This window comes from Lysobacter yananisis, assembly GCF_031199375.1.
Taxonomy (GTDB): domain Bacteria; phylum Pseudomonadota; class Gammaproteobacteria; order Xanthomonadales; family Xanthomonadaceae; genus Lysobacter; species Lysobacter yananisis.
The window spans coordinates 4,460,299-4,516,663 of record NZ_CP133568.1 but is presented as its reverse complement, the minus strand read 5'-3'; the positions used below and the strand labels follow the sequence as shown (position 1 = coordinate 4,516,663).

Genomic DNA, 56,365 nt, shown 5'->3' with positions numbered 1-56,365 from the left:
AGACGCCCGAGCAGGCGCTGTGGCGCGAACTGGCCGAGGAGACCGGCGTCGGTCCGCCCGCCGACCCGGCAGCGGCCGCGCGCATCGTCGCCGAGTTCGCGTTCGACGGCGTGGTGTTGCGCCTGTACGCGGTGCGCGACTGGGTCGGCGATCCGCGCGCACTCGGCGACGAACACCAGCGCCTGCAGTGGTTCGAGCCCGCGCAGGCGGCCGCCCTGCCCGATCTGTCGCATCCGCGCCTGGGCGAGCTGCTGCGGCGCCTGGCCTGAGCTCCGGCCGGCCGGTGCCGGCCGGCGCCGATCGGCCGCCGCTCAGCCGCTGGTGAACTGCTCGATCAGCATGCGCTCTTCCAGGTTGTGCTCCGGATCGAACAGCAAGGTGACCGTGCGGTCGCGCGATTCGCGGATGGTGACTTCGACCACGTCGCGCACCTCGTGCGAATCGGCGGTGGCGCTGACCGGGCGCTTGTACGGGTCGAGCACGCGGAAGCGCACTTCGGTGTCGGCCTTGAGCAGCGCGCCGCGCCAGCGCCGCGGGCGGAACGCGGCGATCGGGGTCAGCGCGATCACCGCCGAGCCCAGCGGCAGGATCGGCCCGTGGGCGGAGAAGTTGTAGGCGGTGCTGCCGGCCGGAGTCGCGACCAGGACGCCGTCGCAGATCAGTTCGTCGAGGCGGGTCTGGCCGTTGAGGTCGATGCGCAGGTGCGCGGCCTGGCGGGTCTGGCGCAGCAGCGAGACCTCGTTGTAGGCCAGCGAGCCGAAGCTCGCGCCGGATTCGGTCTGGGCGACCATCTCCAGCGGCCGCAGCACCGCCGGTTCGGCCTGGGCCAGGCGTTCGAACAAGTCGCCGGCGCCGCCGGCGTGCTGGTTCATCAGGAAACCGACCGTGCCCAGCTTCATCCCATACACGGGTTTGCCGAGCGCGCCGTGGCGGTGCAGGGTCTGCAGCATGAAGCCGTCGCCGCCGAGCGCGACCAGGATGTCGGCTTCGGCCGGCTCGCACTGGCCGTGGTCGGCGCTGAGATCGGCGAGCGCGCGCTGCGCTTCGTCGGTGTGGCTGGCGAGAAAGGCGATGCGGGGCGTCGCGGTCATCGGCGGCTCCGGGAGGACGGCGCCAGCATAACCCGGCCGATGCGGGGGATTGGTGTCGCAAGCGCGGAATCGGTGGCGCCGCCGACCCCGGCGTTTTCGCGACACGGTCGCAATTCCCGGCGGTCGCGAAGGCTCCCTGTAGGAGCGGCGCGAGCCGCAACCGCGACAACGCAACGATTGCGTAAGGTTCGCCGCAGTTGCGTTGTCGCGGTCGCGGCTCGCGCCGCTCCTACATGGGCTTACCACAAAAAAAGCCCCTCGCCCGCGAGGGCGAAGGGCTCGGTTCGCTACCGCGAAGCCGGCGCACGCGCCGGCTCCGCGCATCGCGATCAGCCGCGCGCGGCCAACTGCGACAGGCGCTGCACCGCGACCGAAGCGGTCGGGTAGTCGAGGGTCTTCTGCGCCGCCAGTTCGGTCAGCATCGCCAGGGTGAAGCGCAGCGACTGGTCGTCGCGGCTCAGCCACTGCTTGACCTTGGCTTCGGCGTTGGCGCCCGGCACCTTCAGCACCTGGCCGACCAGCACGCGCTGCTGGGTCGACAGTTCCTCGCGCAGCACGCCGCGCGCGACCGCGTGCCAGCGGCCGTCCACCGCCAGCGCGTCGATCTGCTCCTGCAGCCACGGCAGGCGCAGCGCTTCGCCGAGGCGGAAGTGGACCTTGGCCACGTCGACCGGCTTGAGCTTGCGCTCGCGCGCCAGTTCGATGATGTCGCAGCTCGGCTCCAGGTACGGCAGCGCCGCCAGCTGCGCGGCCAGCGCTTCCGGCACGCCCTTGGCCTTCCAGTCGGCGAACGCGGCATCGTGGGTCGGGCGCTCGCCGTCGCCGAGGATGCCGTGGCCGGCGCGGATGTTCTTGAAGCCGTCGTGGTAGCGCTCCACCGCGGTGGTGATGTCGGGGATCGCGCCCGGGCGCGAAAGCAGCCAGCGGGTGAACGAGCGCTGCAGGTTCCAGATCACCTGCAGGGCGTCGATCTGGGTCGACTCGGCGACCTTGCCGTCGAGCGCGTCGATCTGCGCCCACAGCTCGCGCGCGTCGAGCGTCTCGCGGGTGATGGTGAAGGCCTTGGCGACCTCGCCCGGGGTGCGGCCGCTGTCTTCCTGCATGCGCAGCAGGAAGGTCGCGCCCATCCGGTTGATGGTCGAGTTGGTCACCGCGGTGGCGATGATCTCGCGCTTCAGGCGGTGGTTCTCCATCGCCTTGGCGTACTTGGCCTGCAGCGGCTGCGGGAAGTAGCGGACCAGTTCCTTGGACAGGTACGGGTCTTCCGGCACGTCGGAATCGAGCATCTGCTGGAACGCGACCAGCTTGGAGTACGACAGCAGCACCGACAGTTCCGGACGGGTCAGGCCCTGGCCGCGCGCCTTGCGCTCGGCGATCTCGGCGTCGGACGGCAGGAACTCGATCTGGCGGTCGAGCAGGCCCTGCGATTCGAGCGTGCGGATGAAGTGCAGCTTGCTGCCCAGGCGGGTCAGGCTCATCCGCTCCATCAGGCTGATCGCCTGGTTCTGGCGGTAGTTGTCGTTGAGCACCAGCTCGGCGACTTCGTCGGTCATCGAGGCCAGCAGCTTGTTGCGCTCGGGCAGCGTGAGCTTCTTCGCCTGCACCTGCCCGTTGAGCAGGATCTTGATGTTGACCTCGTGGTCGGAGGTGTCCACGCCGGCGGAGTTGTCGATGAAGTCGGTGTTGAGCAGCACGCCGTGCTGGGCCGCCTCGATCCGGCCGAGCTGGGTCAGGCCGAGGTTGCCGCCCTCGCCGACCATCTTGCAGCGCAGGTCCGCGCCGTTGACGCGCAGGGCGTTGTTGGCGCGGTCGCCGACGTCGCCGTTGCTCTCGCTGGAGGCCTTAACGTAGGTGCCGATGCCGCCGTTCCACAGCAGGTCGACCGGCGCCTTGAGGATCGCGCTCATCAGCTCGGCCGGGCTCAGCGCGGTGGCGTTGCCTTCGATGCCGAGCGCGGCGCGGGCCTCGGCCGACAGCGGGATCGACTTGGCCGAGCGCGCGAACACGCCGCCGCCCTTGCTGATCAACGCCTTGTCGTAATCCTCCCAGCTCGAGCGCGGCAGCTTGAACATGCGGTCGCGTTCCTTGAACGAGCGCGCCGCGTCCGGGTTCGGGTCGAGGAAGATGTGGCGGTGGTCGAACGCGGCGACCAGGCGGATGTGCTCGCTCAGCAGCATGCCGTTGCCGAACACGTCGCCGGACATGTCGCCGATGCCGACCGCGGTGAAGTCCTGGGTCTGGCTGTCGCGGCCGAGCGCGCGGAAGTGGCGCTTGACCGATTCCCACGCGCCCTTGGCGGTGATGCCCATGCCCTTGTGGTCGTAACCGACCGAACCGCCCGAGGCGAACGCGTCGTCGAGCCAGAACTTGTGCTCGGCGGCGATGCCGTTGGCGATGTCGGAGAAGGTCGCGGTGCCCTTGTCGGCGGCCACCACCAGGTACGGATCGTCGTTGTCGTGGCGCACCACGTCGCGCGGCGGCACGATCTTGCCGTCGACGATGTTGTCGGTGATGTCGAGCAGGCCGTTGATGAACATCTTGTAGCAGGCGATGCCCTCGGCCAGGACCGCGTCGCGGTCGCCGCCCAGCGGCGGGCGCTTGGCGAAGAAGCCGCCCTTGGAGCCGACCGGCACGATCACCGTGTTCTTGACCATCTGCGCCTTGACCAGGCCCAGCACCTCGGTGCGGAAGTCCTCGCGCCGGTCCGACCAGCGCAGGCCGCCGCGCGCGACCGGGCCGAAGCGCAGGTGCACGCCTTCCACGCGCGGGCCGTAGACGAAGATCTCGCGGTAGGGCTTGGGCTTGGGCAGGTCCGGCACCTGGGCCGAATCGAACTTGTAGCTGACGTAGCCGCGCTCGGAACCGTCGCTCGCGCGCTGGTAGTAGCTGGTGCGCAAGGTCGCGTTGATCGCGCCGATGAAGCTGCGCAGGATGCGGTCTTCGTCGAGGCTGGAGACGCGGTCGAGCAGCGACTTGAGCGCGGTCACCGCGGCCTCGGCCTGGGCCTCGCGCTTGCCGGCGCGCGCGGCGATCACCGGCTCGAGCGCGGCGCGCACGGCGTCTTCGCCGCTGTGCAGGGCTTCGAACTGGACCTTCAGGCGCTCCTGGCCGGCCTTGATCTCGGCCTTGCTCTCGCTGCCGGTGCTGGGGTCGAAGCGCGCTTCGAACAGTTCCACCAGCAACCTCGCCAGCAGCGGATAGCGGGCGAAGGTCTCCTCGACGTAGCTCTGCGAGAACGGCACGCCGACCTGCAGCAGGTACTTGCAGTACGCGCGCAGCATCGCGACCTGGCGCCAGGACAGGCTGGCGGCCAGGATCAGGCGGTTGAAGCCGTCGTTCTCGGCGTTGCCGCGCCAGATCTGGGCGAAGGCTTCCTCGAAGTTCTCGTCGAGGCGGTCGACGTCGATGTCGTTGTTGGCGGTCTCGACCTCGAAGTCCTGGATGTAGACCGGCTGGGCGTCGACGGTGAGCCGGTAGGGGTGCTCGGAGATCACCCGCAGGCCCATGTTCTCCATCATCGGCAGCGCGTCCGACAGCGGGATGTCGTCGAGCTGGCGGTAGAACTTGAAGCGCAGGCCGCCCTCGCCCGGACGGGTCCGGCACAGGCTCAGGCGCAGGTCCTCGGGACCGGTCAGCGCGGCCAGGTGGGCGATGTCCTGCGCGGCGACGCCGGCGGAGACCTCGTCGATGTAGCCCGGCGGCAGCGCGCGGCCGTAGCGCTGGATCAGCGCCAGGCCCTGCTGCTCGCCGTTGTTGCGCACCAGCGCCTCGCGCAGGTCGTCCTGGCGGTTGCGCACGATCTCGGCCAGTTGCGCCTCGATCGCGGCGTTGTCGACCTCGACCGCTTCGCCCGACTTCGGCCGCACGATCAGGTGCACCTGGGCCAGCGGCGACTCGCCGATGTGCACGGTGGTGTCGACGTGCTCGCCGTGCAGCCGGTCCTTGAGCATCGCCTCCACGCGCAGGCGCACGTCGGTGTTGAAGCGCTCGCGCGGGATGTAGACCAACACCGAGAAATAGCGGCCGTAGCGGTCGCGGCGCAGGAACAGCTTGCTGCGCACGCGCTCCTGCAGGCCGAGGATGCCCGAGGTGGTCTTGAGTAGCTCCTCCTCGCCGGACTGGAACAGCTCGTCGCGCGGCAGGGTCTCCAGCACGTGGCGCAGGGCCTTGCCGCTGTGGCTGTCGGCCGGCAGGCCGGAGTGCTGCATGACGTAGCCGTGGCGCTGGCGCACCAGCGGGATGTCCCACGGGCGGCGGTTGTAGGCGCTGGAGGTGTACAGGCCGAGGAAGCGCTTTTCGCCGGTCGGACGGCCCTGGGCGTCGAAGCTCAGCACGCCGATGTAGTCCATGTAGCCCGGACGGTGCACGGTCGAGCGCGCGTTGGTCTTGGTCAGGATCAGCGCATCGACCGAACCCGACTGCGGCATGTAGTGCGCGGCCAGCGAGGTCAGCGCGCGCGGCTTGCCCGGCGACTTGCCGCGCAGCAGGCCCAGGCCGCTGTCCTTGATCGCGCGCAGCACGCTCTCGCCGCCCTGCTCGACCACTTCGTACTCGCGGTAGCCCAGGAAGGTGAAGTGGTTGTCGGCGGCCCAGCGCAGGAACGCCTGCGCCTCGCGCTTGCCGTCTTCGTCGATCGGCATGGCCTGGTTCGGCAGCGCTTCGGCGACCTGGTTCATGCGCTCGCGCATCTGCGCCCAGTCGCGCACGATCGCGCGCACGTCGGCGAGCACGGTCTCCAGCGCGCGCTGGATCTGCGCCATCGCTTCCGGCGTCTGCCGGTCCAGCTCCAGGTGCATCAGCGATTCGGCCTGGCCCTCGCCGACCGCGGCCAGCTTGCCGGCCTTGTCGCGGCGGAACGCCACCACCGGGTGGCCGAGCACGTGCACGCCGATGCCCTGGTCGGCCAGCGCCATGGTCACCGAGTCGACCAGGAACGGCATGTCGTCGTTGGCGATCTGCAGCACGGTGTGCGGCGATTCCCAACCGTGGCTCTTGAGCTGCGGGTTGAACAGGCGCACCAGCGCGTTGCCGGGCTTGCGGTCGCGGGCGAAGTCGAGGAAGTCCGCGGCCAGCGCGGCCCAACCGTCGGCCGCGTGCTGCGGCATCTCGTCGCCGCTCATGCGCTTGTAGAACGCCTGGGCGAAGGCCTCGGCCTCGGCATGGCGCGCCTTGGGCAGGCGCTTGCGCATGGCCTCGACGATCGGGCGCAGGTCGACGGCCTGGACGTCCGCGACCGGCGCCGGCTGCGGCGCGCGGCCGGCGAGCTTCTTGGCGGCCGGCTTGGCGGTCGACTTGGCGGTCGACTTGGCGGCGGCGGACTTGCTGGCCGGCTTGGCGGCGGCGCGGGCCGTGGCTTGCTTGGCAGAAGCCGGCTTGACGGCCTTGGCGGCCGGTTTGGCGGGTTCGGACTTGGAAGCTTTGGGTTTGCTGCTCATGGGAACGTTTGAGGTCCGGATGGAATGAGGCCCACGCTTGCGCGCGGGCCGAGAGAGAGGTTATTGCGGCGGGTGCAGCGGAATTCGCACGGCGGCAAAAGCGCCGGCGCCGTAGTCGGGCGACGCCGCGGCGCAGCCTCGCGCACCGGCCCGAAGGCCGGAAAGCGAGCCGGCGTGAAGCGCGGCGGCGGCGGCGACAGCGCGCAGGCCAGTGCCGCCGTCCTCAGGACAGGCGGTGGGCCGGGACGAGCCGAAGCGTTTCATCGTGGTCGGAAAGTCAGCGCAGGCCGGTTTCGTTGCGGGCGATGACCAGGCGCTGGATCTCGCTGGTGCCTTCGTAGATCTCGGTGATCTTGGCGTCGCGGAAATAGCGCTCCAGCGGCATCTCCTTGGAATAGCCCATGCCGCCGTGGATCTGCACGGCCTGGTGGGTGATCCACATCGCCGCTTCCGAGGCGGTGAGCTTGGCGATCGCCGCCTCGTTGCTGAAGCGGCCGCCGTTCTTCTCGGTCTGGCCCTTCTGCCAGGCCGCGCGCAAGGTCAGCAGCAGGGCCGCGTCGAGCTTGCACTTCATGTCGGCGATCTTGGCCTGGGTCATCTGGAAGGTGCCGATCGGCGCGCCGAAGGCCTTGCGCTCCTTGACGTACTCCAGGGTGCGCTCGTAGGCGGCGCGGGCGATGCCGATGGCCTGGCTGGCGATGCCGATGCGGCCGGCGTCGAGCACGCCCATGGCGATCTTGAAGCCGTGGCCTTCCTCGCCGAGCACGTCGGCCGGCTGGGCCACGTAGTCCTCGAATTCGATCTCGCAGGTGGCCGAGGCGCGGATGCCGAGCTTGGGCTCGGTCTTGCCGCGGTGGAAGCCGGGCTTGGCGGTGTCGATCATGAACGCGGTGATGCCGCGCGCGCCCTTGTCCGGGTCGGTCATCGCGAACAGCACGATGTACTTGGCGACCGGGCCGGAGGTGATCCAGCTCTTCTTGCCGTTGATCACGAACGTGCCGTCGGCCTGCTTGACCGCCTTGCAGCGCATGGCCGTGGCGTCGGAGCCCGACTGCGGCTCGGTCAGGGCGAAGGCGCCGATTTCGCGGCCCTCGGCGATCGCGCGCACGTACAGCTGCTTCTGTTCTTCGCTGCCGAACTTGAGGATGCCGTTGCAGAACAGCGAATTGTTGACCGAGACGATGGTCGAGTGCGCGGCGTCGCCGGCGGCGATCTCGACCATGGCCAGCACGTAGGCGACCGGGTCCATGCCGGCGCCGCCGTACTCGGCCGGCACCTCGATGCCCATCAGGCCGTTCTCGCCGAGGGTGCGGATGTTCTCCAGCGGGAATTCGCCGGTCTGGTCATGGTGCTCGGCGCTGGGAGCAATCTTCTCCTGGGCGATACGGCGCGCCACGTCCTGGATCATCAACTGCTCTTCGGTAAAGCCAAAATCCACGTCGCACCTCTGCTGGTTGAGCGCCGCGGCCGTTCCCCCTTTTGCGCGGCGCGCCCGTAAGCGGCGCCGCGTCATCCCGGAACGACCGGCGCGTTGGTTCCGCGTCCTGGTCCGCGGCCCGTACCCGGCGCCGCGAATGCGAATTGTAGCCGCGCGCGCCGCAGAACCCCACCCATGCGGCTGCCCCGATCTGGCGTCATCCCTGCCCCGCGCCCACGCGCTTCAGTCGCCGTTGCGCCTTGCTGCGCCGCCGCACGACTTGACCTGGGCGCACGGCCGGCACACACTCATCTCTATATCGCGATACGTTGATGGAAGCCGGGAAATCGTTTGCCCGAACCGGCAAGCGCGATGCGCCTCCCGCTTCCGCCCGCGCCGTAAACGCTTCCCCATTCTCCATTTCCCACTCCGACGCCCCCAATGGATCTCGAAGGCTGGTCCGCAAGACTCAAAGTGTTCGCCGACGCCACCCGCGTGCGGCTGCTCGCCCTGCTCGAACGCGAGGAGCTGACCGTGGCCGAGCTCTCGGCGATCACCCGCCTGGCCCAGCCGCGCGTGTCCACCCACCTGTCCAAGCTCAAGGAAGCCGGGCTGGTGCGCGACCGCCGCGCCGGCGTCTCGGCCTATTACCGCTTCGACGAGGGCGCGCTCGACAACGCCCAGCGCGCGCTGTGGCAGACCCTGAGCACCGGCAGCGACGACCCGTTGCTGCGCCAGGACGCCGAGCGCGTGCCCGCGGTCCTGGCGATGCGCGCCTCCGACCAGAACTGGGCCGATTCGGTCGCCGGCGACATGGAACGCCATTACTCGCCCGGCCGCACCTGGGAGGCGCTGGCGCGCTCGGCGTTGCCGCTGCTGCAGCCCGGCGACGTGCTCGACATCGCCTCCGGCGACGGCGTGCTGGCCGAACTGCTGGCGCCGCATTCGCACCGCTACATCTGCCTGGACGCCAGCACCAAGGTCGTCGCCGCCGCGTCCGAGCGCCTGCGCAAGCTGCGCAACGTGGAAGTGCGCGAGGGCGACATGCACGCGCTGCCGTTCGCGGCCGAGACCTTCGACCTGGTGGTGCTGATGCACGCGCTGACCTACGCCGAGCAACCGGCCCAGGCCGTGGCCGAGGCCGCGCGCGTGCTGCGCCCTGGCGGCCGGGTGTTGCTGACCAGCCTGGCCCGGCACGAGCACCGCGGCGCGGTCGAGGCCTTCGGCCACGTCAACCTCGGCTTCACCGAGAAGGACCTGCAGAAGTTCGCGGCCAAGGCCGGCTTCGACATCGTCAGCTGCGAGACCGTCACCCGCGAACGCCGCCCGCCGCATTTCGAAGTGATCGCGCTGATGGCGCGCAAGCCGCTGCCCGAGCCGGCGGCCGCTTCGCCCGCGGCGCGCAAGCCGGCCAAGAAGTGAGGACCCGCCGATGAAACAGCTGCCCTGGCTCCACCCCGAACGCGCGCAAGCGCTGCTGAACGGCCTGGCCGCGCGCATCCTGATCATCGACGGCGCGATGGGTACGATGATCCAGCAGCACTCGCTGGGCGAGGAAGACTATCGCGGCGAGCGCTTCGCGCAGGGCTACGACCGGCTGTATTCGCCGCCGGCGCGCGAGCACGACGGCGAGCACGTCCATGGCGAAAGCTGCGGCTGCTCGCGCGACCAGCGCGGCAACAACGACCTGCTGACCCTGACCCGGCCCGAGATCATCGCCGGCATCCACCGCGAGTACCTGCAGGCCGGCGCCGACCTGGTCGAGACCAACACCTTCAACTCGACCACGATCTCGCTGGAGGACTACGGCCTGCAGCACCTGGCGCGCGAGCTCAACTTCGAAGGCGCCAGGCTCGCCCGCGGCGTGTGCGACGAGATCGAGGCGCTCGACCCGGCGCGTCCGCGCTTCGTCATCGGCGTGCTCGGCCCGACCAGCCGCACCGCTTCGCTGAGCCCGGACGTCAACCGCCCCGGCTACCGCGCGATCAGCTTCGACCAGCTGCGCGAGGCCTACCGCGAGGCCGCCGACGGCCTGATCGACGGCGGCGCCGACGTGCTGATGGTCGAGACCATCTTCGACACCCTCAACGCCAAGGCCGCGCTGTTCGCGATCGAGGAAGCCTTCGACGCGCGCGGCGCGCGGCTGCCGGTGATGATCTCCGGCACCATCACCGACGCCTCCGGCCGCACCCTCTCGGGCCAGACCGCCGAGGCGTTCTGGTACTCGGTGCGGCACGTGCAGCCGACCGCGATCGGCCTGAACTGCGCGCTCGGCGCCAAGGACCTGCGCGTGCACGTCGACGTGCTGTCGCAGATCGCCGACGCCCACGTCAGCACCCACCCCAACGCCGGCCTGCCCAACGCCTTCGGCGGCTACGACGAGACGCCCGAGGACATGGCCGCGGTGCTCGGCGAGTTCGCCCGCGCCGGCCTGCTGAACCTGGTCGGCGGCTGCTGCGGCACCTCGCCGGCGCATATCGCCGCGATCGCGGCGGCGGTGGCGGGGGTGACGCCGCGGCGGCCGTTGCAGTTGGTCGATGCCGCTTGAAAGCGAGGAGTGAGCGCAGAGGAGTGAGGAGTGAGAAAGAGCCTGCTTTCGCTCACTCCTCACTCCTCTGCGCTCACTCCTACCTCTCCCACCCGCCCGAACGCCGCCAGACACCCGAATGACCGCCGCCCTCCCCCGCCAAACCCGTCTCAGCGGCCTCGAACCGCTGCAGATCACCCCGGAAAGCAACTTCGTCAACGTCGGCGAGCGCACCAACGTCACCGGCAGCGCGCAGTTCAAGAAACTGATCCTGGAAGGCCGCCTCGACGAGGCGGTGGTGGTCGCGCGCCAGCAGGTCGAGAGCGGCGCCCAGGTCATCGACGTCAACATGGACGAGGGCCTGCTCGACTCGCAGAAGGCGATGGTCGAGTTCCTCAACCTGATCGCGGCCGAGCCGGACATCGCGCGGGTGCCGGTGATGGTCGACAGTTCCAAATGGAACGTGATCGAGGCCGGGCTGCAGTGCCTGCAGGGCAAGGGCATCGTCAATTCGATCTCGATGAAGGAAGGCGAGGACGAGTTCCTGCGCCAGGCCCGGCTGGTGCGCCGCTACGGCGCGGCGGTGGTGGTGATGGCCTTCGACGAGGTCGGCCAGGCCGACACCATCGAGCGCAAGGTCGAGATCTGCTCGCGCGCCTACAAGCTGCTGACCGAGGAGATCGGTTTCCCGCCCGAGGACATCATCTTCGACCCGAACGTGTTCGCGGTCGCCACCGGCATCGAGGAACACAACGACTACGCGGTCGCCTTCATCGAGGCCACCCGCGAGATCAAGCGGCGCTTTCCGTACTGCCACATCTCCGGCGGCGTGTCGAACGTGTCGTTCTCGTTCCGCGGCAACGAGCCGGTGCGCCAGGCGATCCACGTGGTGTTCCTCTACCACGCGATCCGCGCCGGCATGGACATGGGCATCGTCAACGCCGGCGCGCTGCCGCTGTACGACGACCTCGACGCGGACCTGCGCGAGCGGGTCGAGGATGTGGTCCTCAACCGCCGCAGCGACAGCACCGAGCGCCTGCTGGAGATCGCCGACCGCTTCAAGGGCAAGAAGGGCGAGAAGAAGACCGAGGACCTGCGCTGGCGCGACAAGCCGGTGCGCGAGCGGCTCAGCCACGCCCTGGTCCACGGCATCGACCAGTGGATCGAGGAGGACACCGAAGTCGCGCGCGCCGAATCCGCGCGCCCGCTGGACGTGATCGAAGGCCCGCTGATGTCCGGCATGAACGTGGTCGGCGACCTGTTCGGCGCCGGCAAGATGTTCCTGCCGCAGGTGGTCAAGTCCGCGCGGGTGATGAAGAAGGCGGTCGCCTATCTGCTGCCGTTCATCGAAGCCGAGAAGCTGCGCACCGGCGATGTCGGCAAGTCCAACGGCAAGATCGTCATGGCGACGGTCAAGGGCGACGTGCACGACATCGGCAAGAACATCGTCGGCGTGGTCCTGGCCTGCAACAACTTCGAGGTCGTCGACCTCGGGGTGATGGTGCCGGCGCAGACCATCCTCGACCGGGCCAAAGCCGAGAACGCCGACCTGATCGGCCTGTCCGGCCTGATCACGCCCTCGCTGGAAGAGATGAGCCACGTCGCCCGCGAGATGCAGCGGCAGGGCTTCACCATGCCGCTGCTGATCGGCGGCGCCACCACCTCGCGCGCGCACACCGCGCTGAAGATCGATCCGCACTACAAGGCGCCGACGATCTGGGTCAAGGACGCCTCGCGCGCGGTCGGCGTGGCCCAGTCGCTGATCTCGATCGAGCTGCGCGAGCCGTTCGTCGCCGCCAACGCCTCCGACTACGCCGAGATCCGCGAGCGCCACCGCAACCGCGGCGACGGCAAGCGCCTGGTCTCGCTGGAGAAGGCGCGCGGCCAGCGCTTCGACGGCGGCTGGGCCGACTACGCGCCGCCGGCGCCGAACGCGCCGGGCGTGTACGCGTTCGACGACTATCCGCTGGAGGAACTGGTCGACTACATCGACTGGACCCCGTTCTTCAACACCTGGGAACTGGCCGGGCGCTATCCGGCGATCCTCACCGACGAGATCGTCGGCACCCAGGCCACCGAGCTGTACCGCGACGCCCGCGCGATGCTGAAGCAGCTGGTCGCGGAAAAGTGGATCCGGGCCAAGGCGGTGTTCGGCCTGTGGCCGGCGAACGCGGTCGGCGACGACGTCGAGGTCGATCTGCGGGACCCGGGACCGGGGACCGGGGACCGGCAGAGCTTCGCCGATCCCGCGCCCCGTGCCGTCGGGTCCCCGCTACCCGGTTCCCGGTCCCGAACCTTGCACTTCCTGCGCCAGCAGGCCGACAAGCCCGCCGACCGCCCCGATTTCTGCCTGGCCGACTTCATCGCGCCGAAGGACAGCGGCCGCCAGGACTGGATCGGCGCGTTCGCGGTCACCGCCGGCCTGGGCATCGAGCCGCACGTGGCGCGCTTCGAGGCCGACCACGACGACTACAACGCGATCATGCTCAAGGCCCTGGCCGACCGCTTCGCCGAAGCGCTGGCCGAGCGCCTGCACCAGCGCGTGCGCAAGGAATTCTGGGGCTATGCCGGCGACGAGGCGCTCGACAACGACTCGCTGATCGACGAGGGCTACCGCGGCATCCGCCCCGCCCCGGGCTACCCGGCCTGTCCCGAGCACAGCGAGAAGCGCGACCTGTTCGCGATGCTCGACGCCGGCGCCCACACCGGCCTGGAGCTGACCGAGAGCTTCGCCATGTACCCGGCGGCGGCGGTCTCGGGCTATTACTTCAGCCATCCCGACAGCCAATACTTCGTGGTCGGGCGGGTGTCGAAGGAGCAGGTTGAGGACTACGCCCGGCGCAAGGGCGTCGACCGCGCCCAGGCCGAACGCTGGCTGGCGTCGAATCTGGATTACGATCCCGAGTGAACGGCGCCGGTCCGGCGCCTCACGGACGGCGCCCGCCGTCCTTTCGCCCCGCGACCGGCGCCCACCGGCCGCGCAGTACGGAACGTCACGGATGAGCGAAATCCTGTTGCCCGAAGACCTGGCCGACGACGAGTCCCGCGACCCGCGCGGCAACCAGGCCTTCCTCGAAAAGCACGCCGCGCCCGGCCGCATCGGCCTGTGCGGCGGCCGCGACTTCATCAACAAGCTGATCCGCAAGGCGCAGTCGCCGCTGACCGAGGACGGCCACCGCAGCCTGTGGTCGCACGCCTTCGTCTTCAGCGAGCGGCGCGTGGACGGCCAGTGGTGGGTGATCGAGTCCGACCTGGACCTGCGCTACCGGCAGATCCGCCTGGGCGTGCAGGAGAACCGGGTCGCGCGCTACTACGACGCCGAGGCCTTCCCCAACATCGCCGTGCTCGACTTCGGCCTGAGCCCGGAACAGACCCTGCAGGTGCAGCGCGCCGGCCTGGACCTGCTGGCCGGGCTGTCGAGCTATTCGCTCAGCGAGCTGCTCGGCACCATGATGGCGATGCACAGCCGCCGCCTGCGCAAGCGCGGCAACCTGCTGGCCAAGGACGGCGCGCTGTTCTGCTCGGCGCTGGTGCAGCACTGCTACCTCGCCGCCGGCATCGAGTTCCTGCCGGGCGTGCCGGGCAAGAACATCGCCCCGCACGACATCGACGAATCGCCGCTGCCGCACGCGACCCACCGCATCCTGCGCGACCTCGGCGTGTCGAGCGTGCGCGAGATCGGCCATTCGCTGCGCGAGCGGCTGGGCACGGCGTTCGACTGAGCGGCCGGCCCGAGCCTGCCCTCGGGGCCAGCGGCCCGCCTCAACTCCCCGTTCGGGCGCGCTGCCCGCGCGTTAGCTGGCGCCGACGCGAAGCCGCCGGCGCGAAGGCCGGCGGCGGACACGCGATCGTTTCGCCTTTCGCGCGAATCGATTGGCCCGAATCGATTGGCCCGAATCGACTCGTCCGAATCGACGATGCGGTCCCGCGCCGCGCATCGCGCGACGCGGGACCGAGGCCTCACGGGCCGGTCGGCGGCTGCGGCTGCTCGACGTTGTAGCGCGCCACCGAACAGCCGGCGAAGCCCGACGGCTGGACGTTGATGAACACGTTCTCCACGCAGGTCGCATCGACCGCGCCGGTGAGGCCTTCGCCGATCGGCTGACGCGACATGATCGTGTTGTGCACCACCCGCGCGCGCGGCGAGTTGATGAACTGGATCATGCGATGGCCGGCCTCGAAGTCGAGGAACTGGTTGCCGGTGAGCTGCGCATCGGGCGACTCGCCCAGTTCCAGTCCGCCGCGGCCGCGGTAGCCGGCGACGACGTTGTTGGCGATCACCGCGCGCGGCAGGCCGTGCACGCGCAGCGCCGGGCCCCAGTTCGCCTGGTCGCCGCCGTAGCCGATCACCCGGTTGCCGACGATGCGCGCCGGTTCGGCCTGCGGATCGGGCGGCCCGAACGGATTGCCGTGGATGATGATCGGCGTGTCCTGCGCACGCAGCACGGTGTTGTTGAGCAGTTGCGCGCCGCTGCCCACATCGGCCTGGATGCCGTTGGCGAAGCCGTCGACGCGGCAGTTGCGCACCACCACCTTGCCGCCGCCGCGCACCATGATGCCGACGCCGCCGCCGGGACCGCCGCCGGTGGAGGGGTTGACCAGGGTGCGGGTGCGGCAGTCGAGTTCGATGTCGGTGCCGTTGATCTCGATCGGCAGGCTACGGTTGCCGCTCAGGCAGTACTTGCCGGGCGCGGAGATGCCGATCTGGTTCGCCGGCAGGATGGTGTCGCAGGCCAGCGCGTTGGCGCTGAGCAGCAAACCGGCCAGGGCCAGGCCGGTCTTGGAAGTCGATCGCATGCGGTAATCGTCCTTGTCTTGGGAGTGTGTCCGACGCGAATGCGGCGGCGCGGCCATCGCCGCTTCGCCGCCGTCGCGCCTGCATTGTGGCGGCCGCGCATCTCAGCCGGCGCGACCGCCGGTCCGGGCGCCGGCGGTCGTCCGCGGCGCTCAGTCGTTGTTGATCTGATCGACGTTGTGGCGCCGCACCGAGCACAGTTCGAAGCCCGAATCGACGACGTTGACGAACACGTTCTCGATGCAGGTCGCATCGCTCGCGCCGACCAGGCCCTTGGCGCTGACGCCGCGGCGCAGCATCACGGTGTTGTGGACCAGGCGCGCGCGCGGCGATTGCTCCATGCGCACCGCCGCAGCGCCGCCTTCGTTGAGGTCGAGCAGCTGGTTGCCGGTCAGCTGCGCGTCGGCGGCGCGGTTGAGCATGATCGCGGCGTAGCCGCGGAAGCCGGCGACCAGGTTGTTGGTCAGCGCCGGCGCGGGCGAATGGTTGAGCGCGATCGCCCACTCCGAGCCTTCGCGCGCGTCGTAGTAGAAGATCCGGTTGCCGGTCAGCTTGAGGCCGTCGCCGCCGGCGCGGTCGGTGCCGTGCACGGAGATCGCCGGGCCGTTGGCGAGGACGGTGTTGTTGAGCAACTGCGCGTCGGTGTACTGGTCGACCACCATCGACAGGGTCCAGCCGACCAGGCGGCAGTTGCGCACCACCGCGCGGCTGCCGCCGCGCAGGTGCACGCCTTCGTTGACCCAGGGCTCGTCGTCGCGATGGGTCAGGGTGCGGCCGCGGCAGTCCAGCTCGACGTCGCTGGCGTTGATGCGGATCGGGTTTTCGCGATTGGCGGCGAGGCAGTACTTGCCGGGCGCGTCGATGTCGCGCTGCTCGGGCGGCAGCACGGTGTCGCAGGCGAGCGCGGGCGCGGCGAACAGGCTGGCGGCCGCGGCGAACGCGGCCAGGGGCAGGAGGCGCATAAAGTCCTTGTAGGGTTGCAGTCCGTGGGAAGCGCGCCGGCGCGATCCGCCGGGCGCGCGGCGAGTATGCGCAGGCGCGGGTCGCGACGGGAGCGACGGCGCGGTACGGGCTGGTTTTTATTTGTATCGAGCGCGTTTCGCTGCCGCGATGGCCGTCGCTCGCGGTTTCAACGCGAAGCCGGCGCCGGCCGCGACCGCGAACCCGCGCCAGCGCCCTCGCGCGCGCATTCCGGCGCCGGCCGACTCCGCATGGCCGCCACGCCGCAGCCGCCAGCGCGGCGCGCACCGCCCCCGCCGAGCCGCTACCGCCCAACTGTACGCAATGGTATGTTTCGGCCACCGACCGCCCTGCGGGCCCCCGCGCCGCCATGTCCGACCTGCTGCTGTTCTCCCACGCCAACGGCTTTCCGGCCCCGGTCTACCGGGTGATGCTGGAGCAGCTGTCGGCGCGCTACCGGATCGAGCGGCCCGAACGGATCGGCCACGATCCGCGCTATCCGGTGACCCTGGACTGGCCGCACCTGGTCGAAGAACTGGCCGAGCGCGCCGTGGCCGCCGCCGGCGACGCCCGCCGGATCTTCCTGGTCGGCCATTCGCTCGGCGGCTACCTGAGCCTGCTGGCCGCGCACCGGCTCGCCGGCACCGCGCTGGCCGCGCGCCTGGCCGGGGTGGTCATGCTGGATTCGCCGCTGATCGCCGGCTGGCGCGCGCGGCTGGTGCAACTGGGCCGGCGCACCGGCCTGGACAACCTGGTGATGCCGACCCGCGCCACCCTGCAGCGCCGCCACCACTGGCCCGACCGCGCCGCGGTGCGCGCGCACTTCCTGGCCAAGCCGACCTTCGCGCGCTGGGACCAGCGCGTGCTCAACGACTACGTCGAGCACGGCACCCGCGCCGCCGACGACGGCGCGCGCGAGCTGGCGTTCGAGCGCGAGATCGAATACCGCATCTACCGCAGCCTGCCGACCACCTCGCTGAGCGGGCTGGCGCCGCAAGTACGGGTGCCGGTGGGTTTCCTCGCCGGCACCCGCTCGCGCGAGCTGCGCAATGCCGGCGAAGCGGCGACGCGGCGCCTGGTCGGCGAGCGCTGGGCCTGGGTCGAAGGCAGCCACCTGTTCCCGATGGAGCGGCCGCAGCAGACCGCGGCGGCGATCGAGGCGATGCTGGAGCGGATCGCGCCGGCGGCCGCGGAAGCGGACGCGCGCGCGCCGGCGGCCGTCCGCGCCACCGGGACCTGATTGCGCGGATCGTCGCGCGTCGGGGATGGATTGCGGGTTTTCGGGGTTTTCGGGGTTTTCGGGGTTTTCGGGCTGTTCGGGGCGTTCGCGGCAGTCGGCGTGTCGCGGTCGCGGCTTGCGCCGCTCCTACAGGGCGCCATGCCGCCACGTTTCTTCCTGTAGGAGCGGCGCAAGCCGCGACCGCGCCGCCACAACGACGACGAACGCCCGCCACCGCCGCGTCTGTCTCAGCAGCCGACGCCTCACCTGCCGCCCCAAAAGCAAAGGCCGCGACATCCGTCGCGGCCTTCGTCGATACCCTCTCGCGGACAGCGCAACCACCCTGCCCGCCGCGACTTCACCAGACCAGATCGTCCGGCACCTGGTACATCGGATCGGCGTAAGGATCTTCGTCCGCCGGCGCGTTCGGATCGACCTTGAGCGCCACCGCCGGCGGGAAGATTTCCTCGGCCTGGGCCAGCATCGCCGCCGTCACCAGCAGATAGCGGCCTTCCTGCTGCAGCACGCCCAGTTCGCCGGCATTGAGCTGCTTGAGCTGCTCGGCGGTCACGTACACGCGCTTGATCTTGCCGCCGTACGGGAAATGCCGGGCGATGTCGGCGTCGGCGATGTTGAGCGCCTGGTCCTTGAGCAGTTCGGCCAGCCGCGCGCGCGCTTCGCGGCGCAGGCGCGCCTCTTCCTGCTTGGCCTGCTCGGCGGCGATGCGCTCGTCCTTCTCGCGCTGGGCGCGGATCGCGTAGGCCTTGGCCAGGTCGATGTCCTCGCGCGTGGCCGCGCGTCCGCCCTGGCCGGGACGGCCGCCGCGGCCGCGTTCGCCCGGCTTGGCGCCCGCGCGGCCGGCGCCGGCTTCGCCGGGCTTGCCGCCGGGACGGCCCTGGCCGGGCCGCGCGCCGCCGCGCTCTTGGCCGTCGGGCCTGGCTCCGCCGGGCTTGTGTCCGCCGGGACGGCCGTCGCCGCGGGCGGCGCCGTCGGCGCGCGCTTGCGGTTTGCCGCCGTGGGGCTTGCCGCCGGCGCCGGGCTTGCCGCCGCGGCGGTCCTCGCCCTTGCGTTCGTGGCGTTCGGGCTTGGGCGCGGGCTTGAAACCCAGGCCCAGCAATTGGTCGCGCAGGCTATCGCTCATTGCAGGTTCGTCAGTAGTGCGGCGGCGGCGGTTCGCTGCTGGCGTCGCCGGTCAGGGGGCTCGCGGCGAACGCCGCGCGCAGGTGCTTGATCTCTTCGAGCGCGCGATGCAGCAGCAGCGCGTTGCGCGCTTCCTCGCTGCGCGCGGCGGCGAGCGCGTCGCTCAGCTCGGTCAACGCGTGCTCCTGGAACGCCAGGCGCGTTTCCAGGTCGACCAGGCGCTGTTGGATGGGGTCTTCGCTCACGGCGGGGCTCACGGGCTCAGGCGTCGATGCGGATCGAACGGCCGCGGCCGATGCCGTAATAGGCCAGGTCCGCGGCCTCGACTTCGTCGGGATGGTACAGGTTGCGCCCGTCGAAGATCACTGCGTCGGCCAGGGCCTGGCGCACGCGCACGAAATCCGGGCTGCGGAACTGCTTCCACTCGGTCACCACCACCAGCGCGTCGGCGTCGGCCAGCGCGGCGCGCGCCGAATCGCACAGCACCAGGTCCTCACGCTCGCCGAAGATGCGCTGCGCTTCCTCGCTGGCCTCCGGATCGTAAGCGCGGACCTTGGCGCCGGCGTCCCACAACTGCGCCAGCAGGCGCCGGCTGGAGGCCTCGCGCATGTCGTCGGTGTTGGGCTTGAACGCCAGGCCCCACACGGCGAAGGTCTTGTCGCGTACGTCGCCGCCGTAATGGCGCTGGATCAGTTCGAACAGATGGCCCTTCTGGCTGTCGTTGACCGACTCCACCGCATCGAGCAGGCGCGCGCCGTAGCCGTGCTGCTGGGCGGTGCGCGCCAGCGCCTGCACGTCCTTGGGGAAGCACGAGCCGCCGTAACCGGCGCCGGGATAGATGAAGTGCCAGCCGATGCGCGGGTCCGAGCCGATGCCCTGGCGGACCATCTCGATGTCGGCGCCGACTTTCTCGGCGATGTTGGCGATCTCGTTCATGAAACTGATCTTGGTCGCCAGCATCGCGTTGGCCGCGTACTTGGTCAGCTCGGCCGAGCGCACGTCCATGACCACGATGCGTTCGTGGTTGCGGTTGAACGGCGCGTACAGGCGCTTGAGCTTCTCCACCGCGAGCGGGTTGGCCGCGCCGATGACGATGCGGTCCGGGCGCATGCAGTCGTTGACCGCGTCGCCCTCCTTGAGGAATTCGGGATTGGAGGCGACGTCGAACGGCACCTGCGCGCCGCGCGCGGCCAATTCGGCGGCGATGCTCGCCTGGACCTTGTCGGCGGTGCCGACCGGCACGGTCGACTTGTTGACCACGATCACCGGGCGCTCGATGTGGCGGCCGATGGTCTGGGCCACCGCCAGCACGTACTTGAGGTCGGCGCTGCCGTCCTCGTCGGGCGGCGTGCCGACGGCGATGAAGATCAGGTCGCCGTGGGCGATCGCGCCGGCGGCGTCGGTGGTGAAGTGCAGGCGGCCGGCGGCGTGGTTGGCCTTGACCATCGGCTCCAGGCCCGGCTCGTAGATCGGGATCGCGCCGCGGTTGAGGCCCTCGACCTTGGCCTGGTCGATGTCGACGCAGACCACGTCGTGACCGACGTCGGCCAGGCAGGTGCCGGTGACCAGGCCCACATAGCCGGTGCCGAAGATGGTGACGCGCATTGCTGTGTTCCTTGGTGTAGCGGGATCGATGGACGCGGGCCGCGCGGATGGCGCGGGCCCCGGTCCGGCGCGGCGGTGCCGGCGGGACCCCGGCGCCGGCGCCGGTTGCCGCAAGGGTATGGGGACGCGGGCCGCGCTGCAAAAGCCGCCGCTGCCGCGCCGCCTCCCGGGCGAGGCGTCCCGGCGGGCCATCCCGCCGGGAACGCGCGCGGTCGCGGCCTCGGCGCGAGGATCGCGCGCCGAGGCCGCCGTCGGGCCGCTTAGTGCTTGTCCGGACCGGCGCCCGCCGCCGCGCCGGGGCCGGCGCCGGCCGCGTCGGGCTTGACGATGTCGAGCAGTTCCACGTCGAACACCAGGGTCGCGTTCGGGCCGATCGGGCCGCCCGGGGTGCCCTGCTCGCCGTAGCCGAGCTTGGCCGGGATCCACAGCTTGAACTTGCTGCCGACCGGCATCAGCGCGATGCCTTCCTGCCAGCCCGGCACCACCGCGCCGAGCGGGAACACCGCCGGCTCGTTGCGATCGTAGGAGCTGTCGAAGGTCTTGCCGTCCAGGGTGGTGCCCTTGTAGTGCACGCGGACCGTGTCGGAGGCCTTGGGCTTGGCGCCCTTGCCCTCGCTGACGATCTGGTACTGCAGGCCCGAGGCGGTGGTCACCACGCCGGCCTTCTTGCCGTTGGTGGCGAGGAATTTCTCGCCCTCTTCCTGGTTCTTCTTGGCCGTCGCCATCATCTTCTCGACCTGCTTGTTGCGCACGGTCTCCTGCAGGCGCTGGCGGATCTGCATCGCTTCCTCGTCGGTCAGCGCAGCCTTCTCGCCCTTCATGCTGGCCTGCATCGCCTTCTGCAGCACGGCCAGGTCGATGTCGTCCTTGAGCAGCTCCAGCGAACGGCCCATGTCCATGCCGATCAAGTAGCTGTTCTGCTCCTTCTCGGTCTTCATGCCGCCCAGGACCTTGACGTCCTTGGCGGCGTCGGCCGCCTTGTCGCCGCTCTTGGCGTCGGCCGCGGCCTTGTCGCCGGCCGGCTTGCCGGCCTGGTCGCAGCCCGCGGCGAACAGCGCGGCCGAGGCCACGGCGATCGCCAGGGCGGTGTTACGCATGAAAGGCTTCATCAAACTGCACTCCTGAAAAGACTGGAAGACCGGAAGGTGGGTGGCCGGCCGGACAAGCTGCCCGGCAGCGGCTGAACGTTGCTTCACGCGCCGCGCGCGAACGCGCGGCGCGTGGGGATCACAGGATGTCGAGCAGTTCGACCTCGAAGGTCAGCACGGCGTTGGGGCCGATGCTCGGCGGCGCGCCGTTCGGGCCGTAGGCCAGCTCGGACGGAATCCAGAACTTGAACTTGCTGCCCACCGGCATCATCGCCAGGCCTTCCTGCCAGCCCTGGATCACGCCGTTGACCGGGAATTCGGCCGGCTGGCCGCGATCGTAGGAACTGTCGAAGGTCTTGCCGTCCAGCAGCGTGCCCTTGTAGTTCACGCTGACCTTGTCGGTCGGCTTGGGACGCTCGCCCGAGCCCTGGCGCAGGATCATGTACTGCAGGCCCGAACCGGTCGAGAACACGCCCTTGACCTTCTTGTTCTCCTCGAGGAACGCCTTGCCTTCCTTGAGGTTCTTGTCGCCGGCCGCGGCCGCGTCGGCCTTGGCCTTGGCCTGCATGCGCTCGCTGAAGTTGGTCAGCACGGTGCGCGCGTCGCCCTCGGCCAGCAGCGGCTTGCCGCCGCCGAGCGCGGTGCGCACGGCCTGGGCCAGCACCGGCAGGTCGATCTCGGATTTGATCTGCTGCAGGGCCGGGCCGACCATGAAGGTGCCGATCATCAGGCCGACCTTGGCCTTGTCGACCGCCGGCGGCGGCGTGCCCGGCGGGGTGCCCTGGGCCGGCTTGCCCTCGCGCGAGGCGATGCGCGCGCGCAGCGCGGTGTCGACGGTGCGGGCCTCGTCCTGGGTGATCAGCGGCTTGCCGCCGTCGAACACGTTCTTGACCGCCTTTTCGAACGCCGCGGCGTCGAGGTCGGGGCCGACCGGCTTGAGCGAGGACGCCACGTCCATGCCGATGGCGTAGCTGATTTTTTCGCGGTCGTTGGCGAGCACGGATTTGTCCTGGGCAGAGGCGGCGCCAGCGAACAGCGCCGCGGTGGTCATCAACACGGCCGCGCCGCGCACGAAGGGCTTCATTAGGGTCCCGCTCCTGGTGTCCTGGGTGTCGAACTTGCAATCGGATGACGCGCCGCCGCGCGGCGCGAGCCCGCCATTGTCGCGGGCGCGGCCGTGGGCGGCAACGCTCCAGTGTGACGGCGGACCGGCGTTTTAGTTCCGCCGCGGCGCCGGCGGCGGCGCGGGGAAACCTGACCGGGCGCCCAGATCGCCGCGCGCCCGCCGTCGGCGGCGCCCGCGCGGACGATCCGTGCGCGCTCGCGGCGCGATCAGCGCGCCGCGGCCGCCTTCGGCGCCGGCGCCGCCAGGGCGCGCTCGATCGCCGCGACCACCGCCGGATCGTCCGGCGTGGTCTTGCTGCCGTAGCTGGCGATCAGCTTGCCGTCGCGGCCGATCAGGTACTTGTGGAAGTTCCACTTCGGCGCCTCGCCGCCGGCGGCCTTGGCCAGGTCCTTGTACAGCGGCGTGGCCTGCTCGCCGACCACGTGCACCTTCTCGAACATCGGGAACTTGACCCCGTAGGTCAGCGTGCAGAACTCCTGGATCTGCTTCTCGTCCTCGAATTCCTGGGCCTTGAAGTCGCCGGACGGGAAGCCGAGCACGGCGAAGCCGCGCGCCTTGTACTTGGCGTGCAGGCCTTCCAGCGCCTCGAACTGCGGGGTGAAGCCGCATTTGCTGGCGGTGTTGACCACCAGCACGACGTCGCCGGCGTAGGTCTTGGACAGCTCGACCGGCTGCTTGCCGGCCAGCGGGCGGTAACTGCGGTCGAGCAGGCCGCCGGCGGCGGCCGCGGCCGCGCCGGCGGCGAGCGCCAGGCCCAGCGCCAGCGCGACGGCGGCGCGGCGGCGGGTCCGGGAGGGGGAATGCGAGGGGGCGACAGCGGACATGGCAGGCCTCGGTGACAGGGGGAGGGCCCGGCGGACGGGCCGCGGCGGGAACCGGACCAGTATGACTTTAGTTGGGTCGGCGGCGATTGACGCGACGTGTTTAGGTGTTATAGTTGCATACAACACCGGCCCACTAAAGAGCAGGACGTTCATATGAACCGCAAGCTCCATAACTCGATTTCGGCCCTGATGGCCGCCGGCGGCGCGCTGGTGCTGGGCCTGGTGGTCGCCCTGCCCCTGCCCGCCCCCGATGCCGCCCCGGCGCCGCGGCTGACCGAATTCGCCGCCGACGCGCCGGCCACCCGCCCGATCGAAGTCGACCTGGGCACGGTCAAGGCCCGGATCAGCTTCGACCGCGCCTTCCTCGCCCGCGCCCAGGCCCGTTCCGGCGACGTCGCCGGCGCGATGCGCAAGATCGAGCAGCGCGCCTCGCAGCTGGAGAACGCCGAACGCGCCAGCGAACTGGCCAGCCTGGCCGGCGCGCTGGCCGGCGACGTCGGCGACCTGGCCGCGCTGGCCAACGCCATCGCCCCCGCCGCACCCGCCGCCGCGGAACCGGCGGCCGAACCCACGCGCAAGGCGTCCCGCGCCGCGCGCCGCAACCGCAGCAATCTCGTTATGCCCTATTTCTCCTTCCTGTCGCGGGGCTGAGCCATGACCGCAATCCAATGGAGCGACGGCGCTCCGATCTATCGCCAGCTCAAGGAGCGCGTCGTCGCCATGATGCTCGACGGCGTGCTCAAGCCGGGCGACGCCCTGCCTTCCGTGCGCCAGGTCGCCGCCGAATACCAACTCAATCCCATCACCGTCTCGCGCGCCTACCAAGAATTGGCCGACGAGGCGCTGGTCGAAAAACGCCGAGGCCTGGGCATGTACGTGACCGAAGAAGCCGCGAAGAAACTGCTCCTCAACGAGCGCGACCGCTTCCTGCGCGAGGAATGGCCGCTGGTGCTCGAACGCATCGCCCGGCTCGGCCTGCGCGCCGAGGAACTGCTGGCCGGCGAACCGGCCGCCACCAACGGCAGCCACAAGGCGGACGCCCCATGACCCACTCCCTGCATACCCCGCCCCTGCGCGACGCCGCCGGCGCCGTGGTCCGCGCCCGCGGCCTGCGCAAGACCTACCGCAACAAGGCCGCGCTCGCCGGCACCGATTTCGACATCCCCGCCGGCCGCATCGTCGGCCTGATCGGCCCCAACGGCGCCGGCAAGACCACCGCGCTCAAGGCGGTGCTCGGCCTGACCGCGTTCGAAGGCGAACTGTCGGTGCTCGGGCTGGACCCGCGCACCCAGCGCGACGAGCTGATGCGCGAGGTCTGCTTCATCGCCGACGTGGCGGTGCTGCCGCGCTGGCTGCGGGTGCGCGAGGCGATCGAATTCGTCGCCGGCGTGCATCCGCGCTTCGACCGGGCCAAGTGCGAACGCTTCCTGCACGGCACCCAGCTCAAGCCCGACCTGCGCGTGCGCGAGATGTCCAAGGGCATGATCGTGCAGCTCCACCTGGCGCTGGTGATGGCGATCGACGCGCGCCTGCTGGTGCTCGACGAACCGACCCTGGGCCTGGACATCCTCTACCGCAAGCAGTTCTACCAGCGCCTGCTGGAAGACTACTTCGACGAGAACAAGACCATCGTGGTCACCACCCACCAGGTCGAGGAGATCGAACACATCCTCACCGACGTGATGTTCATCCGCGACGGCAAGATCGTGCTGGACTGCCCGATGGAGAACGTCGGGGAGCGCTTCGTCGAGGTGTTGGTCGACCGCGACAAGGCCGAGCATGCGCGCACGCTCGGGCCGCTGGACGAACGCGCCTTGCCGTTCGGCAAGACCGTGATGCTGTTCGACGGCGTCGCCGCCGCCCAGCTCGACGGCCTCGGCGAGACCCGCACGCCGGGCCTGGCCGACCTGTTCGTCGCCACCATGAAGGGGACCTACGCATGAACGCCGCCACCGACGACTATTCCGCAAGCACCGCCGCCGTCCCCCGCGCGGCCGCCGCGATCGCCCCGTCGCGGGTCTTCCTGATGCTGCTCAAGCGCGAATTCTGGGAACACCGCGGCGGCTTCCTGTGGGGCCCGCTGATCGCCGGCGCCATCGCCATCGTCTTCACCGTGCTCGGCGTGATCGGCGGTTCGGTGCTGTTCCGCAAGGTCGCCAACGAACGCGGCGAAGGCATCAACTTCGAGATGAGCGGCGGCGAGATCGGCCGCGCCGGCAGCATCGGCGACGCCGCCCTGGCCGGCGGCCTGGGCATGGTCTGCCTGGTGTTCGTGTTCGTGGTGTTCTTCTACGCACTGGGCTCGATCTACGACGAACGCAAGGACCGCAGCATCCTGTTCTGGAAGTCGCTGCCGGTCTCCGACACCCAGGCGGTGCTGTCCAAGCTGGTGTGGGCGCTGCTGCTGGCGCCGCTGCTGGCCGCGGCGATCGGCCTGGCGGTGGGCCTGGTGATGTGGGTGTTGGCGTGGCTGGCGGCGGTGCTCAACGGCTTCCCCGGCGCCGGCGCGATCTTCACCCAGGCCCATCCGTTCCGGTTGCTCGCCGAACTGGCGGTGTCGGTGCCGGTGTACGCGCTGTGGGCGCTACCGACCGTCGGCTGGCTGATGCTGTGCTCGGCCTGGGCGCGCAGCGTGCCCTTCGTCTGGGCGGTGGTGATCCCGCTGCTGGCCTGCGTGTTCGTCAGTTTCCTCGACATCATGCCGGGCATCGAGATCCCGCACGGCGCGATCTGGTACACGGTGGCGCTGCGCGGCCTGCTCAGCGTGGTGCCGGGCACCTGGTTCCTGCACGAGCAAATGAACGGCGACGCCCAGCAGGCCGCGCTTAAGGGCACCGAGGCGCTGAGCCAGCTGGATTCGGTCAATAGCCTGCACGTGCTGGCCACCGCCGACCTGTGGATCGGCGCGGCGCTCGGCGCGGCGATGATCTACGCCGCGATCCGCCTGCGCCGCTGGCGCGACGACGGCTGAGCCGCAGCCGGCCGGCGGGGGCGGTCGCGATCGAACGCGACCGGGCTTTCAACCCTGCCGGCCCCCAGCGCATCCCAGCCTTACCTTTCGTTCCTGCCCAGGACCTCGCCATGCGCTTCCCGCCTTACGCTCGCCCCTTGCTCGCCCTGCTCTGCGCCGCGCTGTTGCCCGGCGCGGCCTTCGCCGCCGACCGCTGCGACAACGCCCAGCCGCGCAATCTCGCGCTGGATCTGCGCGGCGTGGAGGCGGTGGTGTTCGAGATCGGCTCCGACGACCTGATCGTGGAGGGCGGCAACGGCGCGCCCGCGGTCGCCGGCCATGCCTGCGCCAGCAACCCCGCCGACCTCGCCGGCCTGACCCTGAGCCAGCGCCGCGAAGGCAACAAGCTGGTGGTGACCGCCGAGCACGCCAAGCGCATCGGCCTGAACTTCAACGGCCAGCGCTACATGCGCCTGCACGCGAGCGTGCCGCAGAACCTGCGCGTGCAGCTCAAGGTCGGCTCCGGCGACGCCTCGGTGCGCAACGTCGCCGCGCTCAGCGCCGACGTGAATTCCGGCGACATCGCCGTCGAGAACGTGCGCGGCCTGACCGTGGCCTCGGTCGGTTCCGGCGACATCGTGCTGCGCGACATCGGCCCGCTGCAGATCGTCAGCCTCGGCTCGGGCGACCTGAAGGCGCGCAACGTCGGCGGCGACGTCAGGATCGGCACGGTCGGTTCCGGCGACGTCGAGCTCGACCAGGTCGCCGGATCGGTCACCCTCGACCGCATCGGCTCGGGCGATCTGGAAGTCGACGGCGTGCGCGGCGACCTGCGCGTGGCCCGGGTCGGCAGCGGTTCGGTCAAGCACCGCGGCGTGTCCGGCCGGGTCGACGTGCCCAAGCAGGACTGACCGGCGCGCATCGATGCGGGCGGCGCGCCGTCCGCATCGACGCAGCAAGCTTCGTCCGCCTTTTCCTCTCTTTTCCGATCACGCGCTTCGTCCGGAGCCCCGCCCATGACCGCCCGCACCGTTCCCGTCGCCGCCCTGCTCGCCGCCGCGCTCGCGGCCGCCTTCGCCGGCGCCTGTTCGCGCCAGCCCGACGGCGGCGTGCAGGTGTCGGTGATCGATCACATCTCGATGGACGGCGACAAGGTGCTGTTGCGCGCCGCCGGCCGCAGCGCGCAGATCGGCCCCGACGGCGCCATCGCCATCGACGGCGGCGCGCTGGCGCTGACGCCGGCGCAGCAGGCGCTCGGCCGCGAGTTCTACCAACAGGCCACGGGCATGCGCCGCGACGGCGCCGCGATGGGCAAGGCCGGCGCGGCGATGGCCGGACAGGCCCTGAGCACCGTGGCCCGGGACCTGCGCGACGGCAACACCGACCAGACCGAGGCCAAGATCCAGGCCGAAGCGGCCAAGCTGGAAGCCCAAGCGCTGCAACTGTGCCAGCGCGCGCAGGCGCTGCGCGACGCGCAACAACGGCTGAGCGCGGCGTTGCCGCAGTTCGAACCGTTCGCGCGCCTCGCCGCCGGCGTCGGCGACGACTGCCGCAAGCGCTGAGCGCACCGCCGCGACCGGCCGCCGGCCGGTCGCGGCGCCGGATCAGTCGAAGCTGCGCTCTTCCACCCGTTCGCCGCCGTCGCCGCTGTCGCGGGTGTTCTTCTGCACCGCGATCGCCGCGAACAGGCTCATCGCATAGGCCATGGCGTAGAAGCCCTTCTCGCTGAAGGCGAGCTCGGCGTTCCACAGGCCGACGAACAGCAGGGTCAGCGCGGTGACCACCGAGAACCAGGCCAGGCCGTAGTAGATGTTGGTGACCGGGATCCCTTCCATCCGGTCGCGCACCGACTTCTGCACCGACACGGCCGCGAACAGGCCGTACAGCAGCAGGGTCAGGTAATAACCCTTCTCGTTGAGCTGCATGGTCGACGCGTTCCACAGGCCGACCAGATAGGCCAGCGAGCCGAGCAGCAACGCGCCCCACGAGGCGCCGACGAACGCCGCGGTGGGCTTGCGGGAGATGGCACGGTTCATTGCATCGCTTCCTTGAGTGAGTAGCGGCCGGCGCACGCCAGAGATCCGCCGCCCGCGCGGGCGGCTTGCCGTGCGGACGCTCCCAGCCCGCGCCGGCACTATGCCAAGCGCCGCGGCGGCTGTCATCCGCGCGCCGGCGGGCGCCGCGCTGCGTTGCGCAGGCGCGGCACACGCCGTGCGCCATGCGCGGCGAACAATACCGGCGCGGATACCCTGCGCGCGGCCGGCCAGCGGCACGCGCGATACAGACGTTTTCACAAAAACGGGCGTCGGCGCGATGCGCTCGCGGACGTCGCGGCGCTGCCGCGGCCTGCGTTGCCAGCAGGCAGGCGCCGGCGGGAAGAAACAAAACCCCGCACGCTCACAAAATACGTGCGAAAAACCGGGAATCCGGTCAACGGGGCGGCAGCGAACCAGCGCGGCCGGACCGAACCATCGCTCGGGCGAGCCAAGATCGCCCGCTCCAACGCCGCCCCCGGCCACAGGCCCAGCGCCGGCTCCGGCGCATGTGGCGCGGCCGCGAGCGCCGTCGCGGCGCGCGGGCCCGGACCGGGCGATCCCGGTCCGGGACGCAGCCTCAGTGCGCGGTGCGGACGCTGGCGACGGCGACCTTGGCCGCGTCCACCGCGGCCGGAGCCGCGCGTGCGCTCAGGTCGACGTGGGCGTCGTCGAAGTAGGGAATCGACTGCGGCTTGCAGGCGGCGCAGGCCAGCAGCGAGACGATGGCGGCGTACCGAAGGAAACGATTGGACTTCATGAGCGAGGCTCCATTAGTTATGGCTGGCCGGGCGGCCAGGGGCTGCGGGGAAACTCGTGCGCGCGCCGCATCCTGTGTCGCGCGAACGACAGTTACTTCAAACCCGCCGCGGCTGATCCGTGATGACCGCAGGGTTACCGCTCAATAACCCCGCGCCCGCGCCGGACCGCGACGGACGTTTTACGGCGGCCGAAACCGCCGGTTTCCCGCGGCGATGCCGTACCGCGGCATCGCTGCGGGGTCGCGGGCCTGGACGCCGGCGCGGACCGCGCCCTCGCACGGTCCGGCGGAGGCGCCGGAGAATCCGGCCGCACCCGCGTTGCGGCGCCCCTGCCCGCCCCGGTTGGAATATTATCCGCGCTCGCGCTTGGATATTCCTCCCGAACGGCGAGGATATACAGGCGCATGCGCCTGAAAATCCCACGCCGGTCGCGAAACTAAATGCTGGAACATTCTGCGCCGAGGTTTCCCCCGCCTGCAGCGCAGCGATCGATGCGATTGTGCATCAAATCGCGCGCCGCGCGAACGCCGCCGCGCTCAGCCGCCCCCGCCGCCCCCGCCGGCGCGGATGCCGCCGCGGGTCAGCGCGGCCGGATCGAGCAGCTTGCGCAGCTGTTTCTCGCTCAAACCGCTGTCCTGCAGCGCCACCTCCAGCACCGGCCGGGCCTCCTTGTAGGCGCGCTTGGCGATCGCGGCGGCCTTCTCGTAGCCGATGATCGGATTGAGCGCGGTGACCAGGATCGGGTTGCGGTCCAGCGCTTCGCGCACGTGCGCCTCGCGCACCTTGAGCCCGGCGATGGCGCTGTCGGCCAGCAGCGGCATCGCGCGCGCGAGCAGGCGGATCGAATCGAGCAGGTCGTAGGCGATCAGCGGCAGCATCACGTTGAGCTGGAAATTGCCGCTCTGCCCGGCGATGGTGATCGCGGTGTGGTGGCCCATGACCTGGGCGCAGACCATCGCCAGCGCTTCCGGGATCACCGGGTTGACCTTGCCCGGCATGATCGAGCTGCCCGGCTGCAGCGCCGGCAGTTCGATCTCGCCCAGGCCGGCGAGCGGGCCGGAATTCATCCAGCGCAGGTCGTTGGCGATCTTGGTCAGCGCCACCGCCAGCGCGCTGAGCTGGCCGGACAGTTCGACCGCGTCGTCCTGCGAGGCCAGGCCCTCGAACTTGTCCGCGGCCGATTCGAAGCGCACTCCGCCGGCGGCGCTGAGCGCCTTGGCCACGGCTTTGCCGAAGCGCGGATCGGCGTTGATGCCGGTGCCGATCGCGGTGCCGCCGATCGGCAGCCGGCGCAGCCGCCGCAGCGCGTCTTCGATGCGCTGCTGGGCCGAATCCAGCTGCGCCGCCCAGGCGCCGAACTCCTGGCCGAAGGTCAGCGGCATCGCGTCCATCAGGTGGGTGCGGCCGGTCTTGACCGTGCGGCCGAGCTCCTTGGCGCGGCGCTCGATGGTCTTGCGCAGGTGCTTGAGCGCCGGCAGCAGGTGCTCGTGCACCGCCAGCGCCGCCGACACCCGGATCGCGGTCGGGATGGTGTCGTTGGAGCTCTGGCCGAGGTTGACGTGATCGTTGGGGTGGATCGCGTGCTTGCCCGAGCGCGAAGCCAGGGTCGCGATGACCTCGTTGGCGTTCATGTTGCTCGAGGTGCCCGAACCGGTCTGGTAGACGTCGATCGGGAACTGCGCGTCGAAGCCGCCGTCGGCGACCTCGCGCGCGGCCTGGGCGATGGCCTCGGCCGCGCCCGGGTCGAGCAGGCCGAAACCGCCGTTGACCTGCGCCGCGGCCGCCTTGACCAGGGCCAGCGCGCGGATGAACTCGCGCGGCATCGGCTGGCCGGAGATCGGGAAGTTCTGCACCGCGCGCTGGGTCTGCGCGCCCCACAAGGCCGCGGCCGGGACGCTGAGTTCGCCCATGCTGTCGTGTTCGAGGCGGTAGCCCGCGGCCGCGCCGCCGGTCTTGCCGGCCGCCGCGCGTTCGCCGCGGGCCGGGGTCTTGCGTTTGCTCGCCATTGCCAACTCCGTTTGAGTCGTAGGGGACGTTCGTCGAATAACGTGCGCGGCGGCATCGCCGCGCATCGCCGTGATCGGTCCGCACGCGCACCGGAGGTGTCGAGATCCCGGACGCGGCGGCCTGGCTGGCTGGATTCCGCTGGCGGCGCCCATGATCGCCGCGGTCGCGGCGGGCGTCGAGGCCGGCAAGGGTTTCCGCCCGATCATGCAGGGTGCGGCTGTCGCCAGGGTGCGGCCCCTGCAGGAGCGGCGCGAACCGCGACCGCGGGGCTTCGCATTCGCGGCGCGACCTTGCGACCCCGCGATCGCGGTTCGCGCCGCTCCTACAGGGCGCTGCGGGCACGTCCGGGGCCCAGGGGGTAGAATGCGCGACTGTTTTCCTCCCCACTGCGTGCCATGTCCGCCGACTCCCAGACCACCCTGCTCGCCCTGTCCCCGCTCGATGGCCGCTACGCCGGCAAGGTCGACGCGCTGCGGCCGATCTTCTCCGAATTCGGCCTGATCAAGGCCCGGGTCAAGGTCGAGGTGGAATGGCTGCTGGCGCTGGCCGACGAGCCGGCCATCGTCGAACTGGCGCCGTTCTCCGCCGCCGCCGCCGCGCGCCTGCGCGCGCTGGCCGAACACCTCTCGGTCGAGGACGCGGCGCGGGTCAAGGAAATCGAGCGCACCACCAACCACGACGTCAAGGCCGTGGAGTACCTGATCAAGGAGCGGCTCAAGGACGACGCCGAGCTCGGCCCGGCGCTGGAATTCGTCCACTTCGCCTGCACCAGCGAGGACATCAACAACCTCAGCTACGCGCTGATGCTCAACCAGGCGCGCCAGGACGTGCTGCTGCCCAAGCTCGACGAGCTGATCCAGAAGCTGCGCGCGATGGCGCACGAACACGCGGCGCTGCCGATGCTCTCGCGCACCCACGGCCAGACCGCCTCGCCGACCACGGTGGGCAAGGAGATCGCCAACGTGGTCGCGCGCCTGCAGCGCCAGGGCGAGACCCTCGCCGGCGCGCTGATGCCCGGCAAGATCAACGGCGCGGTCGGCAACTACAACGCCCACGTCGCCGCCTACCCGGACATCGACTGGACCGCGTTCTCGCAGCGCTTCGTGACCTCGCTGGGCCTGGACTGGCAGCCCTACACCACCCAGATCGAGCCGCACGACGGCATCGCCGAAGTCTGCGACGCGCAGCGCCGCATCGACACCGTCTGCATCGACCTGTGCCGCGACGTGTGGGGCTACATCTCGCTGGGCTATTTCAAGCAGGCGGTCAAGGCCGGCGAAGTCGGCAGCTCGACCATGCCGCACAAGGTCAACCCGATCGACTTCGAGAACGCCGAAGGCAACTTCGGCATCGCCAACGCGCTGTTCGAGCATTTCGCCGCCAAGCTGCCGATCAGCCGCTGGCAGCGCGACCTGACCGACTCGACCGTGCTGCGCGCGCTCGGCACCGCGTTCGGCCACGCCCTGATCGGCTTCGACGCGCTGCTGCGCGGGCTCGGCAAGCTCAGCGCCAACCCCGAGCGCCTGGCCGCCGACCTCGACGCCGCCTGGGAAGTGCTGGCCGAGGCCGTGCAGACGGTGATGCGCCGCTACGGCCTGCCCAATCCCTACGAACAGCTCAAGGCGCTGACCCGCGGCCAGGGCATCAACGAAGCCTCGATGCGCGAATTCATCGCCTCGCTGGATCTGCCCGAAGCCGACAAGCAGCGGCTGCTGGCGATGACGCCGGGCAGCTACGTCGGCCTGGCCGAAAAGCTGGCGCGCGAGATCTGACCCCGCTCGCGGCGCGGCTGCGCCTTGCTCCCTGTAGGAGCGGCGCAAGCCGCGACCGCGAATCCGCAACTGCGGCGAAAACACCACCCGCGCCGTGATGCACCAGCGATGACACGACCTTCGCCGTAACCGTATTGTCGCGGCCGCGGCTCGCGCCGCTCCTGCAAGAGCGGCGACGCCGGCGCGCGGATGCAAAAATCCTGCTTTGCGCAGCCACGATTTCTTTTTGCTCCGCGCCGCGCGCGAATCGGGGATAGTGGTCGCCTCTTCCCCCGCAAGGATTCCGCGCATGCGCTTGCCCGCCGCCGTGTTGGCCGTTTCGATCGCTTCCTCGCTGCTCGCCGGCTGCGCCAGCGCGCCGCAACGCGGCGATGCGCATGCCGCGGCCGCGATCGCGCCCTGCCCGGACAAGCCGAAGTGGGGCGATCCCACCGCGCCGCGGCATATCCACGGCAACACCTGGTACGTCGGCACCTGCGCGATCAGCGCGATCCTGGTCACGTCCGAGGCCGGCCACATCCTCATCGACGGCGCCATCGACAGCGCCGCGCCCGGCATCGAGGCCAACATCCGCGCGCTCGGGTTCGATCCGGCGCAGGTGCGCTACATCCTCAATTCGCACGAGCACATCGACCACGCCGGCGGCATCGCCGGCGGCGACGGCGCTCGAACGCGGCAAGGGCGACCGCGGCGATCCGCAGTTCCTCACCGTCGCGAGCTTCGCGCCGGTGCCCTCGGTGCAGCGCATCGGCGACGGCGACACCGTGCGGCTGGGCACGCTGGCGCTGACCGCGCATGCGACTCCCGGGCACACGCCCGGCGGCACCAGCTGGACCTGGCGCTCTTGCGACGCTGCCGGCCAATGCCGCGACATCGCCTACGCCGACAGCCTCACTCCGTTCAGCGACAAGGTGTACCGCTACAGCGACGACGCCGCGCATCCGGGCGCGCTGGCCGCGTACCGGCGCGGCATCGAGACGGTCGCCGCGCTGCCGTGCGAGATCCTGCTGACCCCGCATCCGAGCGCCAGCGACATGTTCCAGCGCATGGGCCCGCAGGCGAGCAAGCCGCTGGTCGATACCGGCGCCTGCCGCGCGTATGCCGCCGACGCCGCCGCCAAGCTCGATGCGCGGCTGGAACAAGAGCGCGCGCAGCCCGCTCCCGCCGCGCACTGAGCCGCGGCGTTAGGCCTGAGGTCGCGACGGCCTTTGCGGGAGGGACTTCAGTCCCGACGCTTTCGTGTCGGTTCGCCGCGATCGGTCCGAAAAGCGTCGGGACTGAAGTCCCTCCCACAGTCGCAGCACGCCGCACCCGCCCGCACCATCGCACCTGAGCACACCACGCCCACACCGCCTTAGCGTTCGCCCGCGCACACTGCCCGCATTCGTCCGCGGAGCCCCGCGATGCATCTGCTGATCAATCTCGACGTCCCCGACCTCGACGCCGCGCTCGCGTTCTACACCCGCGCCTTCGGCCTGCATGTCGGCCGCCGCATCGGCGGCGACGCGGTCGAACTGCTCGGCGGGCCGGCGCCGATCTACTTGCTGCACAAGCCGGAAGGTTCGCTCGGCGCCGGCGACCAGGCCCGCGGTTATGCGCGGCACTGGACGCCGCTGCATCTGGACGTGGTGGTCGAGGATCTCGACGCGGCCCTGGCCAGCGCGCTGGCCGCCGGCGCGCGCCAGGAAGGCGAAGCGCGCAAGGCCAGTTGGGGGCGGATCGTGCAGTTGTCCGATCCGTTCGGGCACGGCTGGTGCCTGCTGCAGTTCCTCGGCCGCGGGTACGACGAAATCTCGGGATGAGCGGTCCGCGTTCGCCGGCGCTCAAGGCGCGCGCAGCCCGGGTTGCCTCGCCCGCGTAGCGGCGCGGTCGCGGCATGCGCCGCGCCTGCGGGCGGGCCGCGCGGCGCGCGACCGGGCCGGACGCGCCGACGGTGCGCGCGATGAGCGACAATACGGCTTTCCGCGCACGCCGCCGCCGCTGTCCGCCATGGCCAAGAAAACCGCCCCCGCCTTCCCGATCGAGATCGACGCCGCCCGCCGCCCGCCGCTGGGCATGAGCCCGGCCGCGTTCCTGCGCGATTACTGGCAAAAACGCCCGCTGCTGATCCGCAACGCCTTCCCCGGCCTGCAGTCGCCGCTGCAGCCCGAGGACCTCGCCGGCCTGGCCTGCGAGGAGGGCGCGCTGGCGCGGCTGATCCAGCACGATCGCGCGCGCGATCATTATTCGGTGCGCCACGGGCCGTTCGAGGAATCCGATTTCCCGGGCCTGCCGCGGCAGGACTGGACGCTGCTGGTGCAGGACGTGGACAAGTGGGACGCCGACGTGGCCGCGCTGCTGCCGGCGTTCGCGTTCCTGCCGCGCTGGCGCATCGACGACGTGATGATCTCCTTCGCCGCGCCCGGCGGCTCGGTCGGCGCCCACGTCGACCAGTACGACGTGTTCCTGCTGCAGGGCCAGGGCCATCGCCGCTGGCAGATCGACGCGCGGCCCAACCCGCCGCAGGACTTCCGCAACGACGCCGAACTCAAGCTGCTGCGCGAATTCGAGCCCAGCCACGAGTGGCTGCTCGGCCCCGGCGACATGCTCTACCTGCCGCCCGGCGTGCCCCACCACGGCGTCGCCGAGGACGCCTGCCTGACGTTCTCGATCGGCATGCGCGCGCCGTCCTCGGCCGAGTTGATGGGCGACTACATCGACACCCTCGCCGCCGACGCCGACGAGGCGCTGCGCTACGCCGACCCGGACCTGACCCCGCCGCGCGACCCCAACGAGATCGACGCCGCCGCCATGCAGCGCGCGGTGCAGGCGCTGAACGCCTTGCGCATGAACGATCCCGACCGCCTCGGCGACTGGTTCGGCCGCTTCATCACCGTCTACCGCGCGGCCGGCGAAGTCTCCGCCGGCGGCGCGCCGGCGCCGGCGCGGGCCGAACTGGAATTCGCCCTCGACCAGGGCGCGACGCTGTGGCGCCATCCGTGGTCGCGCATGGCCTGGCGCCGCGCCCACGCCAAGGGCGGCGCCGCGCGCCTGTACGTCAGCGGCCAGGAATTCGCGCTGCCGGCGCGGGACGCGCAGGCGCTGGCGGCCGCGGCCGAACTCGACCTGGCCGGCTATTGCGCCCTGTCCGCCGCCGGCCGCGACTGCGTGCTGGCGCTGGTCGCCGGCGGCCATTACCGCCTCGGCCGCGACGACCAGGACGACGCCGACGGCTACGACGGCGAAGACGGCGGCGAAGAGGAATGAGCGCGCCCGTGCCCGCCCTCGGCTTCCGGGTGATCGCGGTCGAGGACTACGCCTCCGCCCAGCCGGCCCTGCGCGCCGTGCGCGAGGCCGTGTTCGTACGGGAACAGAACGTGCCGCTGGCGCTGGAACTCGACGCCGAACGCGACCCGCAGTGCCAGCACGTGCTGGCGTTCGACGAATCCGGTGAGCCCATCGGCACCGGCCGGCTGACCCCGGACCGGCGCATCGGCCGCATGGCGGTGCTGGGCGCTTGGCGCGGCCGCGGCGTCGGCGAGGCGCTGCTGGCGGCGCTGCTCGAACGCGCCCAGACGCTGGGCTGGCGCGAGGTCTCGCTGCACAGCCAGGCCAGCGCCACCGGTTTCTACGCCCGCCACGGCTTCCTGCCGTTCGGCGAGCGCTTCGTCGAGGCAGGAATCGAGCACGTGGCGATGTACCGCCTGCTCGGCGCGCCCAATCCGGTCGACGGCCGCGAGGCCGCGTTGGCCGCCCTGACCGGAATCCTCGCCCAGGCCCGCCGCGGCCTGTGGATCTGCAGCCGCGAACTCGATCCCGGCCTGCTCGACCGCGCCGAGGCGGTGGCCGCGCTGCGCCGCTTCGCCGTCGGCGGCGGCCAGGTGCGGGTGCTGCTGCACGACCCGGCCGCGCCGCAGCGCGCGCTGGCGCCGCTGATCGGCCTGGCCCAGCGCCTGCCGACCGCGTTCGAGTTCCGCGCGATCGAGGAAACCGTCGACCAGAACGATCCGGCCGCCTACTTGGTTAACGACCGCGACGGCTGGTACTACCGCCCGCTCGGCCATCGCTTCGACGGCGAGACCCGCATCGACGGCGGCCCGCGCGCGCGCCAGCTGCGGGCGCGGTTCGAGCCGGTCTGGGAACGCGCGCGGCCGTGCACCGAGTTGCGCGCGCTGGGGATCTGATGTCGGAGCCCTGATGCTGGGGCTTTGATGCTGGGCCCTGGATGATGGGGCCCTGATGCCCCGAATCCGATGTGGGAGGGGCTTCAGCCCCGATGCTTTTGTCGCAGATCGCCGAGACCCGAGAGAAGAGCATCGGGGCTGAAGCCCCTCCCACAAAAGTCAAAAGCCTCTAGCGGCCGGACCCGGACCCGGCCGTCACGGACCGCAAGCCTTCGCCACCGTCACCTTGCCGCCCGGCGCCAGCTCGAACCGGCACACCACCTTGACCCGGCTGTCGTAGGTCGCCACCCCGCGCAACTCGACCCGCACCCCGGCCGCGGCCCGGGTGAGCTTCGGCGGCCCCAGCGAGTAATGCCCGGGCGCCACCAGCTCGGCCTCATGCGCGATCCGGGCCAGGCCGTCCTCGCCGCCGTCGCTCTTCCACTGCGCGCGCACCCCGGTGGAGACGTGCTCGAAGCCCTGGCTGGCCACGATCACCCGGTACACGCCTTCGCCGGCGCCTTCGCCGGCGGCGTCGCTCCAGCGCCCGCCCTGCACCACCGCCTCGACGTTGGCGCCGACCGCCGCGGCCGCGTCGGCCGCCCACGCCGCGCCCGGCGCGCCGAGGCAGACGCCCAGGCCCGCCGCCAACCACAGTCCCGCCGCCCGTCCGCGTCCCGTCGCGTTCGCTGCCCGCATGCCCGGCTCCTCGCTGTTCGTCGTCGCCCCCGACCGGGGCCCGACACCAGCCTAGCCAGCCGGCGCCGTCGCGCACAATCGCCACGCCGCCGCGCGTCGGGCGGGGCTGAAAGCGATTCCAGCCGCGCCGCAGCGGCGGCAGCCTGAGCGCGGCCTAAACCGCGGCCCGCGCCGCGCCGGCTTGAAAGCCCGCGCCGCCGGCCGCAAGAAAATACCCGCTGGCGCCATCGCGCAAGCCGCCTTGCCGGAACGGTCCGCTCGCCGGTCCGGTCCGGTCCGGCGCCGGAAATCGAACCAAAACCGCCACATAGACGTAAGTAGTTATGCCTTTGCGCTTAACACTGCCGCTATAATTCCGAGCCTTGTCTGCGCACGGCACCGCGCCCGATCGCGCCGACCCCACTCCCGTCCCCTAGAGTTTCCCGATAGCCATCGTGGACAGTCTCCTGAAGCAGTTCTCGCAGTCCTCGCAACTCGGCGCCAACGCCGCCTTCATCGAAGACCTGTACGAGCAGTACCTGGTCGATCCCGACAGCGTCGGGCCCAAGTGGAAAGCCTATTTCGACGGCTTCAAGGGCCGCGAGGCCGGCGACGTGCCGCATTCGGCGGCGATCGAGAGCATCACCCAGGCCGGCAAGGCCGCCGCGCGCGGCGCGGTCGCCGCGGCGGGCGCCAGCTCCGGCGGCGACGAGCGCGAGCGCATGGTCGGCAAGGTCATCACCGCCTACCGTTCGCGCGGCCACCTCGCCGCCGACATCGACCCGCTCGGCCTGCTGCAGAAACCCGACGCGCCGGACCTGGCGCTGGGCTTCCACCGCCTGTCCGAAAGCGACCAGTCGGTCGAATTCTCCACAGGCGGCGTCGCCGGCAAGGAACGCATGAAGCTCGGCGACCTGGTCGCCCTGCTCAAGGCGACCTACACCGGCCCGATCGGCGCCGAGTTCATGCACATCGCCGACGCCGAACAGCGCCGCTGGATGTACGAGCGCCTGGAAACCGCCGGCGGCAAGTTCGGCCGCAGCGCGCAGGACAAGAAGCGCATCCTGGAGCGCCTGACCGCGGCCGACGGCCTGGAGCGCTACCTGGGCACCAAGTACGTCGGCCAGAAGCGCTTCTCGCTGGAAGGCGGCGACGCGCTGATCCCGCTGATGGACGTGACCATCCGCCGCGCCGGCGAACAGGGCGTGCAGGACGTGGTGATCGGCATGGCCCACCGCGGCCGCCTCAACGTCCTGGTCAACACCCTCGGCAAGCCGCCGCGCAAGCTGTTCGACGAGTTCGAAGGCAAGTTCGACCACGACGAGCACGCCAAGAGCGGCGACGTGAAGTACCACATGGGCTTCAGCGCCGACGTCGCCACCCCGGGCGGCCCGGTCCACCTGGCGCTGGCGTTCAACCCCTCGCACCTGGAAATCGTCAACCCGGTGGTCGCCGGCAGCGTGCGTTCGCGCCAGACCCGGCGCGGCGACAACGGCCGCGCCCAGGTGCTGCCGGTGCTGCTGCACGGCGACGCCGCGTTCGCCGGCCAGGGCGTGGGCATGGAGCTGTTCCAGATGTCGCAGGCGCGCGGCTTCGCCGTCGGCGGCACCGTGCACATCGTCATCAACAACCAGGTCGGCTTCACCACGTCCGAGCGCCAGGACGCGCGTTCGACCCTGTACTGCACCGACGTGGCCAAGATGGTCGGCGCGCCGATCCTGCACGTGAACTCCGACCACCCCGAAGCGGTGGTGTTCTGCGCCGAGCTGGCGCTGGACTTCCGCCAGCGCTTCGGCCGCGACGTGGTCATCGACCTGGTCTGCTACCGCCGCCACGGCCATAACGAGGCCGACGAGCCGGCGGCGACCCAGCCGCTGATGTACCAGGTGATCCGCAAGCACAAGACCCCGCGCGAGCTCTACGCCGAGCAGCTGGTCGGCGAAGGCGCGATCAAGGCCGAAGAGGCCCAGGCGCTGGTCGACGGCTACCGCAACAAGCTCGACGCCGGCGAAGTCACCACCGAACTGGTCGAGGTCAAGCCCGACGAGTTCACCATCGACTGGTCCAAGTACCTGCAGGGCAAGCTCAGCGATCCGGTCGACACCACCTTCGACCGCGGCAAGCTCGACCAGCTCGCGGTCGAGATCAACGCGGTCCCCGACAGCGTCAAGCTGCACCCGCGCGTGGCCAAGATCTACGAAGACCGGCGCAAGATGTCGGCCGGCGAGCAGCCGGGCGACTGGGGCTTCGCCGAGAACCTGGCTTACGCGACCCTGGTCAGCGAAGGCTACAAGCTGCGCCTGGTCGGCCAGGACAGCGGCCGCGGCACCTTCTTCCACCGCCACGCGATCCTGCACGAGCAGAGCACCGACGAATACGTCGTGCCGCTGCGCCGGCTGGTCAAGAACCCGACCGACGTCACCATCATCGACTCGCTGTTGTCGGAAGAGGCGGTGATGGCGTTCGAGTACGGCTACTCGACCGCCGATCCCATGACCCTGGACATCTGGGAAGCGCAGTTCGGCGACTTCGCCAACGGCGCGCAGGTGGTGATCGACCAGTTCCTGTCCTCGGGCGAGGCCAAGTGGGGCCGCCTGTGCGGGCTGGCGCTGTTCCTGCCGCACGGCTACGAAGGCCAGGGCCCCGAGCACAGCTCGGCGCGCCTGGAGCGCTTCCTGCAGCTGTGCGCGCTGGACAACATGCTGGTGTGCGCGCCGACCACCCCGGCCCAGGCCTACCACATGATCCGCCGGCAGATGCGCATGAGCACGCGCAAGCCGCTGGTGGTGATGACGCCCAAGTCGCTGCTGCGCCACAAGCTGGCGGTGTCGAGCCTGGACGAGCTGGCCAACGGCGAGTTCCAGCACCTGATCCCGGACAACGCCGCCGACCCGAAGAAGGTCAAGCGCGTGGTGCTGTGCTCGGGCAAGGTCTACTACGACCTGTTCGAGCAGGCGCAGAAGGACGGCCTCGACAACGTCGCCATCCTCCGCGTCGAGCAGCTCTACCCGTTCCCGCGCGAAGCCCTGGCCGCGCAGCTCAAGCGCTTCAGCGGCGCCAAGGACGTGGTGTGGTGCCAGGAAGAGCCGCAGAACCAGGGCGCCTGGTACCAGATCCGCCACCACCTGACCGCGTGCCTGGCGCCGAAGCAGGCCCTGCACTACACCGGCCGCGCCCGTTCGCCCTCGCCGGCGGCCGGCCACCTGGCCGACCACGTCGCCGAGCAGGCCAAGCTGGTCGCCGACGCGCTGGTCAATTCGCTGCACGGCGAGTCCAGCGCCGAGTAAGGCGCGGACTGTTTCAGGAAGCGCCGGCGCCGCGTGAGGCGCCAGCGCTTCGCCGGACACCCCAGATTAGAAATTCCACCTTCAAGCACTCCAGGATGCCTGCCCCATGAGCACCGAGATCAAAGTCCCCGTTCTGCCCGAGTCGGTCTCCGACGCCACGATCGCCACGTGGCACAAGAAGCCGGGCGACGCGGTCAAGCGCGACGAGAACCTGGTCGACCTCGAAACCGACAAGGTCGTGCTCGAAGTGCCCTCGCCGGTCGACGGCGTGCTCAAGGAAATCAAGTTCGAGGAAGGCGCGACCGTGACCAGCCAGCAGCTGATCGCGATCGTCGAAGCCGGCGCCGCCGCGGCTGCGGCCGCTCCGGCCGCCGAAGCCGCGCCCGCCGCCGCCAAGACCGAGGCCGCTCCGGCCGCCGGCGCGCAGCCGGTGACGCCGAAGGCCGACGCGCCCAAGGCCCCGGCCGCCAACGACCAGCTGCCGCCGGGCGCGCGCTTCGCCGCCAACACCCAGGGCGTGGACGCCTCGCAGGTCGAAGGCACCGGCCGCAAGGGCGCGGTGACCAAGGAAGACATCGTCAACTACGCCAAGAACGGCGGCGTCGGCTCGGCCGCCGGCGCGCGCCCGGAAGAGCGCGTGCCGATGACCCGCATGCGCGCGCGCATCGCCGAGCGCCTGATGCAGTCGAAGAACTCCATCGCCATGCTGACCTCGTTCAACGAAGTCAACCTGGGCAAGGTCATGGCCATGCGCAAGGAGCTCGGCGAGACCTTCGAGAAGGCCAACGGGGTCAAGCTCGGCTTCATGAGCTTCTTCGCCAAGGCCGCCGCGAATGCGCTGCAGCGCCACCCGATCGTCAACGCCTCGGTCGACGGCAACGACGTGATCTACCACGGCTACGCCGACATCTCGATCGCCGTGTCGACCGACAAGGGCCTGGTGACCCCGGTGCTGCGCAACGTCGAGCGCCTGGGCTTCGCCGACATCGAAAAGGCCATCGGCGACTACGCCAAGAAGGCCCGCGACGGCAAGCTGGCGCTGGAAGACCTGCAGGGCGGCACCTTCACCATCACCAACGGCGGCACCTTCGGCTCGCTGATGTCGACCCCGATCGTCAACCCGCCGCAGTCGGCGATCCTGGGCATGCACGCGATCAAGGAGCGCGCCATCGTCGAGAACGGCCAGGTCGTGGCCGCGCCGATGATGTACATCGCGCTGTCCTACGATCACCGCATCATCGACGGCAAGGACGCGGTGCTGTTCCTGGTCGACATCAAGAACCAGCTGGAAAATCCGCACCGCATGCTGCTCGGCATGTAAGAGCGAGTGGATAGAGGGGAGGAGCGAGCGAACGCTCTTCTCACTCCTCGCTTCTCTGCGCTCACTCCTACTGCTCCCCTACTCCGAGCTAGACAAGGATCAACCGCAATGTCTGAACAATTCGACGTAGTCGTCATCGGCGCCGGTCCGGCCGGCTACCACGCCGCCATCCGCGCCGCCCAGTTGGGCCTGAAGACCGCGTGCATCGACGCGGCGCTCGGCAAGGACGGCAAGCCGGCGCTGGGCGGCACCTGCCTGCGCGTGGGCTGCATCCCGTCCAAGGCCCTGCTCGACAGCTCGCGCCAGTACTGGAACCTGCAGCACCTGTTCGGCGAGCACGGCATCAGCGCCGACAACGCCAAGATCGACGTCGGCACGATGGTCGGCCGCAAGGACAAGATCGTTAAGCAGTTCACCGGCGGCATCGCGATGCTGTTCAAGGCGAACAAAATCGCGCCGTACTACGGCTTCGGCACCCTGCACCCGGGCAACATCGTCAAGGTCAAGCAGCACGACGGCAGCGAAATCGAGCTCAAGGGCACCAACGTCATCATCGCCGCCGGTTCGGATTCGATCGAGCTGCCGTTCGCCAAGTTCGACGGCGACAAGATCGTCGACAACGTCGGCGCGCTGGACTTCACCGCGGTGCCCAAGCGCCTGGGCGTGATCGGCGCCGGCGTGATCGGCCTGGAACTGGGCAGCGTGTGGAAGCGCCTGGGTTCGGAAGTCACCATCCTCGAAGCGATGCCCGATTTCCTCGCCGCCGCCGACGCCGAAGTCGCCAAGACCGCGGCCAAGGAATTCAAGAAGCAGGGCCTGGACATCAAGCTCGGCGCCAAGGTCTCCAAGGCCGAGATCAAGGGCGACGAGGTCCACCTGACCTACAACGACGGCAAGGCCGACCAGCAGTTGGTCGTCGACAAGCTGCTCGTCGCCGTCGGTCGCCGCGCCGCGTCGAAGGGCCTGCTCGCCGACGGCACCGGCGTCAAGCTCAACGAGCGCGGCCAGATCGAAGTCGACGAACATTGCCACACCGGCGTCGACGGCGTCTGGGCGGTCGGCGACTGCGTGCGCGGCCCGATGCTGGCGCACAAGGGCTTCGAGGAAGGCATCGCGGTGGCCGAACTGATCGCCGGCCTGCCGGGCCACGTCAACTTCGACACCATCCCGTGGGTGATCTACACCGAGCCGGAAATCGCCTGGGTCGGCCAGACCGAGCAGCAGCTCAAGGCCGACGGCGTGCCGTACAAGACCGGCAGCTTCCCGTTCGCGGCGATCGGCCGCGCGGTGGCCATGGGCGAGCCGGCCGGCTTCGTCAAGGTCATCGCCCATGCCGAGACCGACCGCGTGCTCGGCCTGCACCTGGTCGGCGTCGGCGTCTCCGAGCTGGTCCACGAAGGCGTGCTGACCATGGAGTTCAAGGGTTCCGCCGACGACCTCGCGCGCATCTGCCACGCCCACCCGACCCTGTCGGAAGCGATCCACGACGCGGCGATGGCGGTCGACAAGCGCGCGATCCACAAGGCCAACTGACCGGCCGGCATCGACGAAAACGGCGCACCTGGTGCGCCGTTTTTCGTTTCGGCGCCGGCGATGCGGCGCGGCCGCCGGCGCGCAGCAACGACAACAACAATAAAAACCATAACGAAGGCAGGCAAACCATGAAAACCCTCTGCGTGTACTGCGGCTCCAACGCCGGCTCCAGGCCCATCTACACCGAACGCGCGATGGCGCTGGGCAACCGCCTGGCCCGCGACGGCGTCGCCCTGGTCTATGGCGGCGGCAACGTCGGCCTGATGGGCGTGGTCGCCGACGCCGTGCTCGAGGCCGGCGGCGAGGCGATCGGGGTGATCCCCGAGCAGCTGGTCAACTGGGAAGTCGCCCATCGCGGCCTGAGCAAGCTCGAGATCGTCGGCTCGATGCACGAGCGCAAGCAGCGCATGTTCGACCTCGCCGACGGCTTCGTCGCCCTGCCCGGCGGCTTCGGCACCCTCGACGAGATGTTCGAGATGCTGACCTGGCGCCAGCTCGGCATCGGCGACAAGCCCTGCGCCTTCCTCGACATCGACGGCTTCTACTCGCCGCTGATGGGCATGCTCGACCGCATGGTCGAGGAACGCTTCCTGCACGCCGACCAGCGCCGCGACCTGTGGCACGGCGACGACCTCGACGCGATGCTGGCGTGGATGCGCGCCTATGAGCCGGCGCAGGCGTCGAAGTGGATGGACGAGAAGCGGCGCGGCGCGTTGCGTTGAGTCTGCGGCGTCGCGGCGCGGCCGCCCGCTCGCGCCCTCGCCCCCACCGGAACCCCACCCGTACCCCGTCATTCCGGCGAAAGCCGGAACCCATTTTGATTTTCCGCTTTGCATTTGCGCTGTCGCGCTCTGAAGCAGAAGCAACAACAAAATGGGTTCCGGCTTTCGCCGGAATGACGGTGTTTGTGTGCGGACGCGGTAGGAAATCGCCGCGAGCGCGTGTGGGCCACGAAAACAGCCCCGTCGAGCAGGCTAGATTGAAGCACCGCCATAAAGGAGCGCACGGATGCGCACCCGACTCCCCTGCGTCTACCTGCTCGCCAGTTCGATGCGCGGCACGCTCTACCTCGGCGTCACGTCCGACTTGATCCAGCGCGTGTGGCAACACAAATCCCGGCAAGTCCCAGGCTTCTCCTGCAAATACGGCACGCACCTGCTGGTCTGGTACGAAACGCACGAAGCCATGGACATGGCCATCGTGCGCGAAAAACGCATCAAATCCTGGAAGCGCGCCTGGAAGCTCGAACTGATCGAGTCCGCCAACCCGCAATGGCGCGACCTCTACTCCGCTATCATCGGCGCGTCCGCAGCGCCCGCGTCCTGAACCGCAACGGCGCGCACCTGGAGTCCGCCACGCCATGACCGTCCCCGCCGCGTTCAACGCCTTCCGCATCCACAACGACGCCGCCGCTTATCGCAGCGGCATCGAACAAGTGTCGATCGACGACCTCGCGCCCGGCGAGGTGACGATCAAGACCGCGTACTCCTCGATCAACTTCAAGGACGCGCTGGCCGGCACCGGCGAAGGCAAGATCCTGCGCAAGTTCCCGCTGGTCGGCGGCATCGACGTGGCCGGGCACGTGGTCGCCTCCAGCGACGCCAAGTTCAAGGAAGGCGACGCGGTGCTGGTCACCGGCTGCGGCCTCAGCGAAACCCGCGACGGCGGCTACAGCGAGTACGCGCGGCTGGACGCGAAATGGGCGATCCCACTGCCGGCCGGGCTGAGCCTGCGCGAGAGCATGGTGCTGGGCACCGCCGGCTTCACCGCGGCGCTCGCGCTGTTCCGGCTGCTGGAAAACCGCCAGACGCCCGAGTTGGGCCCGCTCGCGGTCAGCGGCGCCAGCGGCGGCGTGGGCTCGCTCGCGCTCGACATCTTCAGCCGTGCCGGCTTCGAAGTGCATGCGATCAGCGGCAAGGCCGAACAGGCCGACTACCTCAAGTCCATCGGCGCCAGCCAGGTGCTCGGCCGCGATGCCCTGGCCACCACCCGGCCGATGGAATCGGCGCGCTTCGGCGGCGGCCTCGACAACGTCGGCGGGCCGATGCTCGCCAGCCTGCTCGCGCAGACCGCGCCGTACGGCAACGTCGCGACCGCAGGCCTCGCCGCGACGCACGATCTGGGCACCACGGTGATGCCGTTCATCATCCGCGGCGTGTCCCTGCTCGGCATCGCCTCCGCCGGCACCGCGCGCGCGATCCGCGACGAAATCTGGCAGCGTCTGGCGAGCGACTGGAAGCCCGCCCACCTGGACCGCATCTGCACCCGCGAAGTGGCCCTGTCCGAGCTGCCGCAGGTCTTCCCGGGCATGCTCGCCGGCGGCTCGCTGGGGCGGACCCTGGTCGTGATCTAGTTGGCATTGCAGCCGCGCGGCGCGTCGCTACAATCGGCCGCAAGTTCCAGGGGAAAGATATGGCGCGTATTTTGATCGTCGACGATTCGCCGTCCCAGCTGATGGGCATCCGTCGCATCGTCGAGAAGCTGGGCCACGAGGCCCTCACCGCAGAAGACGGCGCCGCCGGCGTCGAGGCCGCCAAGCGCGAGCTGCCCGACCTGATCCTGATGGACGTGGTCATGCCGAACCTCAACGGGTTCCAGGCCACGCGCTCGATCTGTCGGGAAAGCACCACCAAGCACATCCCGATCGTGTTGGTCACCACCAAGGACCAGGACACCGACCGGGTGTGGGGCATGCGCCAGGGCGCCAAGGCCTACATCACCAAGCCGTTCAGCGAGACCGACCTGTCCGAGATCATCGGCCAGTTGCTGCCCTCGGCCGGCTGAACCGGGCGCGGCCCATGGCCGCGGCGGCATCGGATGAATGCGGGAATCCCGGCGCGAGCCGGGATTCTTGCGTTTGGGCGCCGCGCATTCCGCCGCGACGTTGCGCAGGCATGTGCCGAAAGCCTCCGTTCGCCGCCTTGAAGGCGTTCCGCCCGTCGGCTGGGCCGCGCCGTCGATCGTGTCGCCGCAGCGGCGGCGGAGAGTTTTGCTCAGGCCGCTTCGAAACATCGCCGCGGCGGAGCGGAAAGCATCGGGCCTGAAGGCCCTCCCACAAAAAGCATGGCCGGTGGCCGGAGCGATCGGCTGGAGATTCCGTGGGAGGGGCTCCAGCCCCGACGCTTTCGGCTCAGGTCGCTTCGGAACATCGCCGCGGCGGAGCGGAAAGCGTCGGGCCTGAAGGCCCTCCCACAAAGAGCATGGCCGGTGGCCGGAGCGATCGGCCGGAGATTCCGTGGGAGGGGCTTCAGCCCCGACGCTTTCGGCTCAGGTCGCTTCGAAACATCGCCGCGGCGGAGCGGAAAGCATCGGGCCTGAAGGCCCTCCCACAAAAGCAGAGGCCTCGCATCGAAGGCGAGGTCCTGCCGAAAACGCTTGCCGCCCGTTGCAAGAGCCGAGCCGCCGCAGGCGGCTCAACCGCGCCGCCAGTCCTCGCCGAACGCCGCGCGCAGGCCTTCGTAGGCCTCGCGCTGGGCGTCGTTGTCCGCGCGCGGCGCCAGCACTTCCAGCTCGACGATCTGGTCGCCCGCCGGGCTGCCCGGCAGGCCGCGGCCGCGCAGGCGCAGCTTGCGGCCGGCTTCGGAATTGGCCGGGATCTTCAGTTCGACCGGGCCGCCCAGGGTCGGCACGCTAACGCTGGCGCCCAACGCGGCTTCCCACGGCGCCAGTTCCAGCACGTGGATGACGTTGCGTCCGTCCACTTCGAACTGCGGGTGCGCGGCGTACTCGATTTCCAACAGCAAGTCGCCGTGGGTGCCCTGCCCGGCCAGACGGATCAGCTGACCGGGGCGGATGCCCTTGGGCACGCGCACATCCAAAGTCTTGTGGTTGACCGAGATGCGCACCTGCCCGCCTTCGTAGACGGTCTCCAGCGACACCGCCAGGCGCGCGCGGGTGTCGCCGCGCGGCGGCGCGCCGCGCTGCTGGAAGCCGCCCGCGCCGGGCGCGGCGCGGCCGCGTCCGAACAGGGTCTCGAAGAAGTCGCTGAAACCGCCGCCCGCGCCGCCGCCGGCGAAGATCTCCTCGAAGTCCGGGCCGCCCGGGCCGCCGCCGAAACCGCCCGGCGGCGGCTGCACTTCGTCGCCGGGACGATAGCCGCGCACGCGCAGTTGATCGTAGGCGGCGCGCTTCTGCGGGTCGCGCAGCGCCTCGTAGGCCTCGTTGACGGCCTTGAAACTCTCTTCCGCGCCGGCTTCCTTGCTGACGTCGGGATGGTACTTGCGCGCCAGACGGCGATACGCGGTCTTGATCTCCGCTTCGCCGGCGCTGGGCTCCACGCCCAGGGTTTCGTAGTAATCCTTGAACTGCATCGATGCTCGCTCCCACGGCGCAAGCGCCAAGCGCAGCGCTGTCCGCACAGGCCGCCTTGACGCATCATTAACCCCACAGCATGGCGACGACCGGCGCGTTTTCAAGCGCTCCGGCCGCTTCGCCCGGCTTGCGGCGCCGTCCGCGTCCGGGTCGTCCGCGTCCGACGCACAAGGCCCGGCGTTGACGCAAAGTTTAGCCCCGGCTTCCTAGACTTCACCCTCACCCCAGGAGAATCCCATGAGCATCCAGGTCGGCGACCGCCTGCCCGAAGTCGCGCTCAAGCGCATCAACGAAGGCATCGAGACGGTCGATACCCGTGCCCTGTTCGACGACCGCAAGGCGGTGCTGTTCGCGGTGCCCGGCGCCTTCACTCCGACCTGTTCGGAAAAGCACCTGCCGGGATTCGTCGAGCACTTCCAGCAATTCCGCGACAAGGGCATCGACGTGGCCTGCCTGGCGGTCAACGATCCCTTCGTCATGCAGGCCTGGGCGCAGAGCCAGCACGTGCCCGACGGCATGCTGATGCTGTCCGACGGCAACGGCGACCTGACCCGCGCGCTCGGCCTGGAGCTCGACGCCAGCGCCTACGGCATGGGCACGCGCGCCAAGCGCTTCGCCCTGTACGCCGAGAACGGCGTGGTCAAGCAGTTGCACGTCGAGCAGCCGGGCGAGTACCGCGTGTCCTCGGCCGAATACATGCTCGAACAGGTCTGATCCGCTGCGCCGGGCCCGCCGCGCGCGGGCCCGGCGCATGCGCTCGCCCAGTATCGATCCCACTTCCACGCATCGAGGTACCCCCGCCCTTCCCCCGACCCGCCAGGAGACGTCATGTCCGCCAAGCCAGTCAGCCAGCGCGAAACCGCTCCGTCCAAGGCCGCCGCGGCGAAAACCGCCACGCCCACGTCCGGCAAATCCTCCGCGACCGGTTCTTCGGACTTCGTCGCCGACATCGGCGCCATCCGCGCCCGCGCCCGCAAGCACATCGAGGACGGCGCCGTCACCGCCAGCTACGCCGCCGACCGCGAAGCGGTGATCCGGCTGCTCAACGACGCGCTGGCCACCGAGATCGTCTGCGTGCTGCGCTACAAGCGCCACTACTTCATGGCCAGCGGCTTGATGGCCGATGCGATCAAGGCCGAATTCCTCGAACACGCCAACGAAGAACAGGCCCACGCCGACCTGATCGCCGAACGCATCGTCCAGCTCGGCGGCGAACCCGACCTCAATCCCGACGCGCTCTCGCGCCGCGCCCACGCCGAATACGTGGAAGGCAGCGACCTGCGCGACATGGTCAAGGAGGACTTGATCGCCGAGCGCATCGCCATCGACAGCTACCGCGCGATCATCGACTTCGTCGGCGACAAGGACACCACGACCAAGCGCATGATGGAGCACATCCTGGCGCAGGAAGAGGAGCATGCCGACGAGTTGGCGGACATGCTCGACGGATGGACGGGGCGCTGAGCGGCCGTCGCTAACGGCGCTGTACGCGTTGAGGCGTTGCGTTCGCGGTGACGCGCCTGGGTGCGATGGCCGGTCGCGCCGCGATCCGAAGCGACGCGGTCGCGGCGTGCGCCCCTTCTACAGGGCGCGTCGGAAGATACGCTCCTCCCTGTAGGAGCGGCGCAAGCCGCGACCGCGCCAACGCAAACGACCGCGAGCCCATCAGGGCCCGTAGTTACGCCGCCGCGCAATGCGCCCCTTCGACGAACACCCCACGCCCCAACTCGAACGCCGCCGCCAAGTGCGCGGTCGCGTCGCGATCCTCGGTGTCGAAACGGAAGGTCGAACCGGCCACGCACGCGCCGCAGTAATCGAAGATGCCATGGTCGATCTGGGTCTTCATCGCCACGTCGTAGGCGTGCTTGAGGTAGGTGCGCTCGTCGGCGCCGCCCAGGCCCAGCAGATGCACGCGCAGGCGCTGCAGGCGGCCGGTCACGCGGCCGTCCTGGGTCGCGTAGGCCCAGCCGTTGGCGAAGGTGCGGTCGATCCAGCCCTTCAGCAGCGCCGGCATTGACCACCAGTACACCGGATAGACCAGCACCACCGCGTCGGCGCGCTCGATCCGCGCCTGTTCGGCGAGCACGTCGGCCGGCAGCGGCGCGCGGCCGCGGTAGGCGTCGTGGTCGGCCTGGCCGTAGCGCGGGTCGAAGCCCTCGGCGGCGAGATCGGCGAGTTCGACGCTGTGGCCGGCGGCGCGCGCGCCCTCGCCGACTTGGGCGGCGACGGCGTGGGTCAGCGAATCGGCGGCGGGATGGGCGAGGACGATCAAGACGTGCATGGGGGCTCCGGAAATATTACGAAAAGTAACTTACTATCTGTAAGCTACTTTTTGTAAAGTCCGTTGTCAATCCAACCCGGCCTGTCGGCTCACTGCGGCCGCAGGCTCAATCTTTGAGCGGCGCATCGCGATCTGGGACGAAAGCATCGGGACTGAAGTCCCTCCCACAAGCGCCTGAACCGAACGCCGCGCGATCGGCGCCGCGGCCGCGGCAACGGCCGCGCGGCGTGCTTACACTCGCGGCATGAGCCGACATATGGAAATCGCGCGGCTGCGCGAACGCCTGGAACGCGACCACTGGCCCCGCCTGCAGATGAGCCTGATCGTGCTGCTGACCGGCGCGGTCGGCTTCCTGGCCTCGTTCGCGCTGCTGCAGGCCGGACTGCACAGCATGGCCTTGCGCTATCCCCTCGCCGCGTGCGCCGCGTATGCGGCGTTCCTGCTGTTGCTGTGGACCTGGGCGCGCACCCGCGGGCGCGCGTTCGACCAGCTCGATGCGCCCGACTTCGGCGGCGGCTCGGGCGGCGGTCCTTCCGGCGCCGGCTGGAACGGCGGCGGCGGCCACAGCGGCGGCGGCGGCGCCAGTTCCAGCTTCGACGCGCCGGCGTCCTTGCCGCTGCCGCGCAGCGCGAGCACCGGTGGCGACAGCGACTCGGGCTTCTCGCTGCTCGACGGCGCCGACGATTTCGGCTGGGTGCTGATCGCGATCGCCATCGCTCTGGGCGCCGTGCTCGCCGCCGGGTGGGTGGTGTGGATCGCGCCGGGCCTGATGGCCGAACTGTTGCTCGACGTGGCCCTGGCCGGCGGCCTGTACCGGCGCCTGCGCCGGATCGAATCGCAGCACTGGCTGTCGACCGCGCTGCGCCGCACCGCGCTGCCGTTCCTGCTGCTGGCGTTGCTCGCCGCCGCGGCCGGCTTCGCCGGATCGCGCCACGCGCCGGGCGCGGATTCCATCGGCGATGTGTTGGCCGCGCAGCGCGCGGATCGGGGCTGAGGCGGCATGGACGCAAACGACGGCGAAGCGTTCCGGTTCTGCCCCTGCGGCGAGGAGGCGACGATCCGCAGAGAAATCCAGGGCTTGTCGCTGCTGGTGACCTGCACCCGCTGCGGCATGGCCGCGGCGACCACCCGGCCGGACCTGGCGCGCATCGTCGCGATGCGCCATCGGCTTTCGCTTGCGCCGCAGCACCGCAACGCGGCCGACACCTTGCGCGCCGCGGCCTGCCTCGCCGCCGAAAGCGGGCAAGCCGCGCGCGACCTGCTGCGCGCGCTGCGCGAGGACGGCGCGTTGGCGGAGCTGACCGCGATCGAAGCCGAGCGCTATGCGCAGGCGCTCGCGCGCAGCGGCTTGGAGGCGCGGATCGAGCCGCCGCCGTATGCGCTGGATTGAGCGCCGGCCGGCTGTTGTAGGAGGGGCTTCAGCCCCGATGCTTTTGTTTCAGATCGCTGTCGCCTGACACAAAAGCGTCGGGGCTGAAGCCCCTCCCACAACAGCCCTAGCCCAGCATCTCGATCAGCGCAGCATTTCGATCAGCGCAGCATTTCGATCAGCGCAGCACCTTGAACCGCACCCGCGACCACGCGCCGGTATCGGCCAGCGCCGTCAGCGTGTGTTCGCCCGGCTCGCCGAAGTCGTAGTCGAACCGGCCGCGCCCGTCGGTCTCGCCGATCCAGCGTCCGTCGAGCAGCCAGCGCACCCGCGCGTCGCTGCCGAGCGCGCGTACCGACAGCCGCAACGGCGTCGCGCTGCCGGGAGCGCGCGCGAGCATGGCGAGATCGTCGATGCCTTCGATGCGCAGTTCCTCGGCGGCGTCGCGGCCGTCGGCGCTGCAATCCGGCGACAACGGCGGCAGCCGCGACGCCTTGCGGGTGTCCGCCGGCAGCCACGGCGAAGCCAGCGCCGGCCAGCGCGCCAGCGCGCGCTCCTCGCGCGCGTGCTCGCGCGCGCACTCGGCCGACAGCCGCAGGCCGCTGCGCGCGTCCACTTCGAACCGCTCCACGCCCGCGCTCCACAGCCGCGCATCGCGCTCGGCGAAGGTCGGCGGCACCGAGCCGTCGAGCGTCCAGGCCTCGCGCCGGCGCTGGCACAGCTGCGGCTGCGCCGGGTCCGGCGGCAGGCCCAGCGGCCAGCAGATTTCGACCTGGCGCACGCTCGCGGGCGGCGGCAGCGGCACCGCGTCGCCGCGCAGGCGCGGCAGGCTGTCGATGGTCTCGAACAGCAGCGGCAGCGCGGTCACCGCGCCGTACTGGCCCGGCAGCGGCGTGCCGTCGGGCCGGCCGACCCAGACCCCGACGGTATAGCGGCGCGTGCTGCCCAGCGCCCAGGCGTCGCGGAAGCCGTAGCTGGTGCCGGTCTTCCAGGCCACGCGCGGGCGGCCGCCGGCGTCGAAGGTCTGCTCGACGCTGCCGGGGCGCGGATTGGCTTCGAGGATTTCGCGCACGATCCAGGCCGCGCCCGGCGACAGCAGCCGGCGTTCGGTCTTCGCCGCGCCGAGTTGATAGCGCACGCGTCCGGCGATGCCGCCGCGATTGAACGCGGCATAGGCGCCGACCAGATCCTCCAGGCGCGCGCCGGTGCCGCCGAGGATCATCGCCAGGTTCGGCTGCGCGCCGCGCGGCCATTGCAGGTCGATGCCGGCGTGGGCCAGGCGCGCGGAGAAACGCGCCGGGCCGACCCGGTCGAGCAGGTCCACCGCGGGAATGTTCAGCGACAGCCGCAACGCGCTGGCCGCGCCCACCGGCCCGTTGAAGGCGGTGTCGAAGTTGCCCGGGCGATAGCCGCCGAAGGATTGCGGCGCATCGACGAACAGGCTTTCCGAATGGATCAGCCCGTCGTCCATCGCCAGCCCGTACAGGAACGGCTTGAGCGTGGAGCCCGGCGAGCGCCAAGCCTGGACCATATCGACGTGGCCGAGCCGCGCGGCGTCGCCGAAGGTCACCGAGCCGACGTAGGCGCGCGCTTCCAGGCTGGCGTTGTCGATCACCAGCAGCGCCGCCGACGTGCGTTCGGGCAAGCCGGAAAAATACGCGGCGACGCGGTCTTCCAAGGTGCGCTGCAACTGCGGGTCGATGGTCGAGACCACCCGCGCCGCGCGCGGATTGGCGAAGCGCAGGCGTTGCGCCAGCAGCGGCGCGAACCGCGGCGGCTGCAGCGAGCGCGCCACCACCGGCTCGACCCGGGCGTCGGCGACCTGGGCGCGCGTCCACACGCCCAGTCGCGCCATGCGCGCGAGCACCTTGTCGCGGGCCACGCGCGCGCGCTCGGGCTCGCGGTCCGGACGCAGCCGGCTCGGCGATTGCGGCAACACCGTCAGCAGCGCGGCCTCGGCGTGCGACAGGCGCGAGGACGGCTTGCCCAGGTACGCCCAGCTCGCCGCTTCCACCCCTTCCACGGTGCCGCCGAACGGCGCGCGGTTGAGGTACAGCGCGAGGATCTGCGGCTTGGACAGATGCGCCTCGAGTTGCAGCGCGCGCAGCATCTGCCGGCTCTTGGCCCACAGGCTGCGGCGCGGCTCGCCGGGTTCGGCGTCGAGGATGCGCGCGACCTGCATGGTCAGGGTCGAACCGCCGGACACCACCCGCCCGCTGCGCAGCCACTGCGCGGCGGCGCGCGCCATCGCCGCGGGATTGATGCCCGGATGGCGGAAGAACCAGCGGTCTTCGTAGTTGAGCAGCGCTTGCAGGTACAGCGGCGAAACCTGCGCGGCGCCGACCGGATACCGCCACACCCCGTCGCGGTCGGCGAACGCGCGCAGCGGCGTGCCGTCGCGCGCGACCACCACCGCGCCGGCGTCGCGCGCGCGCGGCAGCGGCAGCGGGAAGGCCAGATCGAGCAGCATCGTCGCGATCGCCAGGCAGGCCAGGGCCAGGGTCGCCCACAGCGCGGCGCGGCGCAGGCGGCTGCGGCGCGGCTTGGCGTTGGCGGCGGCAGCGGAGAAGAACGGCATCGAACGCTTTCGTTGTGTCGTGGGAGGGACTTCAGTCCCGACGCTCTCGTTTCAGATCGCGCCGAACCGGCAACGCTTTCAGCGATCTGGAACAAGAGCATCGGGACTGAAGTCCCTCCCACAAGAGCGGATCAGCCGGCGCCGTTGGGAAGCTGGATGCGCAACTCGCCGTCGATCAGGAACAGGCGCATCTCTTCGTAGACGCGGCGGCTGTCCTCCTCGCGCTTGAGCACTTCGCCCAGGGTCTTGGCCTCGGCCTTGACGTCCTTGCCGATGCCGCCGCTGACTTCGATCCGCGCCTGGATCAGTTCCTCGTTGCCTTCGTCGCGGTCCTCGTCCGGGTCCCAGTCGATCCGCAGCTCGAACCACTCGGTTTCCGCGCCCTGCTGGCGCTGGCCGTACGCGGTCTCGCCGCCCTCCTGGTCTGGCTTGGGTTCGAGCGCGCGGACCTGGCCGAGCAGCAGCGCGTAATCGGCCAGGCGCTGCGCCGGGAACAGGCTGTCGAAATGACGCTCGGCCATGGCCAGGTCGATGCGGTCCTGGTTGCGCTCGGCCTCGTCGCCCAGCGGCGTGCCCTGCACCGGCACCGTGCCGAGCGGGATCGGGAACTTGAACGCGCGCAGGATCGCCTGCTTGTCCTTGCGCGCGAACGCGTCGGCGAGCGCGCCCAGGCGTTGGCGCACGCGCGCGTCGGCGGTTTCGGCGGCGACCTTGGCCAGGGTCTTGCCGTTCCAGGCGTAAGTCAGGTACTCGCGGGTCTTGGGCCGCGCCGCGGTGCAGATGTCGGGCACCTGCAGATACAGCTTGCCGTGCTCGATCCGGTCCAGGTACACGCAGTCGTCGGCGGTGTCGGCGGCCGGCAGCAACAGCGGGCCGTCGGCGCGGCTGAGGATCGCCGCCCATTTCTTCAGCGTCGCCATCTGCGCGTCGGGCGTGCCTTCGCCGTACGCGACCACGACATCGTCGACGCCGTCGCCGTCGAGGTCTCCGACCAAATGTTCATAGCCCAGACGCTCGAAATCCGGCACGCGCTTGCGCAAGGCGGCGAACGCGGCTTCGGCGGTCTGCTTGGGATCGGCGACAGGTTTAGCCGGCGCCGCGGCGGCAGGTGCCGCGGCCTGGGCGGCCGGCGCTTCGGCGGCGGACGGGTCGGCGGCCTTGCAGGCGGCCAACGCCAGGCCGATCAGCAACGCGGCGGACAATCGGGTGTAACGCATCTATCGCTCCTTGCGGGTGTTCGCGACCGGCGGGGGCCGGCCGAAGGTCGTGACCGAAGCTTCGGTCGAATGGGGCGCGCGGCCGCCTTCGCGGCCGGCGCGGGCGCGGCGCTCTCAGCTTTCCAGGCCGTCGAGATCGTGCGCGTCGGCTTCTTCCAGGTACAGCTCGCCGTCGATCAGGCGCCAGCGCAGGTGATAGCCGACGCCGTCGCCTTCCGGCCATTCCACGGTCGCACGCGCGTCGACCACGTAGGTGTAGCCGTCGATCTCGACGGTCGCATCGTCGGGCGCGGTGTCGATGAGCAGCTTGCGCTCGCCGGCGTCGGCGCCGCGCGGTTTGACGAAGCTGACGACGCTCTCGTGAGGATCGAGCCGCTTCAATTCGAGGCGGCTCAAGAGGCCGACCGCATCGGCGAAAGCGCGACGCCGATCGGCGTCGGCGAAGACCGGGTCGGGCGCCGGCGCGGCTTCGCCGCGGATCGGCGGGCCCGGTCGCAGGTTGGCGTCCAGGGCCGACAGCTTGCCTGCCTCGATCGCCTCGCGCATCGCCCGCAGGCGCGACAGCACCCGCTGCCGCGCATCCTCGGTCGACACCCGCGCCAGCGCGCCGTTGCGCCATTCGAACTGGTAGTAGTTCAAGGTGCGCGGGAACGGCAGCATGCACGCTTCCAGCCCGTCGGCCCACAAGCGGCCGTCGCGGATCTCGCGCACCGCCGGGCAGTCTTCGAACTTGTCGGTCTGGTCGGCTTGCAGCTGCAGGCCGCCGTCGCGCGCCAGCAGCACCCGCACCGATTTGGCGACATGGCGCATCGCGCCTTCGTCGCCGATGCCGTATTCGATCACGACATCGTCGCGGCCGTCGCGGTCGAGATCGCCGGTGACGTAGTTGACCTCGAAC

General features: G+C 70.4%; 51 protein-coding genes and 3 pseudogenes (2 of these 54 running past the window's edge). 34 read left to right on the top strand and 20 right to left on the bottom strand.

Translation table 11 applies throughout. The features are described 5' to 3' along the window. Positions 1-269 carry the 3' portion of an NUDIX domain-containing protein gene (locus tag RDV84_RS18925; protein ID WP_309151215.1) on the top strand. Its footprint begins 145 nt before the window's first position, so only the last 269 of its 414 coding nucleotides appear in the window; its start codon lies beyond the left edge, outside the window; it ends in the stop codon at positions 267-269. Positions 270-311: 42 nt separating this feature from the next. Here RDV84_RS18925 and RDV84_RS18920 read toward each other — a convergent pair whose 3' ends face one another. From RDV84_RS18920 to RDV84_RS18910, 3 genes are all read right to left on the bottom strand, one after another. Then, the gene (locus tag RDV84_RS18920; protein ID WP_309151214.1) at positions 312-1,091 is read right to left on the bottom strand and encodes an NAD kinase; all 780 of its coding nucleotides are present in this window, start codon (positions 1,089-1,091) and stop codon (positions 312-314) included. A gap of 329 nt (positions 1,092-1,420) precedes the next feature. After that, the gene (locus tag RDV84_RS18915; protein ID WP_309151213.1) at positions 1,421-6,526 is read right to left on the bottom strand and encodes an NAD-glutamate dehydrogenase; all 5,106 of its coding nucleotides are present in this window, start codon (positions 6,524-6,526) and stop codon (positions 1,421-1,423) included. A 277-nt stretch (positions 6,527-6,803) separates the two neighbouring features. Beyond that, entirely contained in the window at positions 6,804-7,964 is a 1,161-nt protein-coding gene (locus tag RDV84_RS18910; RefSeq protein ID WP_425606226.1) for an acyl-CoA dehydrogenase family protein, read from the bottom strand. A 420-nt stretch (positions 7,965-8,384) separates the two neighbouring features. Between RDV84_RS18910 and RDV84_RS18905 the strand changes: the two genes are divergently transcribed. The 4 genes from RDV84_RS18905 (at position 8,385) to RDV84_RS18890 (ending at position 14,192) form a co-directional block, all read left to right on the top strand. Further along, complete coding sequence (locus tag RDV84_RS18905) at positions 8,385-9,365, top strand: ArsR/SmtB family transcription factor (RefSeq protein WP_057947741.1); 981 nt, start codon at positions 8,385-8,387, stop codon at positions 9,363-9,365. Between the two features lie 10 nt (positions 9,366-9,375). Continuing rightward, complete coding sequence (locus RDV84_RS18900; RefSeq protein ID WP_309151211.1) at positions 9,376-10,491, top strand: homocysteine S-methyltransferase family protein; 1,116 nt, start codon at positions 9,376-9,378, stop codon at positions 10,489-10,491. Between the two features lie 118 nt (positions 10,492-10,609). Beyond that, on the top strand, positions 10,610-13,378 hold the full coding sequence (gene metH / locus RDV84_RS18895) for a methionine synthase (RefSeq protein WP_309151210.1): 2,769 nt from the start codon (positions 10,610-10,612) through the stop codon (positions 13,376-13,378). Positions 13,379-13,469: 91 nt separating this feature from the next. Beyond that, positions 13,470-14,192 carry a hypothetical protein gene (locus tag RDV84_RS18890; RefSeq protein ID WP_309151209.1) on the top strand — a complete coding sequence of 241 codons (723 nt, stop codon included), beginning with the start codon at positions 13,470-13,472 and terminating at the stop codon, positions 14,190-14,192. A 238-nt stretch (positions 14,193-14,430) separates the two neighbouring features. On the opposite strand, the gene RDV84_RS18885 is transcribed toward RDV84_RS18890, so the two are convergent. Both RDV84_RS18885 and RDV84_RS18880 read right to left on the bottom strand, forming a co-directional pair. After that, the gene (locus RDV84_RS18885; protein WP_057947745.1) at positions 14,431-15,267 is read right to left on the bottom strand and encodes a right-handed parallel beta-helix repeat-containing protein; all 837 of its coding nucleotides are present in this window, start codon (positions 15,265-15,267) and stop codon (positions 14,431-14,433) included. A 150-nt stretch (positions 15,268-15,417) separates the two neighbouring features. Beyond that, entirely contained in the window at positions 15,418-16,227 is an 810-nt protein-coding gene (locus tag RDV84_RS18880; RefSeq protein WP_309151208.1) for a NosD domain-containing protein, read from the bottom strand. Positions 16,228-16,595: 368 nt separating this feature from the next. On the opposite strand from RDV84_RS18880, the gene RDV84_RS18875 reads away from it, so the two are divergent. Next, positions 16,596-17,465 carry an alpha/beta fold hydrolase gene (locus RDV84_RS18875; RefSeq protein WP_309151207.1) on the top strand — a complete coding sequence of 290 codons (870 nt, stop codon included), beginning with the start codon at positions 16,596-16,598 and terminating at the stop codon, positions 17,463-17,465. A 337-nt stretch (positions 17,466-17,802) separates the two neighbouring features. Here RDV84_RS18875 and RDV84_RS18870 read toward each other — a convergent pair whose 3' ends face one another. The 6 genes from RDV84_RS18870 to RDV84_RS18845 form a co-directional block, all read right to left on the bottom strand. Further along, complete coding sequence (locus RDV84_RS18870) at positions 17,803-18,585, bottom strand: DUF2058 family protein (RefSeq protein ID WP_309151206.1); 783 nt, start codon at positions 18,583-18,585, stop codon at positions 17,803-17,805. A gap of 10 nt (positions 18,586-18,595) precedes the next feature. Beyond that, complete coding sequence (locus RDV84_RS18865; RefSeq protein ID WP_425606227.1) at positions 18,596-18,829, bottom strand: SlyX family protein; 234 nt, start codon at positions 18,827-18,829, stop codon at positions 18,596-18,598. A 16-nt stretch (positions 18,830-18,845) separates the two neighbouring features. Further along, positions 18,846-20,189 (bottom strand): UDP-glucose dehydrogenase family protein, encoded by a 1,344-nt coding sequence (locus tag RDV84_RS18860; RefSeq protein ID WP_309151205.1) that lies wholly within the window; start codon positions 20,187-20,189, stop codon positions 18,846-18,848. A 260-nt stretch (positions 20,190-20,449) separates the two neighbouring features. After that, positions 20,450-21,286 (bottom strand): FKBP-type peptidyl-prolyl cis-trans isomerase, encoded by an 837-nt coding sequence (locus RDV84_RS18855; RefSeq protein ID WP_231783997.1) that lies wholly within the window; start codon positions 21,284-21,286, stop codon positions 20,450-20,452. A 130-nt stretch (positions 21,287-21,416) separates the two neighbouring features. Beyond that, on the bottom strand, positions 21,417-22,361 hold the full coding sequence (locus tag RDV84_RS18850) for an FKBP-type peptidyl-prolyl cis-trans isomerase (protein WP_057947752.1): 945 nt from the start codon (positions 22,359-22,361) through the stop codon (positions 21,417-21,419). A 248-nt stretch (positions 22,362-22,609) separates the two neighbouring features. Next, entirely contained in the window at positions 22,610-23,227 is a 618-nt protein-coding gene (locus RDV84_RS18845; protein ID WP_078999690.1) for a glutathione peroxidase, read from the bottom strand. 153 nt (positions 23,228-23,380) lie between these two features. Between RDV84_RS18845 and RDV84_RS18840 the strand changes: the two genes are divergently transcribed. The 6 genes from RDV84_RS18840 (at position 23,381) to RDV84_RS18815 (ending at position 27,739) form a co-directional block, all read left to right on the top strand. Then, positions 23,381-23,878, top strand: coding sequence for a hypothetical protein (locus RDV84_RS18840; RefSeq protein ID WP_309151204.1), 498 nt, complete (start codon positions 23,381-23,383; stop codon positions 23,876-23,878). A 3-nt stretch (positions 23,879-23,881) separates the two neighbouring features. After that, on the top strand, positions 23,882-24,274 hold the full coding sequence (locus RDV84_RS18835; protein WP_057947755.1) for a GntR family transcriptional regulator: 393 nt from the start codon (positions 23,882-23,884) through the stop codon (positions 24,272-24,274). Further along, positions 24,271-25,170, top strand: a complete 900-nt coding sequence (locus RDV84_RS18830) for an ABC transporter ATP-binding protein (RefSeq protein WP_309151203.1) — start codon at positions 24,271-24,273, stop codon at positions 25,168-25,170. The genes RDV84_RS18835 and RDV84_RS18830 overlap by 4 nt, the downstream gene beginning before the upstream one ends. Positions 25,171-25,253: 83 nt before the next feature. Beyond that, a complete protein-coding gene (locus RDV84_RS18825; RefSeq protein WP_309153755.1) occupies positions 25,254-26,198 on the top strand; it encodes an ABC transporter permease in 945 nt (314 codons plus the stop codon). 110 nt (positions 26,199-26,308) lie between these two features. Beyond that, complete coding sequence (locus RDV84_RS18820) at positions 26,309-27,088, top strand: DUF4097 family beta strand repeat-containing protein (RefSeq protein ID WP_078999698.1); 780 nt, start codon at positions 26,309-26,311, stop codon at positions 27,086-27,088. A gap of 105 nt (positions 27,089-27,193) precedes the next feature. After that, positions 27,194-27,739 (top strand): hypothetical protein, encoded by a 546-nt coding sequence (locus RDV84_RS18815; RefSeq protein WP_309151202.1) that lies wholly within the window; start codon positions 27,194-27,196, stop codon positions 27,737-27,739. 42 nt (positions 27,740-27,781) lie between these two features. Here RDV84_RS18815 and yiaA read toward each other — a convergent pair whose 3' ends face one another. The 3 genes from yiaA to RDV84_RS18800 all read right to left on the bottom strand — a co-directional run bounded on the left by yiaA (position 27,782) and on the right by RDV84_RS18800 (position 30,977). Continuing rightward, positions 27,782-28,213: an inner membrane protein YiaA gene (gene yiaA / locus RDV84_RS18810; protein WP_078998423.1), complete on the bottom strand. Its 432-nt coding sequence runs from the start codon at positions 28,211-28,213 to the stop codon at positions 27,782-27,784. Between the two features lie 577 nt (positions 28,214-28,790). Beyond that, positions 28,791-28,970 carry a hypothetical protein gene (locus RDV84_RS18805; RefSeq protein WP_057947760.1) on the bottom strand — a complete coding sequence of 60 codons (180 nt, stop codon included), beginning with the start codon at positions 28,968-28,970 and terminating at the stop codon, positions 28,791-28,793. Between the two features lie 537 nt (positions 28,971-29,507). Continuing rightward, the gene (locus tag RDV84_RS18800; protein ID WP_123648298.1) at positions 29,508-30,977 is read right to left on the bottom strand and encodes a class II fumarate hydratase; all 1,470 of its coding nucleotides are present in this window, start codon (positions 30,975-30,977) and stop codon (positions 29,508-29,510) included. A 396-nt stretch (positions 30,978-31,373) separates the two neighbouring features. Here RDV84_RS18800 and purB point away from each other — a divergent pair, with 396 nt between their 5' ends. The 8 genes and pseudogenes from purB (at position 31,374) to RDV84_RS26870 (ending at position 37,086) form a co-directional block, all read left to right on the top strand. After that, positions 31,374-32,750, top strand: a complete 1,377-nt coding sequence (gene purB / locus RDV84_RS18795; protein WP_057947761.1) for an adenylosuccinate lyase — start codon at positions 31,374-31,376, stop codon at positions 32,748-32,750. 289 nt (positions 32,751-33,039) lie between these two features. Then, positions 33,040-33,342 (top strand): annotated as a pseudogene (locus tag RDV84_RS26880) (hypothetical protein); the annotation flags it as partial. Between the two features lie 136 nt (positions 33,343-33,478). Then, the gene (locus RDV84_RS18790; protein ID WP_309151201.1) at positions 33,479-33,925 is read left to right on the top strand and encodes an MBL fold metallo-hydrolase; all 447 of its coding nucleotides are present in this window, start codon (positions 33,479-33,481) and stop codon (positions 33,923-33,925) included. Next, positions 33,838-34,083 (top strand): DUF6053 domain-containing protein, encoded by a 246-nt coding sequence (locus RDV84_RS26875; RefSeq protein ID WP_425608220.1) that lies wholly within the window; start codon positions 33,838-33,840, stop codon positions 34,081-34,083. The genes RDV84_RS18790 and RDV84_RS26875 overlap by 88 nt, the downstream gene beginning before the upstream one ends. Before the next feature lie 70 nt (positions 34,084-34,153). Continuing rightward, positions 34,154-34,552, top strand: a complete 399-nt coding sequence (locus tag RDV84_RS18785; RefSeq protein ID WP_057947763.1) for a VOC family protein — start codon at positions 34,154-34,156, stop codon at positions 34,550-34,552. Positions 34,553-34,739: 187 nt separating this feature from the next. Continuing rightward, positions 34,740-35,996, top strand: coding sequence for a JmjC domain-containing protein (locus RDV84_RS18780; RefSeq protein WP_309151200.1), 1,257 nt, complete (start codon positions 34,740-34,742; stop codon positions 35,994-35,996). Positions 35,997-36,004: 8 nt separating this feature from the next. After that, a complete protein-coding gene (locus tag RDV84_RS18775; protein WP_309151199.1) occupies positions 36,005-36,913 on the top strand; it encodes a GNAT family N-acetyltransferase in 909 nt (302 codons plus the stop codon). 71 nt (positions 36,914-36,984) lie between these two features. Continuing rightward, the gene (locus tag RDV84_RS26870) at positions 36,985-37,086 is read left to right on the top strand and encodes a DUF6053 domain-containing protein (RefSeq protein ID WP_425606228.1); all 102 of its coding nucleotides are present in this window, start codon (positions 36,985-36,987) and stop codon (positions 37,084-37,086) included. A gap of 22 nt (positions 37,087-37,108) precedes the next feature. Here the strand turns inward: RDV84_RS26870 and RDV84_RS18770 are convergent, their stop codons facing one another. Then, positions 37,109-37,591, bottom strand: a complete 483-nt coding sequence (locus RDV84_RS18770) for a hypothetical protein (protein ID WP_309151198.1) — start codon at positions 37,589-37,591, stop codon at positions 37,109-37,111. A gap of 434 nt (positions 37,592-38,025) precedes the next feature. On the opposite strand from RDV84_RS18770, the gene RDV84_RS18765 reads away from it, so the two are divergent. From RDV84_RS18765 to RDV84_RS26860, 9 genes and pseudogenes are all read left to right on the top strand, one after another. Beyond that, the gene (locus RDV84_RS18765) at positions 38,026-40,857 is read left to right on the top strand and encodes a 2-oxoglutarate dehydrogenase E1 component (RefSeq protein ID WP_309151197.1); all 2,832 of its coding nucleotides are present in this window, start codon (positions 38,026-38,028) and stop codon (positions 40,855-40,857) included. 106 nt (positions 40,858-40,963) lie between these two features. Continuing rightward, positions 40,964-42,178, top strand: coding sequence for a dihydrolipoyllysine-residue succinyltransferase (gene sucB / locus RDV84_RS18760; protein WP_309151196.1), 1,215 nt, complete (start codon positions 40,964-40,966; stop codon positions 42,176-42,178). A gap of 108 nt (positions 42,179-42,286) precedes the next feature. Continuing rightward, positions 42,287-43,711 (top strand): dihydrolipoyl dehydrogenase, encoded by a 1,425-nt coding sequence (gene lpdA / locus RDV84_RS18755; protein ID WP_309151195.1) that lies wholly within the window; start codon positions 42,287-42,289, stop codon positions 43,709-43,711. Positions 43,712-43,839: 128 nt separating this feature from the next. Next, positions 43,840-44,433, top strand: a complete 594-nt coding sequence (locus RDV84_RS18750) for an LOG family protein (RefSeq protein WP_250450175.1) — start codon at positions 43,840-43,842, stop codon at positions 44,431-44,433. A 286-nt stretch (positions 44,434-44,719) separates the two neighbouring features. Then, complete coding sequence (locus RDV84_RS18745; protein WP_309151194.1) at positions 44,720-45,037, top strand: GIY-YIG nuclease family protein; 318 nt, start codon at positions 44,720-44,722, stop codon at positions 45,035-45,037. A gap of 34 nt (positions 45,038-45,071) precedes the next feature. Continuing rightward, the gene (locus RDV84_RS18740) at positions 45,072-46,064 is read left to right on the top strand and encodes a YhdH/YhfP family quinone oxidoreductase (protein ID WP_309151193.1); all 993 of its coding nucleotides are present in this window, start codon (positions 45,072-45,074) and stop codon (positions 46,062-46,064) included. A gap of 59 nt (positions 46,065-46,123) precedes the next feature. Beyond that, the gene (locus RDV84_RS18735; protein ID WP_057947771.1) at positions 46,124-46,495 is read left to right on the top strand and encodes a response regulator; all 372 of its coding nucleotides are present in this window, start codon (positions 46,124-46,126) and stop codon (positions 46,493-46,495) included. 314 nt (positions 46,496-46,809) lie between these two features. Continuing rightward, positions 46,810-46,899, top strand: a pseudogene (locus tag RDV84_RS26865) (DUF6053 domain-containing protein); the annotation flags it as partial. Positions 46,900-46,946: 47 nt separating this feature from the next. Beyond that, positions 46,947-47,042, top strand: a pseudogene (locus tag RDV84_RS26860) (DUF6053 domain-containing protein); the annotation flags it as partial. Between the two features lie 82 nt (positions 47,043-47,124). On the opposite strand, the gene RDV84_RS18730 reads toward RDV84_RS26860, so the two are convergent. Further along, entirely contained in the window at positions 47,125-48,021 is an 897-nt protein-coding gene (locus tag RDV84_RS18730; protein ID WP_078998452.1) for a DnaJ C-terminal domain-containing protein, read from the bottom strand. 238 nt (positions 48,022-48,259) lie between these two features. Here RDV84_RS18730 and RDV84_RS18725 point away from each other — a divergent pair, with 238 nt between their 5' ends. Beyond that, positions 48,260-48,736 (top strand): peroxiredoxin, encoded by a 477-nt coding sequence (locus tag RDV84_RS18725; RefSeq protein ID WP_078998456.1) that lies wholly within the window; start codon positions 48,260-48,262, stop codon positions 48,734-48,736. A gap of 114 nt (positions 48,737-48,850) precedes the next feature. Further along, entirely contained in the window at positions 48,851-49,486 is a 636-nt protein-coding gene (locus tag RDV84_RS18720) for a ferritin-like domain-containing protein (RefSeq protein ID WP_309151192.1), read from the top strand. Positions 49,487-49,700: 214 nt separating this feature from the next. On the opposite strand, the gene RDV84_RS18715 is transcribed toward RDV84_RS18720, so the two are convergent. Beyond that, on the bottom strand, positions 49,701-50,303 hold the full coding sequence (locus tag RDV84_RS18715; RefSeq protein WP_309151191.1) for an NAD(P)H-dependent oxidoreductase: 603 nt from the start codon (positions 50,301-50,303) through the stop codon (positions 49,701-49,703). 244 nt (positions 50,304-50,547) lie between these two features. On the opposite strand from RDV84_RS18715, the gene RDV84_RS18710 reads away from it, so the two are divergent. Next, positions 50,548-51,297, top strand: coding sequence for a hypothetical protein (locus RDV84_RS18710; protein WP_309151190.1), 750 nt, complete (start codon positions 50,548-50,550; stop codon positions 51,295-51,297). A 6-nt stretch (positions 51,298-51,303) separates the two neighbouring features. Further along, entirely contained in the window at positions 51,304-51,693 is a 390-nt protein-coding gene (locus RDV84_RS18705; RefSeq protein WP_309151189.1) for a hypothetical protein, read from the top strand. A 157-nt stretch (positions 51,694-51,850) separates the two neighbouring features. On the opposite strand, the gene pbpC is transcribed toward RDV84_RS18705, so the two are convergent. Then, positions 51,851-54,250 (bottom strand): penicillin-binding protein 1C, encoded by a 2,400-nt coding sequence (gene pbpC / locus RDV84_RS18700; protein ID WP_309151188.1) that lies wholly within the window; start codon positions 54,248-54,250, stop codon positions 51,851-51,853. A gap of 12 nt (positions 54,251-54,262) precedes the next feature. Here pbpC and RDV84_RS26850 point away from each other — a divergent pair, with 12 nt between their 5' ends. Continuing rightward, on the top strand, positions 54,263-54,451 hold the full coding sequence (locus RDV84_RS26850) for a DUF6053 domain-containing protein (RefSeq protein WP_425606229.1): 189 nt from the start codon (positions 54,263-54,265) through the stop codon (positions 54,449-54,451). Here the strand turns inward: RDV84_RS26850 and RDV84_RS18695 are convergent. Both RDV84_RS18695 and RDV84_RS18690 read right to left on the bottom strand, forming a co-directional pair. Next, positions 54,382-55,467, bottom strand: coding sequence for a hypothetical protein (locus RDV84_RS18695; RefSeq protein ID WP_309151187.1), 1,086 nt, complete (start codon positions 55,465-55,467; stop codon positions 54,382-54,384). The genes RDV84_RS26850 and RDV84_RS18695 overlap by 70 nt on opposite strands. A 114-nt stretch (positions 55,468-55,581) precedes the next feature. Continuing rightward, positions 55,582-56,365: the 3' portion of a hypothetical protein gene (locus RDV84_RS18690; protein ID WP_309151186.1), read on the bottom strand. The gene runs 278 nt beyond the window's last position; the window shows 784 of its 1,062 coding nt (coding positions 279-1,062); its start codon lies beyond the right edge, outside the window — the gene reads right to left on this strand; its stop codon occupies positions 55,582-55,584.

Coding starts and splice junctions, on each gene's coding strand:
- RDV84_RS18785 (WP_057947763.1), top strand. CDS start 34,154: ATGCATCTGCTGATCAATCTCGACGTCCCCGACCTCGACGCCGCGCTC.
- yiaA (WP_078998423.1), bottom strand. CDS start 28,213: ATGAACCGTGCCATCTCCCGCAAGCCCACCGCGGCGTTCGTCGGCGCC.
- RDV84_RS18920 (WP_309151214.1), bottom strand. CDS start 1,091: ATGACCGCGACGCCCCGCATCGCCTTTCTCGCCAGCCACACCGACGAA.
- RDV84_RS18885 (WP_057947745.1), bottom strand. CDS start 15,267: ATGCGATCGACTTCCAAGACCGGCCTGGCCCTGGCCGGTTTGCTGCTC.
- RDV84_RS18850 (WP_057947752.1), bottom strand. CDS start 22,361: ATGAAGCCCTTCGTGCGCGGCGCGGCCGTGTTGATGACCACCGCGGCG.
- RDV84_RS18855 (WP_231783997.1), bottom strand. CDS start 21,286: ATGCGTAACACCGCCCTGGCGATCGCCGTGGCCTCGGCCGCGCTGTTC.
- RDV84_RS18780 (WP_309151200.1), top strand. CDS start 34,740: ATGGCCAAGAAAACCGCCCCCGCCTTCCCGATCGAGATCGACGCCGCC.
- RDV84_RS18745 (WP_309151194.1), top strand. CDS start 44,720: ATGCGCACCCGACTCCCCTGCGTCTACCTGCTCGCCAGTTCGATGCGC.
- RDV84_RS18825 (WP_309153755.1), top strand. CDS start 25,254: ATGCTGCTCAAGCGCGAATTCTGGGAACACCGCGGCGGCTTCCTGTGG.
- RDV84_RS18770 (WP_309151198.1), bottom strand. CDS start 37,591: ATGCGGGCAGCGAACGCGACGGGACGCGGACGGGCGGCGGGACTGTGG.
- RDV84_RS18820 (WP_078999698.1), top strand. CDS start 26,309: ATGCGCTTCCCGCCTTACGCTCGCCCCTTGCTCGCCCTGCTCTGCGCC.
- RDV84_RS18715 (WP_309151191.1), bottom strand. CDS start 50,303: ATGCACGTCTTGATCGTCCTCGCCCATCCCGCCGCCGATTCGCTGACC.
- RDV84_RS18740 (WP_309151193.1), top strand. CDS start 45,072: ATGACCGTCCCCGCCGCGTTCAACGCCTTCCGCATCCACAACGACGCC.
- RDV84_RS18725 (WP_078998456.1), top strand. CDS start 48,260: ATGAGCATCCAGGTCGGCGACCGCCTGCCCGAAGTCGCGCTCAAGCGC.
- RDV84_RS18880 (WP_309151208.1), bottom strand. CDS start 16,227: ATGCGCCTCCTGCCCCTGGCCGCGTTCGCCGCGGCCGCCAGCCTGTTC.
- pbpC (WP_309151188.1), bottom strand. CDS start 54,250: ATGCCGTTCTTCTCCGCTGCCGCCGCCAACGCCAAGCCGCGCCGCAGC.
- RDV84_RS18695 (WP_309151187.1), bottom strand. CDS start 55,467: ATGCGTTACACCCGATTGTCCGCCGCGTTGCTGATCGGCCTGGCGTTG.
- purB (WP_057947761.1), top strand. CDS start 31,374: ATGTCCGCCGACTCCCAGACCACCCTGCTCGCCCTGTCCCCGCTCGAT.
- RDV84_RS18815 (WP_309151202.1), top strand. CDS start 27,194: ATGACCGCCCGCACCGTTCCCGTCGCCGCCCTGCTCGCCGCCGCGCTC.
- RDV84_RS18875 (WP_309151207.1), top strand. CDS start 16,596: ATGTCCGACCTGCTGCTGTTCTCCCACGCCAACGGCTTTCCGGCCCCG.
- metH (WP_309151210.1), top strand. CDS start 10,610: ATGACCGCCGCCCTCCCCCGCCAAACCCGTCTCAGCGGCCTCGAACCG.
- sucB (WP_309151196.1), top strand. CDS start 40,964: ATGAGCACCGAGATCAAAGTCCCCGTTCTGCCCGAGTCGGTCTCCGAC.
- RDV84_RS18705 (WP_309151189.1), top strand. CDS start 51,304: ATGGACGCAAACGACGGCGAAGCGTTCCGGTTCTGCCCCTGCGGCGAG.
- RDV84_RS18805 (WP_057947760.1), bottom strand. CDS start 28,970: ATGAAGTCCAATCGTTTCCTTCGGTACGCCGCCATCGTCTCGCTGCTG.
- RDV84_RS18845 (WP_078999690.1), bottom strand. CDS start 23,227: ATGTCCGCTGTCGCCCCCTCGCATTCCCCCTCCCGGACCCGCCGCCGC.
- RDV84_RS18720 (WP_309151192.1), top strand. CDS start 48,851: ATGTCCGCCAAGCCAGTCAGCCAGCGCGAAACCGCTCCGTCCAAGGCC.
- lpdA (WP_309151195.1), top strand. CDS start 42,287: ATGTCTGAACAATTCGACGTAGTCGTCATCGGCGCCGGTCCGGCCGGC.
- RDV84_RS18890 (WP_309151209.1), top strand. CDS start 13,470: ATGAGCGAAATCCTGTTGCCCGAAGACCTGGCCGACGACGAGTCCCGC.
- RDV84_RS18735 (WP_057947771.1), top strand. CDS start 46,124: ATGGCGCGTATTTTGATCGTCGACGATTCGCCGTCCCAGCTGATGGGC.
- RDV84_RS18800 (WP_123648298.1), bottom strand. CDS start 30,977: ATGGCGAGCAAACGCAAGACCCCGGCCCGCGGCGAACGCGCGGCGGCC.
- RDV84_RS18915 (WP_309151213.1), bottom strand. CDS start 6,526: ATGAGCAGCAAACCCAAAGCTTCCAAGTCCGAACCCGCCAAACCGGCC.
- RDV84_RS18730 (WP_078998452.1), bottom strand. CDS start 48,021: ATGCAGTTCAAGGATTACTACGAAACCCTGGGCGTGGAGCCCAGCGCC.
- RDV84_RS18710 (WP_309151190.1), top strand. CDS start 50,548: ATGAGCCGACATATGGAAATCGCGCGGCTGCGCGAACGCCTGGAACGC.
- RDV84_RS18835 (WP_057947755.1), top strand. CDS start 23,882: ATGACCGCAATCCAATGGAGCGACGGCGCTCCGATCTATCGCCAGCTC.
- RDV84_RS18840 (WP_309151204.1), top strand. CDS start 23,381: ATGAACCGCAAGCTCCATAACTCGATTTCGGCCCTGATGGCCGCCGGC.
- RDV84_RS18870 (WP_309151206.1), bottom strand. CDS start 18,585: ATGAGCGATAGCCTGCGCGACCAATTGCTGGGCCTGGGTTTCAAGCCC.
- RDV84_RS18750 (WP_250450175.1), top strand. CDS start 43,840: ATGAAAACCCTCTGCGTGTACTGCGGCTCCAACGCCGGCTCCAGGCCC.
- RDV84_RS18860 (WP_309151205.1), bottom strand. CDS start 20,189: ATGCGCGTCACCATCTTCGGCACCGGCTATGTGGGCCTGGTCACCGGC.
- RDV84_RS18830 (WP_309151203.1), top strand. CDS start 24,271: ATGACCCACTCCCTGCATACCCCGCCCCTGCGCGACGCCGCCGGCGCC.
- RDV84_RS18900 (WP_309151211.1), top strand. CDS start 9,376: ATGAAACAGCTGCCCTGGCTCCACCCCGAACGCGCGCAAGCGCTGCTG.
- RDV84_RS18905 (WP_057947741.1), top strand. CDS start 8,385: ATGGATCTCGAAGGCTGGTCCGCAAGACTCAAAGTGTTCGCCGACGCC.